General features: G+C 42.0%; 63 protein-coding genes and 2 pseudogenes (1 of these 65 only partly in view). 24 read left to right on the plus strand and 41 right to left on the minus strand.

The annotated features are described in order from the left end of the window. Both ACFQ3W_RS05445 and ACFQ3W_RS05450 read left to right on the plus strand, forming a co-directional pair. Positions 1-372, plus strand: the 3' end of a protein-coding gene (locus ACFQ3W_RS05445) for a carbohydrate ABC transporter permease (protein ID WP_379317439.1). 525 nt of this gene lie to the left of the window's left edge; only the last 372 of its 897 coding nucleotides appear in the window; its start codon lies off the left edge, out of view; it ends in the stop codon at positions 370-372. A gap of 18 nt (positions 373-390) precedes the next feature. Continuing rightward, on the plus strand, positions 391-1203 hold the full coding sequence (locus ACFQ3W_RS05450) for a carbohydrate ABC transporter permease (RefSeq protein ID WP_379317441.1): 813 nt from the start codon (positions 391-393) through the stop codon (positions 1201-1203). A gap of 32 nt (positions 1204-1235) precedes the next feature. On the opposite strand, the gene ACFQ3W_RS05455 is transcribed toward ACFQ3W_RS05450, so the two are convergent. After that, complete coding sequence (locus ACFQ3W_RS05455) at positions 1236-2111, minus strand: lipase family protein (protein ID WP_379317443.1); 876 nt, start codon at positions 2109-2111, stop codon at positions 1236-1238. A 33-nt stretch (positions 2112-2144) separates the two neighbouring features. Further along, on the minus strand, positions 2145-2978 hold the full coding sequence (locus ACFQ3W_RS05460; protein WP_379317445.1) for a lipase family protein: 834 nt from the start codon (positions 2976-2978) through the stop codon (positions 2145-2147). A gap of 180 nt (positions 2979-3158) precedes the next feature. On the opposite strand from ACFQ3W_RS05460, the gene ACFQ3W_RS05465 reads away from it, so the two are divergent. From ACFQ3W_RS05465 to ACFQ3W_RS05485, 5 genes are all read left to right on the plus strand, one after another. Continuing rightward, a complete protein-coding gene (locus ACFQ3W_RS05465; RefSeq protein ID WP_379317447.1) occupies positions 3159-3797 on the plus strand; it encodes an NAD(P)-dependent oxidoreductase in 639 nt (212 codons plus the stop codon). A gap of 83 nt (positions 3798-3880) precedes the next feature. Next, positions 3881-4459, plus strand: coding sequence for a GNAT family N-acetyltransferase (locus tag ACFQ3W_RS05470; RefSeq protein ID WP_379317449.1), 579 nt, complete (start codon positions 3881-3883; stop codon positions 4457-4459). A gap of 227 nt (positions 4460-4686) precedes the next feature. Beyond that, positions 4687-4956 carry an ACT domain-containing protein gene (locus ACFQ3W_RS05475; RefSeq protein WP_379317451.1) on the plus strand — a complete coding sequence of 90 codons (270 nt, stop codon included), beginning with the start codon at positions 4687-4689 and terminating at the stop codon, positions 4954-4956. Between the two features lie 34 nt (positions 4957-4990). After that, the gene (locus ACFQ3W_RS05480; protein WP_379317454.1) at positions 4991-6349 is read left to right on the plus strand and encodes a PFL family protein; all 1359 of its coding nucleotides are present in this window, start codon (positions 4991-4993) and stop codon (positions 6347-6349) included. 112 nt (positions 6350-6461) lie between these two features. Beyond that, positions 6462-8417, plus strand: coding sequence for a GTP-binding protein (locus ACFQ3W_RS05485; protein ID WP_379317456.1), 1956 nt, complete (start codon positions 6462-6464; stop codon positions 8415-8417). A 66-nt stretch (positions 8418-8483) separates the two neighbouring features. On the opposite strand, the gene ACFQ3W_RS05490 is transcribed toward ACFQ3W_RS05485, so the two are convergent. After that, complete coding sequence (locus tag ACFQ3W_RS05490) at positions 8484-8792, minus strand: winged helix-turn-helix transcriptional regulator (RefSeq protein ID WP_379317458.1); 309 nt, start codon at positions 8790-8792, stop codon at positions 8484-8486. A gap of 197 nt (positions 8793-8989) precedes the next feature. Between ACFQ3W_RS05490 and ACFQ3W_RS05495 the strand changes: the two genes are divergently transcribed. The 3 genes from ACFQ3W_RS05495 to ACFQ3W_RS05505 are packed head-to-tail and all read left to right on the plus strand — an operon-like array spanning position 8990 to position 10912. Beyond that, positions 8990-9400: a DoxX family protein gene (locus ACFQ3W_RS05495; protein WP_379317460.1), complete on the plus strand. Its 411-nt coding sequence runs from the start codon at positions 8990-8992 to the stop codon at positions 9398-9400. A gap of 18 nt (positions 9401-9418) precedes the next feature. Next, positions 9419-10288 carry a VOC family protein gene (locus ACFQ3W_RS05500; RefSeq protein ID WP_379317462.1) on the plus strand — a complete coding sequence of 290 codons (870 nt, stop codon included), beginning with the start codon at positions 9419-9421 and terminating at the stop codon, positions 10286-10288. A 27-nt stretch (positions 10289-10315) separates the two neighbouring features. Further along, positions 10316-10912, plus strand: a complete 597-nt coding sequence (locus ACFQ3W_RS05505; protein WP_379317464.1) for an NADPH-dependent FMN reductase — start codon at positions 10316-10318, stop codon at positions 10910-10912. Between the two features lie 134 nt (positions 10913-11046). Here ACFQ3W_RS05505 and ACFQ3W_RS05510 read toward each other — a convergent pair whose 3' ends face one another. Further along, positions 11047-11226, minus strand: a complete 180-nt coding sequence (locus tag ACFQ3W_RS05510; protein ID WP_379317466.1) for a small acid-soluble spore protein H — start codon at positions 11224-11226, stop codon at positions 11047-11049. A 238-nt stretch (positions 11227-11464) separates the two neighbouring features. Here ACFQ3W_RS05510 and xerS point away from each other — a divergent pair, with 238 nt between their 5' ends. Continuing rightward, positions 11465-12535, plus strand: coding sequence for a tyrosine recombinase XerS (xerS, locus tag ACFQ3W_RS05515; RefSeq protein WP_379317468.1), 1071 nt, complete (start codon positions 11465-11467; stop codon positions 12533-12535). 158 nt (positions 12536-12693) lie between these two features. After that, the gene (locus ACFQ3W_RS05520; RefSeq protein WP_379317470.1) at positions 12694-13263 is read left to right on the plus strand and encodes a hypothetical protein; all 570 of its coding nucleotides are present in this window, start codon (positions 12694-12696) and stop codon (positions 13261-13263) included. A 73-nt stretch (positions 13264-13336) separates the two neighbouring features. Here the strand turns inward: ACFQ3W_RS05520 and ACFQ3W_RS05525 are convergent, their stop codons facing one another. The 6 genes from ACFQ3W_RS05525 to ACFQ3W_RS05550 all read right to left on the minus strand — a co-directional run bounded on the left by ACFQ3W_RS05525 (position 13337) and on the right by ACFQ3W_RS05550 (position 19608). Next, on the minus strand, positions 13337-14929 hold the full coding sequence (locus ACFQ3W_RS05525; protein ID WP_379317472.1) for a glycosyltransferase family 2 protein: 1593 nt from the start codon (positions 14927-14929) through the stop codon (positions 13337-13339). Between the two features lie 5 nt (positions 14930-14934). Then, entirely contained in the window at positions 14935-15732 is a 798-nt protein-coding gene (locus ACFQ3W_RS05530; RefSeq protein ID WP_379317474.1) for a glycosyltransferase family 2 protein, read from the minus strand. 13 nt (positions 15733-15745) lie between these two features. Continuing rightward, positions 15746-16786 carry a glycosyltransferase family 2 protein gene (locus ACFQ3W_RS05535; RefSeq protein WP_379317476.1) on the minus strand — a complete coding sequence of 347 codons (1041 nt, stop codon included), beginning with the start codon at positions 16784-16786 and terminating at the stop codon, positions 15746-15748. Between the two features lie 24 nt (positions 16787-16810). After that, the gene (locus ACFQ3W_RS05540; RefSeq protein WP_379317478.1) at positions 16811-17833 is read right to left on the minus strand and encodes a glycosyltransferase family 4 protein; all 1023 of its coding nucleotides are present in this window, start codon (positions 17831-17833) and stop codon (positions 16811-16813) included. 15 nt (positions 17834-17848) lie between these two features. Then, positions 17849-18709, minus strand: a complete 861-nt coding sequence (locus tag ACFQ3W_RS05545) for a glycosyltransferase family 4 protein (protein WP_379317480.1) — start codon at positions 18707-18709, stop codon at positions 17849-17851. A 185-nt stretch (positions 18710-18894) separates the two neighbouring features. Next, positions 18895-19608 carry a glycosyltransferase family 2 protein gene (locus ACFQ3W_RS05550; RefSeq protein WP_379317482.1) on the minus strand — a complete coding sequence of 238 codons (714 nt, stop codon included), beginning with the start codon at positions 19606-19608 and terminating at the stop codon, positions 18895-18897. Between the two features lie 161 nt (positions 19609-19769). On the opposite strand from ACFQ3W_RS05550, the gene ACFQ3W_RS05555 reads away from it, so the two are divergent. Genes ACFQ3W_RS05555 through ACFQ3W_RS05565 form a run of 3 tightly spaced genes read left to right on the plus strand, consistent with a single transcriptional unit; the run spans position 19770 to position 23047 of the window. Further along, the gene (locus ACFQ3W_RS05555; RefSeq protein WP_379317484.1) at positions 19770-21458 is read left to right on the plus strand and encodes a hypothetical protein; all 1689 of its coding nucleotides are present in this window, start codon (positions 19770-19772) and stop codon (positions 21456-21458) included. Between the two features lie 30 nt (positions 21459-21488). Then, positions 21489-22331, plus strand: a complete 843-nt coding sequence (locus ACFQ3W_RS05560; RefSeq protein WP_379317486.1) for an FkbM family methyltransferase — start codon at positions 21489-21491, stop codon at positions 22329-22331. Between the two features lie 26 nt (positions 22332-22357). Continuing rightward, the gene (locus ACFQ3W_RS05565) at positions 22358-23047 is read left to right on the plus strand and encodes a glycosyltransferase family 2 protein (RefSeq protein WP_379317488.1); all 690 of its coding nucleotides are present in this window, start codon (positions 22358-22360) and stop codon (positions 23045-23047) included. Between the two features lie 386 nt (positions 23048-23433). On the opposite strand, the gene ACFQ3W_RS05570 is transcribed toward ACFQ3W_RS05565, so the two are convergent. The 4 genes from ACFQ3W_RS05570 to ACFQ3W_RS05585 are packed head-to-tail and all read right to left on the minus strand — an operon-like array spanning position 23434 to position 27104. Next, the gene (locus ACFQ3W_RS05570; RefSeq protein ID WP_379317490.1) at positions 23434-25461 is read right to left on the minus strand and encodes a hypothetical protein; all 2028 of its coding nucleotides are present in this window, start codon (positions 25459-25461) and stop codon (positions 23434-23436) included. After that, positions 25448-25936, minus strand: coding sequence for a hypothetical protein (locus tag ACFQ3W_RS05575; protein WP_379317492.1), 489 nt, complete (start codon positions 25934-25936; stop codon positions 25448-25450). The genes ACFQ3W_RS05570 and ACFQ3W_RS05575 overlap by 14 nt, the downstream gene beginning before the upstream one ends. Positions 25937-25944: 8 nt before the next feature. Continuing rightward, complete coding sequence (locus ACFQ3W_RS05580; RefSeq protein WP_379317493.1) at positions 25945-26901, minus strand: hypothetical protein; 957 nt, start codon at positions 26899-26901, stop codon at positions 25945-25947. Then, on the minus strand, positions 26898-27104 hold the full coding sequence (locus tag ACFQ3W_RS05585) for a hypothetical protein (protein ID WP_379317495.1): 207 nt from the start codon (positions 27102-27104) through the stop codon (positions 26898-26900). The genes ACFQ3W_RS05580 and ACFQ3W_RS05585 overlap by 4 nt, the downstream gene beginning before the upstream one ends. A 1264-nt stretch (positions 27105-28368) precedes the next feature. Between ACFQ3W_RS05585 and ACFQ3W_RS05590 the strand changes: the two genes are divergently transcribed. The 3 genes from ACFQ3W_RS05590 to ACFQ3W_RS05600 all read left to right on the plus strand — a co-directional run bounded on the left by ACFQ3W_RS05590 (position 28369) and on the right by ACFQ3W_RS05600 (position 31214). After that, complete coding sequence (locus ACFQ3W_RS05590) at positions 28369-29625, plus strand: MFS transporter (protein WP_379317497.1); 1257 nt, start codon at positions 28369-28371, stop codon at positions 29623-29625. 238 nt (positions 29626-29863) lie between these two features. Beyond that, positions 29864-30112: a PIN domain-containing protein gene (locus ACFQ3W_RS05595; protein ID WP_379317499.1), complete on the plus strand. Its 249-nt coding sequence runs from the start codon at positions 29864-29866 to the stop codon at positions 30110-30112. Positions 30113-30434: 322 nt separating this feature from the next. Next, positions 30435-31214 (plus strand): alpha/beta fold hydrolase, encoded by a 780-nt coding sequence (locus ACFQ3W_RS05600; protein ID WP_018759933.1) that lies wholly within the window; start codon positions 30435-30437, stop codon positions 31212-31214. A gap of 123 nt (positions 31215-31337) precedes the next feature. Here the strand turns inward: ACFQ3W_RS05600 and ACFQ3W_RS05605 are convergent, their stop codons facing one another. From ACFQ3W_RS05605 to ACFQ3W_RS05620, 4 genes and pseudogenes are all read right to left on the minus strand, one after another. Beyond that, a complete protein-coding gene (locus tag ACFQ3W_RS05605) occupies positions 31338-32180 on the minus strand; it encodes a tyrosine-type recombinase/integrase (protein WP_379317502.1) in 843 nt (280 codons plus the stop codon). Positions 32181-32278: 98 nt separating this feature from the next. Beyond that, entirely contained in the window at positions 32279-33157 is an 879-nt protein-coding gene (locus ACFQ3W_RS05610; protein ID WP_379317504.1) for a PhzF family phenazine biosynthesis protein, read from the minus strand. A 173-nt stretch (positions 33158-33330) separates the two neighbouring features. Continuing rightward, positions 33331-34788 (minus strand): alpha/beta hydrolase family protein, encoded by a 1458-nt coding sequence (locus ACFQ3W_RS05615; protein ID WP_379317507.1) that lies wholly within the window; start codon positions 34786-34788, stop codon positions 33331-33333. A 526-nt stretch (positions 34789-35314) separates the two neighbouring features. Further along, positions 35315-35665, minus strand: a pseudogene (locus tag ACFQ3W_RS05620) (hypothetical protein). A 390-nt stretch (positions 35666-36055) separates the two neighbouring features. Between ACFQ3W_RS05620 and ACFQ3W_RS05625 the strand changes: the two are divergent. Next, a pseudogene (locus ACFQ3W_RS05625) lies at positions 36056-36199 on the plus strand (IS1380 family transposase); the annotation flags it as partial. Positions 36200-36510: 311 nt separating this feature from the next. Here the strand turns inward: ACFQ3W_RS05625 and ACFQ3W_RS05630 are convergent. From ACFQ3W_RS05630 to ACFQ3W_RS05665, 8 genes are all read right to left on the minus strand, one after another. Next, the gene (locus ACFQ3W_RS05630; protein WP_379317509.1) at positions 36511-37128 is read right to left on the minus strand and encodes a DUF6273 domain-containing protein; all 618 of its coding nucleotides are present in this window, start codon (positions 37126-37128) and stop codon (positions 36511-36513) included. Next, positions 37115-37690, minus strand: coding sequence for an effector binding domain-containing protein (locus tag ACFQ3W_RS05635; protein ID WP_379317511.1), 576 nt, complete (start codon positions 37688-37690; stop codon positions 37115-37117). Before ACFQ3W_RS05635 ends, ACFQ3W_RS05630 begins: the two co-directional genes overlap by 14 nt. A gap of 101 nt (positions 37691-37791) precedes the next feature. After that, positions 37792-38067, minus strand: a complete 276-nt coding sequence (locus ACFQ3W_RS05640; protein WP_379317513.1) for a MerR family DNA-binding transcriptional regulator — start codon at positions 38065-38067, stop codon at positions 37792-37794. A gap of 539 nt (positions 38068-38606) precedes the next feature. Beyond that, complete coding sequence (locus tag ACFQ3W_RS05645) at positions 38607-38747, minus strand: hypothetical protein (protein WP_379317515.1); 141 nt, start codon at positions 38745-38747, stop codon at positions 38607-38609. 120 nt (positions 38748-38867) lie between these two features. Further along, the gene (locus tag ACFQ3W_RS05650; RefSeq protein WP_379317517.1) at positions 38868-39011 is read right to left on the minus strand and encodes a putative quinol monooxygenase; all 144 of its coding nucleotides are present in this window, start codon (positions 39009-39011) and stop codon (positions 38868-38870) included. Between the two features lie 12 nt (positions 39012-39023). Then, the gene (locus tag ACFQ3W_RS05655) at positions 39024-39662 is read right to left on the minus strand and encodes a nitroreductase family protein (protein WP_379317519.1); all 639 of its coding nucleotides are present in this window, start codon (positions 39660-39662) and stop codon (positions 39024-39026) included. Between the two features lie 39 nt (positions 39663-39701). Beyond that, entirely contained in the window at positions 39702-40103 is a 402-nt protein-coding gene (locus ACFQ3W_RS05660; RefSeq protein WP_379317948.1) for a MarR family winged helix-turn-helix transcriptional regulator, read from the minus strand. 475 nt (positions 40104-40578) lie between these two features. Next, positions 40579-41610, minus strand: coding sequence for an RNA polymerase sigma factor (locus ACFQ3W_RS05665; RefSeq protein WP_379317521.1), 1032 nt, complete (start codon positions 41608-41610; stop codon positions 40579-40581). Positions 41611-42095: 485 nt separating this feature from the next. On the opposite strand from ACFQ3W_RS05665, the gene ACFQ3W_RS05670 reads away from it, so the two are divergent. From ACFQ3W_RS05670 to arsB, 4 genes are all read left to right on the plus strand, one after another. Next, positions 42096-43202 carry a glycosyltransferase family 4 protein gene (locus tag ACFQ3W_RS05670; protein ID WP_379317524.1) on the plus strand — a complete coding sequence of 369 codons (1107 nt, stop codon included), beginning with the start codon at positions 42096-42098 and terminating at the stop codon, positions 43200-43202. 323 nt (positions 43203-43525) lie between these two features. After that, complete coding sequence (locus tag ACFQ3W_RS05675; RefSeq protein WP_379317525.1) at positions 43526-43882, plus strand: ArsR/SmtB family transcription factor; 357 nt, start codon at positions 43526-43528, stop codon at positions 43880-43882. A gap of 28 nt (positions 43883-43910) precedes the next feature. Continuing rightward, a complete protein-coding gene (gene arsC / locus ACFQ3W_RS05680; RefSeq protein WP_379317527.1) occupies positions 43911-44336 on the plus strand; it encodes an arsenate reductase (thioredoxin) in 426 nt (141 codons plus the stop codon). A 23-nt stretch (positions 44337-44359) separates the two neighbouring features. Beyond that, positions 44360-45400: an ACR3 family arsenite efflux transporter gene (gene arsB, locus ACFQ3W_RS05685; protein WP_379317530.1), complete on the plus strand. Its 1041-nt coding sequence runs from the start codon at positions 44360-44362 to the stop codon at positions 45398-45400. Positions 45401-45449: 49 nt separating this feature from the next. Here arsB and ACFQ3W_RS05690 read toward each other — a convergent pair whose 3' ends face one another. The 9 genes from ACFQ3W_RS05690 to ACFQ3W_RS05730 all read right to left on the minus strand — a co-directional run bounded on the left by ACFQ3W_RS05690 (position 45450) and on the right by ACFQ3W_RS05730 (position 52540). Further along, a complete protein-coding gene (locus tag ACFQ3W_RS05690) occupies positions 45450-46238 on the minus strand; it encodes an arsenite methyltransferase (RefSeq protein ID WP_379317532.1) in 789 nt (262 codons plus the stop codon). A 13-nt stretch (positions 46239-46251) separates the two neighbouring features. Further along, complete coding sequence (locus ACFQ3W_RS05695) at positions 46252-46575, minus strand: ArsR/SmtB family transcription factor (RefSeq protein WP_379317534.1); 324 nt, start codon at positions 46573-46575, stop codon at positions 46252-46254. Positions 46576-47230: 655 nt separating this feature from the next. Beyond that, on the minus strand, positions 47231-48346 hold the full coding sequence (locus ACFQ3W_RS05700) for a sensor histidine kinase (protein ID WP_379317536.1): 1116 nt from the start codon (positions 48344-48346) through the stop codon (positions 47231-47233). Next, positions 48339-49025 (minus strand): response regulator, encoded by a 687-nt coding sequence (locus tag ACFQ3W_RS05705; RefSeq protein ID WP_379317538.1) that lies wholly within the window; start codon positions 49023-49025, stop codon positions 48339-48341. Before ACFQ3W_RS05705 ends, ACFQ3W_RS05700 begins: the two co-directional genes overlap by 8 nt. Before the next feature lie 129 nt (positions 49026-49154). After that, entirely contained in the window at positions 49155-49823 is a 669-nt protein-coding gene (locus ACFQ3W_RS05710; RefSeq protein ID WP_379317540.1) for a phosphatase PAP2 family protein, read from the minus strand. Between the two features lie 220 nt (positions 49824-50043). Continuing rightward, positions 50044-50793, minus strand: coding sequence for a class I SAM-dependent methyltransferase (locus ACFQ3W_RS05715; protein WP_379317542.1), 750 nt, complete (start codon positions 50791-50793; stop codon positions 50044-50046). Between the two features lie 268 nt (positions 50794-51061). Continuing rightward, complete coding sequence (locus ACFQ3W_RS05720) at positions 51062-51661, minus strand: alpha/beta fold hydrolase (RefSeq protein ID WP_379317544.1); 600 nt, start codon at positions 51659-51661, stop codon at positions 51062-51064. Next, the gene (locus ACFQ3W_RS05725; protein ID WP_379317546.1) at positions 51648-52097 is read right to left on the minus strand and encodes a pyridoxamine 5'-phosphate oxidase family protein; all 450 of its coding nucleotides are present in this window, start codon (positions 52095-52097) and stop codon (positions 51648-51650) included. The genes ACFQ3W_RS05720 and ACFQ3W_RS05725 overlap by 14 nt, the downstream gene beginning before the upstream one ends. Positions 52098-52099: 2 nt before the next feature. Beyond that, positions 52100-52540, minus strand: a complete 441-nt coding sequence (locus ACFQ3W_RS05730) for a MarR family transcriptional regulator (RefSeq protein ID WP_379317548.1) — start codon at positions 52538-52540, stop codon at positions 52100-52102. Between the two features lie 179 nt (positions 52541-52719). Here ACFQ3W_RS05730 and ACFQ3W_RS05735 point away from each other — a divergent pair, with 179 nt between their 5' ends. Further along, on the plus strand, positions 52720-53532 hold the full coding sequence (locus ACFQ3W_RS05735; RefSeq protein ID WP_379317550.1) for a class I SAM-dependent methyltransferase: 813 nt from the start codon (positions 52720-52722) through the stop codon (positions 53530-53532). Between the two features lie 131 nt (positions 53533-53663). Here the strand turns inward: ACFQ3W_RS05735 and ACFQ3W_RS05740 are convergent, their stop codons facing one another. The 6 genes from ACFQ3W_RS05740 to ACFQ3W_RS05765 form a co-directional block, all read right to left on the minus strand. Then, a complete protein-coding gene (locus tag ACFQ3W_RS05740; protein ID WP_379317552.1) occupies positions 53664-54413 on the minus strand; it encodes an ABC transporter permease in 750 nt (249 codons plus the stop codon). Then, positions 54414-55175, minus strand: a complete 762-nt coding sequence (locus ACFQ3W_RS05745; protein WP_379317554.1) for an ABC transporter ATP-binding protein — start codon at positions 55173-55175, stop codon at positions 54414-54416. 135 nt (positions 55176-55310) lie between these two features. After that, entirely contained in the window at positions 55311-55649 is a 339-nt protein-coding gene (locus ACFQ3W_RS05750; RefSeq protein WP_379317556.1) for a DUF1048 domain-containing protein, read from the minus strand. Positions 55650-55716: 67 nt separating this feature from the next. Beyond that, positions 55717-56037, minus strand: a complete 321-nt coding sequence (locus tag ACFQ3W_RS05755) for a PadR family transcriptional regulator (protein WP_379317558.1) — start codon at positions 56035-56037, stop codon at positions 55717-55719. 13 nt (positions 56038-56050) lie between these two features. Beyond that, on the minus strand, positions 56051-56341 hold the full coding sequence (locus ACFQ3W_RS05760; RefSeq protein ID WP_379317560.1) for a DUF1048 domain-containing protein: 291 nt from the start codon (positions 56339-56341) through the stop codon (positions 56051-56053). 9 nt (positions 56342-56350) lie between these two features. Beyond that, complete coding sequence (locus ACFQ3W_RS05765) at positions 56351-56698, minus strand: DUF1048 domain-containing protein (protein WP_379317562.1); 348 nt, start codon at positions 56696-56698, stop codon at positions 56351-56353. Between the last annotated feature and the right edge of the window lie 121 nt (positions 56699-56819).

A 56819-nucleotide genomic window follows, 5' to 3' on the forward strand; every position in this document is an offset into this window, starting at 1 on the left:
TATTTCATGATTTTCTACTTGGCGGGACTGCAAAATATCGCTCCTGAGCTGTACGAATCTGCACAGGTGGATGGGGTGGGACCATGGACTGTGTTCCGAAAAATTACGTTTCCGCTGCTTATGCCGACAACATTATTCGTTATGATTATTGCGCTGACCAATTCGTTTAAGCTGGTGGATCATCTGCTGATCATGACCAAGGGAGGGCCGAATAACGCGAGCAGCCTGCTGCTTTATTATATCTACGAAACGGCCTTTGGCTTCTGGGATCAAGGACTGGCCTCTACGCTGACGGTGATCATGATAGCCGTATTGCTGCTGCTAGCCGCCTTGAACTTTCTGGGCATGGATCGAAAGATTCACTATCGTTAAAGGGGACTAAGAGACCATATGCAAAATAACAAATGGACGTTCACTCGCTGTCTCATGATCTTGCTCGGTATGATATGGCTGATACCACTGCTGTGGATGACCGTGACTGCGTTTCGCCCGAAGCAGGTTGCCCTGCAATCCCTGTTCTCTCCGCATTTCACCCTTGATAACTTCGGCAGGGTGTGGGAGGCGGCACCGTTCGGTCAGTATTTTGTGAATACGTTTCTGATCGCCGTCTGCGTGTATGCCGTTCAAGTGGTTACGGCTACCATGGCCGCTTATGCTTTCGCCCGGGTGGACTTTCGCGGGAAGAATGTCGTCTTTCTATTATTTTTGGCGCAAATTATGGTGCCTGCGGATGTTCTGATCTTTCCAAATTATAACGTACTTCAGGAGCTCGGGCTGCTGGATACCAAGCTTGGCATCATGCTGCCGTATTTAGCTTCGGCGTTCGGGATTTTTCTGCTGCGACAAACATTTATGACAATACCCAAGGAGTTGGACGATGCGGGAGTTATGGACGGCTGCTCAAAATGGCGTCTCCTGTGGCGCGTCTATTTTCCGCTTGCCCGCCCCGCCTATATCGCCTTCGGCCTCGTATCGGTGAGCTACCAGTGGAACAACTTCCTATGGCCGCTCATCATTACGAATTCTGTAGAAAATCGCCCATTGACCGTGGGACTTGCTATCTTCGCCCAATCATTTGAAATCGGGGCTCAGTGGACCGAGGTCAGCGCGGCAACGCTGCTTGTCATCGTTCCTTTAATCATGATTTTCTTGTTGTTTCAGCGCCAGTTTATCAATAGCTTTATCCATTCTGGGATTAAATAAATAACTCTTTCATAGAAGCGCAGGCATCGAAATCACCGTTTCCGATACTTGCGCTTTTTATTGTGGCTTAAGTCAGTTGAGTTTGAACGACATATTCCTATAAACGGAACGCACATTCCCGTATCAGGACAAAATCCTGGGTTTTCACTGCATAACACATTGGTGAAATCAGGATTTTGTTGGCTGAGATATTTGAAATAGCAGACAATTTCATGATTGCGAACAGGTAAACTATTTAGCTGGAAAGAGAGAAGAGCCTTCGTGCTTACATGTCGATAGAATAGTCCTTCCTTTGTAAACGGAGGCGGATATGCTAGGGCCGGCAAAGTCGGAATAATGTCATAGACATTGGAGATACGAAAACTGTTTTCTACCGTTTGGTTGAACCGGGAAGCAAAGACGGGGTCTCCAACACGTGGACTTCCGTAAGTATAAACGAAGGGATTCTTAAACGGGGTATTAACTGCAACATCCAATGCAGCTAACACAGCTAAAGCGCCTCCTAAGCTGTGGCCAGCAATAAATAGTCTTTTTGTTGTAGAAAGCATATTTAGTTGTCTTATCAATTCATTTCTTGCCGATTGATAAATACAGGTAAATCCGCGGTGGGTTTTCCCTGTATTGTTGACATATGGATACGCAACCTGAAATAAGTCTTGGTCCAACTCATTGTCCCTGAATGTTCGGGTTCCTCTAAAAACTACTATGATTTTATCTTGTGATTCAGCAATATAACCAAATACTTCCTCTTCCGGCTCCTCAACACCGGCAAGCACATGGATAGTAAATTGAAGATTAAATCCTATTGGCAGGATCAGCGTGTTCTGTTCAAAAAGTTGATAGGACTGAAAGATCATAGCCGCAAGTAATATCGCATCTTCGCTGCTGTAAGGGCTTGAGATTTTCATAGATGCAGCTCCTCGTCTAAGTAATTCTTGCATTCAAGGCAGACACCCTTGGAAGGGAATGCACATTTCAGTATTGGGGCAAAAACCTGGATTTTCATCGCATAACGCTTTGGCAAAAAGAGGATTCTTTTGGCTGAGGGTTTTAAAATAGCAGGCAATCCCATCATTTCGCGGCGTATTATTCAGTTGAAAAGAGATCTGAATCTTTGAGCTTACATGCTGATAGGTCAGTCTTTTCTTTGTAAACGGAGGCGGATACTTTCGAGCCGGGAAGGTGGGGAAGGAGTCATGAATATTAACAATTCGAAAACTATGGTTAACGTCATGGTTAAATCGGAAAGCAAAGTCTGGGTCTCCAATACGCGGACTGCCGTAAGTATAAACGAAGGGATTCTTAAACTTGGTGTTTACTGCAATATCTAAAGCCGCTAACGTGGCCAAAGCACCGCCGTAGTTGTGCCCGGTAATAAACAGCCTTTTTGATGCAGGCAGCTTGCTTAATTCTCTGATGAATTGGTTTCTTGTTGATCGATAAAGACATGTAAAACCACGCGAGGTTTTCCCCGCATTTCTAACAAAAGGATACCTTACCTGAAATATGTCGTAGGATGCTAAGAGATCTGCAGGATACGAAGCATATCCTCTAAATGCAATAATGATTTTATCTTGTGACTCAGCAATAAAACCGAATACTAATTCTGTAGGATTCTCTACGTTAGCAAATGCACGAATGGTATATCGAAGCTTAAATCCTCTAGGCAAGATAAGCTTTCCTTCTAAGAAAAATGGATAGGTCTGATAACTCATAGCCGCAAGCAATATTGCTGATTTACTACTAAAAATATTCTTTTTGTAAGCATGACCCATATAAGAAATTCCTTTCTTTATGCCCAAGTTTTATGGAGTTCTTGAAGTATAAATATGAAACTCATACGCAATTTGCTCATAAAATTGCAATTGACAAATTTGTCCGTTGTAACTATACTGATTACAGGTTGAAATTGTAACTGATATGATTACAACAAAAAACATTTGGAGGTTAATTAAATGGCTAAAATAGCGATTATCGGTGCAACAGGAAAAGCGGGAAGCCGCATTATGCAAGAGGCGAAGGAACGTGGACATGAGGTGACGGCCATCGTGCGTGATGCCGCGAAGCTGCCAAGCCACGATGTTCCTGTGATGGAGAAGGATATTTTCGCGCTTACCTCGGAAGATCTAAAAGGGTTTGATGTGGTTGTGAATGCCTTTGGCGCGGCACTCGGAAACGAGCATTTGCACGTAGAGGCCGGGAATGTACTTATTGAAGCGATGAAAGGGGCACCGGAAACCAGATTGCTTGTCGTTGGAGGTGCAGGCAGCCTGTATGTCGACGAAGCCAAAACAACACGTGTGGTGGATACTCCGGATTTTCCTGCCCAATTCTTTGCCACGGCATCCAATCAAGCTAAAAATTTGGATATTTTGAAGGAAACCAAGGGCATCAAGTGGACGTTCATTAGCCCTTCCGCCATGTTTGCGCTAGGCAAACGGACCGGCTCCTATCGTACGGGCAAGGATCATCTTTTGGTGAATTCCAAGGGAGAAAGCTATGTCAGCTACGAGGATTTTGCCATCGCCGTTGTCGATGAAATCGAGCAGCCGCAGCACCTGAACGAACGCTTTACGGTCGTTTCAGAGTCCTAACATTTGGAATTAACCCTTTATTTTAGCACGGTCCTTCACCTATAATTAAATTATGCCATTTTGTAGGAAAGGACCGGATTTTCATGAACATGTTCCCTCAATTGGAAACGGAGAGATTTATTTTACGCAAGTTGACTTCCAATGATGCTCCCGATCTGTTTCATTATTTTTCGAATGATGAGGTTACGAAATACTATGATCTGGATAGTTTTGTAGATCTGAAGCAGGCCGAGAAGCTAATCCAAAGCTGGAACAATCGGTATTTGGAAAGAAGAGGCTTCCGGTGGGCGATTACGCCAAAGTCGGAAGACCGTGTACTTGGGACCTGTGGTTTTCATAATTGGTCCAAGGAACACGCCAAAGCCGAGATCGGTTATGAGTTAAATCCGGATTACTGGCGCCAAGGTGTCATGACCGAGGTGATGCAGGAGATTATGCGTTTCGGATTTGAGGATTTAGGGATGAACCGAATTGAAGCTTTCATTGATCCGGACAACGTTCGATCCCGGTACCTGCTGGAGAAGAACGGTTTTCATGAGGAAGGGTACTTGAAGGAATGCTTCTTTGAAAAGAATCAGTTCGTGGATGCCGTCCTGTTTGCGATGTTGAAAAAACAGTATCAAAGCAGGCTAAGCCGTCCAATCAATGTAAAATATACCTAACCCTACGGGGATCAATTCTGAGATTTGTTCCAATTGCCTTTTCCTCCAGGCACGGAACAAATCTCTTTTACTATATAATGAACCCGCAAAAATTCGACCGGCATACATATTTGCTAACCTGCCCAGTTAAATCTTATTGAAGAATTTCTGATCTTTTGCCATAATAAGCGAAACAGATGACTCGTAAAGGACGGGTTTGGCTGTCAGACAAAGGGAGGGGACTTTCGTTGAAAGGAATCATCACGGTACTGGGCAAGGATAAGGTAGGGATTATTGCTAAGGTGTGTACTTATTTGGCGGAAAACAACGTTAACATTTTGGATATTTCGCAGACGATCATTCAAGGTTATTTCAATATGATGATGATCGTTGATATTTCCGAGCCGGAAAAAACGTTCGAACTGCTTGTTGAAGACTTGCACGGGCTTGGTACTTCAATCGGCGTAGATATCAAGCTCCAGCACGAGGATATTTTTAATACGATGCACCGGATCTAATGAACGGAACGAATAAGGGAGGGAACCATCCAACATGATTTCACGCATGGAAGTCCAAGAAACGAACAATATGATCCGGGAAATGAATCTCGATGTACGGACGATTACGATGGGCATCAGCCTTATGGATTGTGCTCATGCGGATATGAAGGTTTTTAATCAGAAAATTTATGATAAAATCACCCGCTCGGCACAAAATCTGGTTAAAACCGGCGAAGATCTGGAGAAGCAGTTTGGTGTTCCGATCGTGAACAAGCGGATTTCGGTAACGCCTATTTCGATTGCGGCCGGCGGCCTGAACACGGACAGCTACGTTCCTGTGGCCGAAACGCTCGATAAAGCTGCTAAAGAAGTAGGTGTCAACTTTATTGGTGGTTTTTCTGCTTTGGTGCAAAAAGGCTTTACGACCGGTGATCGGATTCTGATTGAAAGTATTCCCGAAGCCCTTGCTGTAACAGATCGGGTTTGCTCCTCCGTTAATGTCGGCTCCTCCCGCAGCGGCATCAATATGGATGCGGTGAAGCTGATGGGGGATATCATTTTACGGACCGCCGAACATACCGCAGATCGGGGCTCCATCGGCTGCGCGAAGCTGGTTGTTTTCTGTAATGCCGTAGAGGACAACCCGTTTATGGCGGGCGCCTTCCACGGTGTCGGTGAACGTGAATGTGTTATCAACGTAGGCGTCAGCGGTCCTGGCGTTGTAAAGCGGGCGCTGGAAGAGGTAAAAGGCAAAGACTTCGAGACGCTGTGCGAAACGATTAAACGTACGGCCTTTAAGGTAACTCGCGTTGGACAGCTTGTGGCTCAGGAAGCTTCCAAACGGCTTGGCGTTCCTTTCGGCATTATCGATCTTTCACTGGCACCTACACCGGAAATCGGGGATTCGATCGCCGAAATCTTCCAGGTGATGGGGTTGGAAGAGGCAGGTGCGCCAGGGACGACTGCAGCGCTGGCGATCTTGAACGATAACGTGAAAAAAGGCGGCGTCATGGCCTCCTCCTATGTCGGTGGACTTAGCGGCGCGTTCATTCCGGTCAGTGAGGATCATGGTATGATTGAGGCGGTTCAACGTGGCGCGCTGACGTTGGAGAAGCTGGAAGCGATGACGTGCGTATGCTCCGTAGGTCTTGATATGATTGCCATTCCAGGCAGCACCAGCAAGGAAACGATCTCCGGCATTATCGCGGACGAAGCGGCGATCGGTATGGTGAACAACAAGACGACAGCCGTCCGAATTATCCCGGTTATCGGTAAAGAAGTCGGCGAAATTGTCGAATTCGGCGGGTTGCTCGGGTATGCGCCGATTATGCCGGTCAATTCTTTCAATTGCAGCGCATTTATCGAGCGTGGCGGCCGTATCCCGGCACCGATTCATAGCTTTAAGAACTAGGAATGCAGGACTGCTTGTACCTGCTTACCGCCTGCCAGCAGATTCACAGCCGGTAGGCGGTTTTTCTGGCTTAAGTTTCTTCAAGACTGAGGTGTGCTTAATTTTGCCCATAATGAAAACAATCGGGCTGCTTGCCCACGTGGACGCAGGAAAAACAACTTTTGCAGAGGCGCTTCTGTACCACACCCAAACGATTCGTAGTAGGGGAAGAGTGGATCATCAGGACGCTTTTCTGGACAGCCATGATATAGAAAAAGCTCGTGGAATTACCGTTTTTGCCGACCAAGCTGAAATGACATATGGAGGTACAACCTATTTTTTACTGGATACGCCGGGGCACGTCGATTTTTCTGCGGAGATGGAGCGCTCGCTGCAGGTGCTGGATTATGCCATTGTGATCCTCAGTGCTGTAGAAGGTGTGGAAGGTCATACGGAAACGGTGTGGGAGCTCCTTCGTGAAAGGCAAATACCAACATTTTTCTTCATTAATAAAACAGATCGGACAGGCGCTGATCCGGAACGCGTGATGAATGAAATCCGCCAGCAGCTAACCGGGGACCTTCTTGATCTTTCTGAATTTGCGCCGGGAAATGTAGATGATGCGCTCAAGGCCTGGCTGGCGGAGCGGGATGAATCCCTACTTGAGCCTTATCTGGATGGATGCATGACAGAGGAGCAGTGGCAGGACGCGCTAATTCGTCTTATTCAAACGGCAAACGTATTTCCTTGCGCTCAGGGCTCGGCGCTGCTGGATATCGGAATTGATGCTTTTCTTGCACAGCTGCATGCATTAACCCCAACGGCTTATAAAGAGCAGCTTCCTTTTGCGGGGAGAGTGTATAAAATCCGTTATGATGACCAGGGAACACGGATTACGTTCATCAAGGCGCTTCAGGGGATGCTGAAAGTTAGAGATGAAGTTGCATATGGTTTAGGTGAGGGGCGAAAAACGGAGAAAATTACCGGCATTCGCAAGTATAGCGGGCAAAAATTTGTTCAGACGGACAAGGTGAGCGCCGGTGAACTGTTTGCTGTTACTGGATTGTCAGATGTAGGTGCGGGCGAAGGTTTAGGGGATGAGCAGGATTTAGTGCGAAGCGAGCTTGTGCCTACCCTTAAATCGAAGGTGCTCTTTGAGCCGCCAGTTCACTTAAAAGAGGTACTTCGCGTTTTTGCGCTGTTGAATGCGGAGGACCCGACCCTGGGGACGATCTGGGATGAATCCTTGCAAGAGCTTCATATTCACGTGATGGGAAGAATCCAGCTTGAAATATTGGAGCAAGTGCTTCTTGACCGTTTCCGGCTTCCGATCTCATTTGGTCCACCGGAAATTTTGTATAAAGAGACGATAGCCGCTCCGGTTTACGGATGTGGCCATTTTGAGCCGCTAGGGCATTATGCGGAGGTTCACTTGCATCTGGAGCCGCAGGAGAGAAACAGCGGAGTTTCTTTTGAAAATGCCTGTCATCCCGATGATTTAGCCGTAGGCTATCAAAATCTGATCGGCCAGCATGTGCTGGAACAGGAGCATCACGGTTTGCTAACGGGTTCTCCGTTAACGGACCTGAAGGTTACTTTGCTCACCGGGAGGTCGCATAACAAGCATACAAGCGGCGGTGATTTCCGGGAAGCAACCTACCGCGCACTCCGGCAAGCGCTTGAAAAAGCTGAAAATGTCCTGCTTGAACCGATTTATCACTTTAAGATCAAAGTTGGATTGGAGTATATGGGGAAAGTCATGACGGACATTCAACAGGATTTTGGCCGTTTTGATGCACCGGAAACAATAGGGGACACCGTTCTAATTTGCGGAGAGGTGCCTGTCGCTACATTTGTGGACTACCCAACCGTTCTGGCAGGAATAACACATGGCAAAGGTTTTATTTCTCTGAAATATGGCGGGTATGCTAAGTGCCATAAACCCGAAGAGGTTATTGAACGAAAAAACTATAACAAAGACGCTGATCCCGCTTACACTTCGTCATCGATTTTTTGTGCGAAGGGGCAAGCTTATTCTGTTCCTTGGGACGAAGCGGATAAACATATGCATGCTAAAAAAGGTTGCTAGAGGACGTCCTCAGGCAACCTTTTTTATATTCGTCAATCGACTTCGCTTTGCCTAAATCCATATGAGTCAATTTTTCAGCCAGCTTTGCGACCAGTTCTCGATGTCTTTGATAATAGGCTCGAAGGCCAAGCCTTTTTCTGTTAACGAATACTCAATCCGAACCGGTGTCTCCGGGTAGATATCTCGCTTGACGATCCCTTCGTTCTCGAGTTCCTTTAATCTCTCGGATAGAACCTTTCCGCTTATACCTATAGAAGCCTCAATTTGGCAAAACCGCTGGGGGCCGGATAGTAGTTGAGAGATGATCAAACCGATCCATCTTTGGCTAAATATACTCATGGCTTTTTCGAATCTAGGACAAATGGACTTATCCATAATAGTTCACCCCTCATTCATTTACCATTATAACACATTCATTTAATTACCACATTACATTTTATAAATAGCTTACTTGACAGTATATAATATTACAAATATAATAACTTACATAAAGTAACTTACTAGTAAATCTAACTTGTGTTAGGTTGCCGGTCAGGGACAAAATATCTATGGAAAAGGAGCGTTACGTTTTTATGGCGGTAACAAAGAGTGAACTGGGTACGACTATACTAAGAGTGTTTTTAGGACTAACGTTCTTGGTTCATGGGTTTGTGAAGTTTCAAGGCGGCATTTCGAACACTGTTGGATTCTTTGAAAGTCTGGGTTTACCGGGTTTTGCCGCGTATATCGTAGCGACCATCGAATTAGTCGGTGGGGCAGCGATGCTTTTAGGTATTGGCACAAGAATGGTCGCCATATTGTTCGCGTTAATCTTGGCAGTTGCCACAATTAAGGTAAAACTTTCGGCAGGTTTTCTTGGCAACGGTCAAATGGCCGGCTATGAGCTAGACCTGGCGTTAATAACCATTTCCATCTACCTTGCTTTAAAAGGTAAGTCCTTCTTAGCACTGGACAATGCAATTTTTCGTTCAAAGAAAGATTAACAGGAAGAAGGCATTATCATGAATTTTCACCGTGGGTCCAACCCATATGTCGGGCAAGTAAGCCTAAAGGTTCAACAGCTTGAGCGTTCCTTAACCTTTTATAAGGAAGCCATCGGGTTTTCGGTATTGAAACAAACGGAAACGACTGCTGACCTGACCGCGGATGGGAAAACGGTCCTGCTATCGCTTGAACAGCCGGACAACGTGATACCGACGCCAAGAAAAACTACGGGATTGTATCATTTTGCGTTACTTCTGCCTACACGTTCTGATCTGGCGAATTACGTACGTCATTTTGCCGAATTGGGGCTGCGGATTGGCTCATCCGATCATCTTGTCAGCGAAGCCCTGTACTTATCAGATCCCGACGGTAATGGCATTGAGATCTACAGAGATCGGAATCCTTCGGAATGGACATGGCGAAACGGTCAAGTCGAGATGGCGGTGGATCCACTGGACTTTAGAGACCTTCTTTCACATGAGGAAGAAAAGCCTTGGACGGGGCTTCCCGCAGATACCGTCATGGGGCATATCCATCTACATGTATCCGAGTTGCAAACTACTGAGAAGTTTTATTCGAAAGGCCTCGGATTTGAGGTGGTGAACCGTTTCGGAGCGCAGGCGCTTTTTATCTCTTCTGGAAAGTACCATCACCACATAGGATTAAATACATGGAACGGTGTAGGAGCGCCTAAACCACCAGAAAACAGTGCTGGACTGAAATCATTTACTCTAATTTATCCTGATGAAGCAGCCCGAAATCGCGTTGTAGCCAATTTGGGGCAAATGAACTTCAACGTCCATCAAGAAGGAAGCGGAAGCATAGCAACAACCGATCCGTCTGGGAATCGCATTTTGTTATTGGTTCGTGAAGAAATAAGCATATAATAAAAACGTGACAGGTGGTAGAACAACATGGGTTTTCTTAACAAATTATTAGGTAATAAAACAACCGAGGAGGCAAAAACAATGGAAAAATTAAACATCGGTATCATTTTAGGAAGTACGCGTCAAGGACGCTTGAGTCCGCAAGTAGGGGAGTGGATCAAGGGGATCGCCGAGCAACGTGGGGACGCCAATTATGAAATTGTCGATATTGCAGATTACAATCTGCCGTTCTTAGGCACAACTGATGGTTCTGAGCCGGGAATTGCAGCCTGGAATCAAAAGCTCGACAGCTTGGACGGATTTGTATTTATCGTTCAAGAATACAACCACAGCATCACAGGCGCGTTGAAGAATGCTCTGGACTTTGCAAGGGAAGCATGGAATAACAAGGCCGCTGGGATCGTAAGCTATGGTTCGACTGGTGGAGCCCGCGCTGCTGAACATCTCCGGGGAATTATGGGCGAGCTGATGATTGCAGACGTTCGTGTACATCCGACATTGTCTTTGTTTACGGATTTTGAGAACGGGCAAGTATTCAAGCCGCAAGATTTGCACCTTAATAACGTAAATGCAATGCTTGATCAAGTCGTAGCTTGGAGCGGAGCACTGAAAACGTTAAGATAATCTAATAAAATAGCAGCTCTAATCGGGTCCTTGTCAATTTAGTGTTGGCAGGGACTTTTGATTTATGGTTTATAGTTAACATAACAAAAGTTATGTAAATAAAAAGGAGGTGCATTTTGCACCACCCTTATCGACTATATTTCGTTAAGTTCTGATAAAGCGACCTCTTGTTCCTTTTCCGGTTGACCGAGCGGATAGATTCTGGCGGTTTCACTTTTCTCATCCACATGTTGAATATAGATGGGTACTCCATCACAAGTAACATTTACCATGGTAGGGGAAGAGACGATTTCTTTAGCACGCTGACTATTCAATGATCCAACCTCCTGAAATTCATGAAATGGTTTGGGTAAGCCTGTGTTTCTAGACAATTATTCATAAGTTACCCACCTGATTGGAGGTTTATGCAGTTTTAACTACAAAATCGAAGAGCATTAGAAGCGCAGGTAGGGGCTTTTACGGCGAACAAAGAAATAATTAATTACGTAAAATATGAATTTGACGAATAAATAGGTTTGAATTAAGCTGTGTTTAGGGAGGGTAGGACCGGATATGGATAAAAGCATGAAAAATCACTACATGCAGCGAATCAACGAGAAGCTATCGGAACTTCCTTGGTATGTAGGTGAATACGTTGATAGCCGTAAGCGGAAGCTCTCACCTACAACGCTGCTAAATTACTGTCATGACTACATCATTTTTTTCGACTGGCTCGTTTTGGGGAATAGTACGGGAGATAGCCGACGTGAAATCGATTTGATGGCACTGGAAATGTTGACTGTTCGGGAAGTAGAAAGTTTTCTAACGTATTTAGAATATGAGCTTGGCAATTCGCGGTATACGATCAATCGAAAATTATCTTCATTAAAGTCTCTGTTTGATTATTTGCAAAATAAAGCGGAGACTAAAGAGCTGAAGCCGTATATTCAACGAAATGTCATGGCCAAAATAGAACTTAATGCCATTAAAGAAAGCCAGGAAACGATCGCGCACCGAATTGAGAACAAAATTTTGCGTAAAAACGATTTTGAGCAGTTCCGGCAGTTTGTTGCTCAAGACTTTGGTGCGTTTAATAAAGAAAATAAGCGGCTATATCATTATCATCAATTGAACTGTGAGAGAGATACGGCCATAGTTTCGTTAATTCTTGGGTCCGGACTTAGATTGTCCGAAGTCGCCGGCATCAATCTCGATGATCTAGACATTGAAAGAGCGTTAGTTCGCGTCATGAGGAAAGGCAGCAAAGAGCAATATGTGTATTTTAGCAAGCAGGCACGAATGGATTTGGCAAATTACCTTGATGTTAGAGAAACGAAATATTCACCTGCGAAATCGGAAAACTACCTATTTATTGCAGCTCGTGTAGGACGTAAGGGAACAGACCGTAGATTAACGCAAAGAGCGATCGAAAAACTCATTAAAAAGTATGCGGCCGCCTACGGGAAACCGACACTTACAGTACATACCTTGAGACACTCATTTGCAACACGTTACCATTTGGAGAATAATGATGTACCTAAGCTGAAAAATCAGCTCGGGCATTCGTCGATCCAGACGACGATGATCTATACGCATTTAACGGATGAAGAGATGAGAAAAGCCGTTAATAATATGGATAAGTAATAGTTTCGAATCATTACAATAACTTTTTCAGGGCTTCCTTGCAGCAACTAACCGTTTCTGCAAGGTTTTTTTGATTATGTAGTGTTATACTGCCCTTGAGGTGAAAAATGTGGAATGGTTAGACAAAATGAATCACTATTAATGGAGGGAATTTTAATATGAGAAAAAAACCATTGGTGTGCATTGAAGAGCATAGCAAAGGTCGAGTAGTATCTTTTTTTGTTAACTGCCGTGGGCCTGAGCGCGCGGCTTGGGATTTACTTCGTGAATGGGCTGTAACTAATTTAAGCGATCATACAGCACGGAGATATATTGGTTGTGCACCTAAAGGACATCACCCCAAAGGTGAAGGACATCAGTCAAATGAAGATATTGGATCTCACGAGTATTTGGCACAAATGTTCCTATTTGACGATGAGGGAAAGAACGATACATTTTTGGGGGCCGATGTATGTGATGCACCTAAAGGATTGTTTCTTGTTGGTGATGTTGTGATGAATGAATTTAACGATGATGGTTCTATTGATATTGGTGCATCCATGCAAAGGTCTTATGGAGTAATGTCTGAATGCTTAAAAGATATGGACGGCTACGAATTTGAGCTAAAGGAAAGGCCATACTTCGAGGAACATATTTTTACAAATGAATGGTTCAGCGGTACGGATGAGTTGGCTGGATTCAAGCTCTGGCTGCCAATAAAAAAAGTATCTAACTATCACGTTAGTTAAAAAGGGGATACGAGCGTGAAGTAGTTGTTCTTGATTTCATCTGGAATTTCTTCACGCTCATCACTATGATTTCTTAACCGCCCTTTGGCTTCAGTCCCTTCAAAAGGATACGTCCTGTAGATGCAGTCTCCCAAACAGGTTCATAGCGGTCTCCCCAATGCTTCAGCATTTCTTCATAAAATGATTTTCGAAGATGATTATAATAGAACATCTTTTGTTGTGATTTAGCCCGGTCAATAGTAACGTTATGGAGCAATTCGGGAACATGGACCCATTCATACCTTGCAGCTAATCGTATAACCATGCGCGCATCTTCGAAATATCTTCCTTCCCACTTATCGTTTGTTAGCCAGCCTTGGACATTGCGCACGCAATCCGTCCGGTAACACCTCGGGTTTAACATGTACCCCAGCTTTAGCAAAAAATCATATTTATTTTCAAAAAGCGGCTGCAGCACATGGTCCGTGCACTTTAACTTACCTTTAGCGTCAGCTTCCCACAAACGGTGATTAGCATAAGAAAAGGCCGCCTTCGGCCGCTTATCAAGGGATTTTACCAAGCGTTCGGCGGCCTGGGGTTCAAGCCAATCATCCCCGTCAAGCTGAATGAAATAGGGAGTGGTAATATATTTTAGAGCCTCATTAAGTGCCTTGGAAATGCCAACATTTGTTTTCATATGAACAAGCCGGATACGCGGGTCATTTGAGAAAGATTTCAACTCGGTCAAGGAACGGTCAGTAGAGGCGTCATCTATAATCAGGATCAACTCCGGGCTTAAGGATTGTTGGGCAGCACTCTTTACGGCGCGGTATAAAGTTTTTTCTTTGTTGTAATTGGGAATAACGATTGTATAATTGGGTATTCGTTCCTTCATGGCCTGCGAATTGGGGGTAAGCTCTTGCAAATAGTACGAATCATCTAAAATAACCCATTTCGGGAAATACTCATTGCCCCATTCACGCAAAATCTGGTTGTACAGATCATAACGGAATTTCCTGCGAACAGACCGGGTTTGTTCAAACCGTTTCCAGTTTTCTTGATCCCTTCTTCGATGGTACAATACCTTATTAACCCATATCCACTGATACTTTCCGGCTAATCTCAGCACAATTTGAACGTCCTCTGCCAGCATATCACCGTTAGTTTGCGCCATCCAACCCCCGACCTCTCGGACAGCATCGGTTCGATAAAAACGAGGGACAAGTGCATAATTCATTTTTAGCAACAAATCGTACTTATCCTTATATTGTTCAAGAACTATCTGTTCTGTATTTTGTACACGATAATTTTCATCCAGCCAGTAAGTTGTATGATTTCCATATATGAGGGCCGCTTGTGGATTGGATTTCGCAGCCCTGATGAGAACAGCCAGAGCTCTAGCATCAAGCCAATCATCCGCATCCAATTGTATAAAGTAAGGTGTTGTAATGAGAGTGAGAGAGTAGTTAAGAGCATTGGTTTGCCCCATATTTTTTTTAAGTGTGATGCAACGGATCCGCCGATCCGCCAAAAAACGTTGTAAACGCTGAAGTGAACGATCCGTAGAGGCATCATTAATGATTAACAGTTCCCATTCCTGGTACATCTGATCAAGAACGCTTTGAATCGTTTGTTCAATGTACCGTTCTTTATTATATAAAGTAACGACAACGGTAACTTGGGCCATGAACATTACTCCCTCCGTTGGCTTATGGGGACAAGACGTATAGATTGCCAAAGATCGGACGGACCTACAGCACATGCTTGGTAGTGGTTTCCCCAACGCTTAAGCGCTTTTTGCGTGTACAGTAGCCGCAATTTATTGTACACGGCAGCGTTACGGTCATGACTTAAGTTATGCTGGTGATAACGGAAGTGATAGAGATTGCGGTCCACATAAGTAAACGTATGATCGTCCAGCAATCGCAACAGCATGCGGCGATCCTCCATCATTCTTCCTTTTGTTAAATTATCGATTTCCCATCCTCCAACACGTTTTACGGATTTTGTTCTATAAAATCTTGGCTGGACCATAGGGTCATAGACAGCAAAGTCGTAGCGGTCTTGAAACGGACGGTGCTTAACCAGTTTGTGAACATAGAAATGTCCGTCTTTCTCATGCCAATGACATGTGTTAGCATAGGCTAATGCTGTGGTGGCAGGTTGAAGTTCCATAGTTTTGAAAAGTACCTGCACGGTGTCCGGCTCTATCCAATCATCCCCGTCCAACTGGATAAAATACTTGGTTTGTATACGCTCCAGCGCATCGTTGAGCACATGGCAAATGCCGGTATTATTTTTACGCGTAATAACTTGAGTACGGTTCGGATCGATGCACCGTCTGACAATAGATACCGTTTCATCCGTTGATCCGTCATCAATAACGAGTAATTGCCAATCTTTAAAGGTTTGAGCATAAACTGAGGCAAGGGTATGCTTAATAAAGGCTGCTTTATTAAAAGTTGGGACGACGACAGTAACTTTTGTCATTTGTCACGTCCTTTTAGGTTCCAGGGCCAGTTCCTGGTCCCGTTCCCGGTCCTGTGTTTGGACCCGTCCCTGGACCGGCGCCGGGTCTAGTGCCTAATCCTGCATTTGATCTCGGATAGTATGAATATGAGGTAGGGGTAGGGGGATTTTGGTAGGGTGCAGGGGCTTTTCTTTGTGCTTTTGGTTTCACAGGTCGTTTAGGTTCTTTAGGCTGTGCCGGTTGTTCTGGATTTGTTAGAGATCGATACTCTTTGGGGGTATCTACAAGATTTTTTGGCACTAAGTTTACAACTTTTTTCCATCCTACTCCATATGTGATTATGACAGGCTCATACTCATCGCCCCACCGTTTTAATGCATCTCGAATGGTCCATTCCGCCATTTCCGCATAAACACCAATATTATTCGTTTGATTGCCGGAGTGCCGGCGATGGTTATATAACATTTGATCCACCCAGTGAAAACGGTAGTGTTCGATCAGACGCAGCAGAATACGTTTATCTTCTAAAAATCGGCCTTCATATGGGTCATCTGTAGGCCAACCGCCGATCTGCTTTAAAGCAGACGTACGATAAAAACGCGGCCATACCGATGTGTTTGCAAGCAGGAAGTCATATCTATCAATGAAATTGCGGCCTTTATACACCTCGGTTTGGATACGATTTCCTTGCGGATCCTCGTGTATAATATGAATATTTCCGGAGACGACCGCCACATCTTTCGGTTGTTTTTCCGCCGCCTGGATTAATACTTCAAGCGTGTGCGGATAAAACCAGTCATCACTGTCCAGTTGTACGACGAATGGGGTACTTACAAGCTCAAGTCCTGCATTCATACTTTTGGATTGGCCTATATTCAATGGATTGCGAATAAGCGTTACACGAGGGTCTTGCAAATACAATGCGATATCGGACAAATATTCTTCGGTTGAACTATCATCGATCAGAATCAGCTTCCAATTCTCATAGATTTGGTTAAATACACTCTCTATAGCTTCAATGAGGTACGAGCCGGGATTGTAGAAAGGAATTAATACCGTTATCCTTGCTTTCATAGATTCTAATTCCTCCTTGTAATTTTATTTATTGTATTGGTCTCGACATCTGTACATAAACTGAAACCATTTCTCTGAAATACGGTCTGAGGCAGCCGACTGGCTTTCTTTTACCGCGGCTTTAGCTAACCTCCGATGCTTATCGTGATCGGTCAAGAGGCCTTCTAATGCTTGAGCAAACTGATTCAATGATCCTTCTGTCCACTCATAAGGATGTTTAGTAGCAGGAGGATGCCCCCATTTCATGTTAGGCAGCAGAAGTTGGCTTCGAGCCACTTCAGGCAATGTACCGACAGCAGCCGCAATGACTGGAACTCCACAAGCCATGGCTTCCTTAACGTGCGTTGCTCCCGTTTCCCATTTACTGCCGCATACTAAGACATGCCATCTGCGAACCAGTTCCGGCATTTGATGATGCGGAATCATCGAAATGATTTTGATATTCGGCAATTTTTGCTGCAACCATTCCTTCTGAAATTGCGGTGCCCTTCCATGAACCATTTCAAACTGTACATGCGGAAATTTTTTTGCCAAAAATGGAATCACTTCGACTCCCTTGGTGTATTTATTGGGGGCGTCATTACCAATCCAGCCTACAATAGGTTCTTTAGCACGTTTTCCCGGCGAGAATAAGGTTAGATCAACCATACTGGGGATAACGGTAATTTTGCTCGGATCATAATCCTTCCATTGCTTCAATACGAGCTGCTTTTGGTAAATCGAGTTCACAACTAACGGAACTTGTACTTTTAACGGTTTCGATAAATCGATATTCGGTCCGACGCTCCATCCGGTTGCCTTTGTTTCCTGTCCGGTTTGCCATGAGTTAAAAAAGTAATGATTCCACCATCCGGGTTCTTTTTTATCAATGATTCGTACATGCTCTGCGGCATACATAGGAATTTGGCCTTTATAGGGGGCAAACGCAATTTTCAAATCATCAGGACAAAGAAGAGATAGCCACTTTGCCCTTGTATTGGCCGCTAATATCGGACCTTTGGCCTCAGAGATTTGAAAATAGTCCAGCACAAACTTAAATCGGAACAAGGATTGCGCCCCCTTTCATCTGGAATGATTTCTACACATGTACATGAACTCAAACCATTTAGTTGAAATAATGGTTGGATCCGAGTTTTTACTTTCAATGATTGCCGATTTGGAGAGTGATTCATGCAATTTATGGCTGCTCAATACGGTATCAAGAGCAGAAGCATATCGTTCCAACGATTCTTGACTCCAATTGGATGGATACTTGCTGCCTAAACTATTATTCAATGTCATTTCCGGCAGCAGCATCTGACTAATAGCAATTTCCGGAATAGCTCCAACGGCTGATGCTATAACCGGAACCCCGCAAGCCATGGCTTCTTTGATATGTGTACCACCGGTTTCCGATTTGCTGCCGCTGATCAAGACATACCATTTACGAATGATTTCCGGCATCTTGTAATGGGGGACTTCGTAGTACATCTTTAAATTTGGCAACTCTTTCGGAAGCCATTCTTTTAAATATCGGGGCTTTACTGCATGAACCATTTCGAATTGAACGTCAGGGAATTTTCGGGCCAAATAAGGAATGACTTCAACTCCTTTAATTCTTCGACGATCGACGTCATAGCCAATCCAGCCAATGGTAATCGGTTTTTTTCGTTTTTTCGGGAAAAACAATTCGGGATCGACCATATTCGGAATGACATGGATTTTATCGGTCGGATAATTCCACGCTTCCAATATTTTGTTTTTGTGATAAACAGAATTAGCAACCAAAGGAATGGTCTTATGAATCGGATGCTTTAAATCGATATTAGGACCCCAGCTGAACCCGATTTTATTGTTCTCCAGCTTATTACGGATAAGAAAATAATGGTTCCACCATCCGGGTTCATCTTTGCTTACTAACTTAACCTGGTCAGGATCATACATAGGAACCTCACCAGCATTAGGCGCGAATGCAATTTTTAAATCCGAAGGGCATAACCTCGAAAGCCATTTTGCTCTTACATTTGGGGTGAGTGTAGGTCCTCTGGCATCAGCCTTTTGAAACCTATCGAGTACAAAGCGAAAAGGAAACAGAGGAGGTCCTCCTTTCTGCTTAAAAAGATGATGAGTCACTTGGTATTGGACATTTGCCCAGCATGCTTACGATAGTAATAATGAACCTCCGGAATATTTTCGATGCGAACTCCTTGTTTCAAGCATTTGAATATAAACAAGAAATCGTGCCCGGTAATGGAACGTTTGCCCGGCAATTTCCGGACCAGTCCGCCAACTTGATCGAAAATTTCGCTTCTGAACAGGAGGGAGCCGTAAGAAGCACCGGATTTGTTCTGCACCAAATACTTATTGGCGATGTTTGCATGTCCGTCTACAATAAACCCGGCTTTCAGATATACATCGGGCTCACTGTCTCTGAACTTAGCAATGTAAGTGCCTACCATCCCAACGTCGGGATGCTTCTTGAGAAAGCTAACCTGTTTCTCGATTCTCGTAGGAGAAGAAAAATCGTCCGCATCTTGAATGGCGATATACTCACCTCGGGCTAAAAATAATCCAGTTGTGTTCGCTCCTGCGTATCCTATATTGTAAGGTAATGTCAACGATACGAATTGACCGTCTGCTGCAAACCTCCGGGCTAACTCTCTTTGGCGCCATCTCTGTACAATCTGATCGACATCATCCGTTGAACCATCATTGATCAGAATAATTTCAATATGCTTATAAGTTTGCGCTGCAATACTATCCAGGCATTGTTCGATATAAGGCGCTGAATTATAGCAGGGTATCACTACGCTAACTCTTTCCTTCACCCTTGTGAACGTCAATGGGTACACCTCCTCCAATGGAATATGATATGATTAACCCGTTTTCTTGGATTGTACATTCGCGGATTAATAGAATGAATGGCATCAAACTAGGGCAATTGGAGACAACCTGCGTATACTATCAATACAGCGCAATTGATCAAGAGAGAAGGGATGAGAGGATGCCTACCCGCCGATACGTAAAAGCAAAATTGAGTATTGATCAACTCTTTCAGCGCATGAACGAAGACAATATTCGTTATGTTATATTACGGTGGTTCGAACAGCTGCCGGATATTCAAAATGGGGAAGATATCGATTTATTAGTCCATGATGAAGATATCAACAAACTTCACTATTTCACTAAAGAGAAGGTAGGTGACGCTGTTCCGTGTGATGTTTATAGCGCATCTGGCCTGGAAGGGAGCGATTATGCAAAGCTTCCCTACTATCCTGTTCGAATTGCCGAAACGATACTGCAAAACCGGGTTTTGTGGAAGGGAAAATACTACGTGCCATGCCAGATGGATCTCTTTCTCAGTATGGCTTATCATGTGGTCTATCATAAAGGAGAAAGATCAGGCATCCCTGTAATAGGAAATAACAAGCTGCCGACCAAACCGTTAGAACACAACTATCATCAAGTTTTAAAAGATTTGGCTCATATAAACGACGTTCAGGTCGAGATCAGTTTATCCAGCTTGCACCGCTATCTTGTAGATAGACAATGGAGTCCGGGCATTGATACGATTCGAAAGCTAGGTTTGCGAAATAAATGGCTGAAAGCATTATATCCGCCCAAGACTATTGACCAAATACGAGACGGAGAATTAATCGTATATTTTGTCAGAGAGTGGGCATACAGCAGAGGCTTAACCGATCTAATAGTCAATACCTTAGAAAAGATGGGGCTGAATATTCTTCTAACTCACCGATTGAATGAGACAGCAAGGTACAGGGCATCAAAAAAAATAAGAGGGGGAAACTGGGGGAAAGGGCCATGGAAGGTCTGCGGTGGCGGCCCTGAAGTGCTGATCGCAGCGTATGATCTGGAGCCTATAGCTGTTCCGGAAAGTAAAAGAAACGAATATCCTTTTGTAGCCAATGGACATTTTTTTCTCAAAGAAAAAATACGTAAGGAATTAATGCGTGATATTCCCCGCGAGAGCAAAACAAATCCGCTTCATTCCAGTGACGACGAGCAGGAGGCATGGGAATATATTAAAATAGCTTGTCCTGAAATGGTTTCACATGTGAAGAAACGGATTCAAACGCACATGAACAGCTATTTAACTAGAGAACCCGTATTGCAAAAGCTAACTGGGAACAATACTAGAGGAAAAGTGGAGGTTATTGAATTTAATGGTAAGAAGGTCGTTAAAAAAACATTTAAGCCGGGGAGACAACGATTTTTAGAAAGAGAAAAGTATGCTTTTGAGGTGCTAAGTAAGAAGACATCTCTAATTCCCACGTTGTTAGATCAAGGCGAAAATTACATCATTATCCCTTATTACGATAAGCTCATTGAGGACCAGGCGAGCAGGGTTAGCTTGTTGAAGAATCATTTGGGTGAACTGGGCCGATTTTTGAAACTATTATATGATGAAGGTTTGGCTCATATGGATTTTCACCCCGGAAATATTCTATTTACAGCAAACAAGGGGATTAAAATTATTGATTTTGAATTCTTATACAAATATAAGAAGAAGCCTGGTACATTCAGGGAATCTTATGATATTGCCGGCATTCCACCGGATTTTGATGGTGATTTACCCATCGGGATTAGACCCGATGAGAAAAAACTTCATGACATATGGATGCAAACTTCAGGGTACGGATTGGAAGATTTGGCTTTATCCATTGAAAAGTAAGACAGAGAACTAAGTGAAGGAGGGGATAGCTTGAGTTCAATTCAAAAGATTATATTATTAGAGTCAAATACCATTCTTTATGTAGATGAACATGATAATAGAGGAAAATGGTTAATCAAGCAGAATGGAATTACACAGCCTCATGTTACCGGTATATGGAGAAAAATAGTTAATAAGTGGCAGCCGACGATCGCAATAGATGTTGGAGTGAATTATGGGGAAATTATGTTTTCAACAGCTTACGATCACAATATACAAATAGTAGGTATAGAAGCTAATAAATTGCTCGACAGCTGCATTAGTAAGTCCATAGCCGAACACCCGAATGCAAGTCAAATAAAAATGATCTATGCGCTTGCTTCAGATAAAGATACGGATGAGAATACTTTTTTTGTTGATAAAGAATGGTCTGGAACTTCAGCAGTTGTCCCAAATAACGAACATAAATTTAGAACTCTGAAAGTGAATAGTACGAGAATTGACTCGCTATTTGCAGATCAATCTTTGGTTAAAGAACGATTGCTTTTTAAAATAGACGTGGAGGGTTATGAACAATTTGTCTTACATGGAATGAACAGACTTATAAAAGAATGCAGCAACTGTATTGGGATCATTGAATTTAATAGCGAATTTTTAGAGAGAGCCGGAACGGATGTTGACGATTTTTTACGGTTTCTAAATGAAAATTTCAAAGTATATTTGCTTTACTCCAGTTTTAAAGTATACCATTTTGAACGGATGAATTTAGAGAGCTTAAAAAAACATTATAGAAATGAACACTTTCAAAAAGATTTATTATTGTTATCAGACAATGAAACTATTCAGCAACTGGACCTGAAAGTAAAAGAAATTGGTCAATCCCTAAAGGAGTAAATAAGGACAGGAGCTGATAAAATAAAATGGTGTCGATTATTACATGCACGATGAGACCGCATGCCATAAAGAATGTGTTTAGTAATTACGAGAACCAGGTGTATCAGGATAAGGAATTAATTATTGTTTTAAATAATGATGAAATGAACCTGGAAGAATGGAAAAAAAAGGCAAATAAATATAAGAACGTTAGTGTTTATCAACTTCCCAGTACCGTAACACAAGGGGAATGCTTGAATTTCGCTGTGAAAAAATCAAATTATCCTTATTTTGCAAAATTTGATGATGATGATTTTTATGCTCCATATTATTTATCGGGCTCCATGCGAGCTTTTCAGTTATCCGGTGCTGATATTGTAGGTAAAAGATCAATCTTTTGCTATCTGGAAGCAAGTAGAGTATTGGCGATACGAACACCTCAGTATGAACATACTTTCACAAATACAGTAAGTGGTGCCACGTTGATTATAAAGAAAGCAGTATGGAATAAGATCAACTTTGAACCTCTGAATTATAAATCCGATACAACCTTTACCGCGCAAGCAACCGCACAAGGCTACAAAATTTATTCCACCGACAAATATAACTTTAGCTGTATTAGAAATGCAGATCCTGAGGCCCATACATGGAAATTAACAGACAAGGATTTTTTGAAAAAATGTGAAATTGTTGCACAAACAAAAAATTTCAAACCGCTAGTAATAAAGCAGCCTTAATAAAGAAGTAACAGAACGTTCGATAATGAAGCAGACTTTTTCATGAGGTCGCCTCGTTTTAGGTGAGTTTGTAGGAGTACAAACACATTAACGAATGTGCGGCCTTTTGACATTTTCACAAAACCCGTATTTTGTACATATGTCTATAAAACGAAAAAGCCTCTTGTACTACTTAGTAATCTGTTTATTCTTGGTGGTCTGCAGCTCTCCCTTGGATTTATTACAGTTCAGTTTCCACAATAACTTTGAAACTTGTTTCAGTGTAACAAAAACAAACACACTCCTTTCAGCATTCATCTGAAAAAAGTGTGTTGAATCAACTTTAAACAAATAGAGTATTACACCTGAACCCTTAATGAAAATTTTTCTATAGAACATATTCCTTCTCACTCAATTGCAGTAGAGAATTTCTTAAAAGCTTTATATGGCACCTTAATTAAATTAAAACTGTCTGAAGGCAGCTTATTGATAGTCTGCCGTGTATCACTATCCCTTATCGTCATTCCAATAATAACCTGACAATTCTTAAGCTTAATGATGTGATTAAAAAACTTATCTACATCACTACTAACAATACTATGTTGTGCAGGTTCATCAAAGATAAGAGTTCCTGGATGATTTCCTGATTTTTCATTAGATGTTTCTAATAATGATAACACAAATGACCATATCGCTCTTATATTATCACTTGCTGAGGAATCAAATTTCATATCAAACCCCTCGATAACGGGAAGATATGAATCCATTGATATGTCAATTTGATTTAAATTCGGTATACTTTTATATCCAAATTGTGTGAGATTTTTGATGAAATGATTTCTTAGAATCTTAATTTTTTCTTCGTCTAAATCAGAAAATTTCTTCTTTGGAAGATCGGCTTTATCCTTTAAATACTCTTTCCAATCATTAGATAGCTCTCGAAGTTTTTGCTTCTTTGTATTAAAATACTCGATTAATTGATACAGACTATTCATTTCAGCATCTAGCTGTAACTTCTTACGAATAATGGATTCCGATATGTTTTCATTAATTGAATATAAATCATTCCGCAAAGATTTAGCCACACTACGAAGTGTTAGTAAGCTATTCTCAAGTTGTACGATTCTCTCCCGTATCTTATCCTTATTTCTTCGATGACCCTCTTGAGCAAATTCAAGCATATCTTTCTGAGCATTCAAGTGTCTTATATTTTCATCAATACTCATGACTTGCATATGACTAGAGTGGGGTATTAACGTATCATGGATGGGTTGACTACATACAGGGCATGTATCCTTTGATGTCGCTAAATCCAATTCCGAACCAAGGGTTCGCAATCTAGCTGCGTCTTTATTATTTCTAATATCGGTCTCGATAATTTCAAGATTGTTGGAGAGTTTATCAATGCTACTGCTTTCAGAATGAAGTAATCCTCTATTTCTATAAATCTCTCGCTCAAACTCCTCAATTGAGTTTTCGGTAGCATTAAGTTCTTCTTGAATATGATCAAAATTATCTACAACTTTAGGATTTAAAAGTGACAGCTTATTATACTGTTCTTGAAGCTCTTCAATATATTCATCTATCTCTGCATCTTGTTTTTTAATAATGAGGTTTGATAAATCTTCTTCTGACAGTATCTGAGGAGACAACGGCAGTCCATGGGGAACACAACCTTCTCTATACACAAAAGTATTTAACTCTTTTATTAAAAAGTCCCATTGAAACTTTATACTGCTGTCTCTTGTTCTCAAAGAGTCCTTCTTCTTTTCATTTTCCAAAGTATCCAGGCGCAATAAAAACTCTAACACACGTTTTTTTGACTCTCGGATGCCCAAAAACGGCATCCCTGACATAATATTCGACCAACCATTTTTCTGCTCAATAAACATTGCAGAAAATACTAATTGTAAATATAGTTTTCTTGTTCCATCATCAGCAGCAGGCACTAGAGGAAGCTCAATATGTAAAAAGCGTTCTAAAAAAGTGTGAAACCCCTTCACATACACAGCTGAATTAGGCATATGAACGTACATGTCTTCGATTAATACATCTGTATTTTTGATGTTATTCATTCTACTGTGGAATACGGTAATGAGCCTATTATCTCTACCTTCCATCGTAGCAGAACGGTAAATTGTAACTGTTTCTTTTCCATTATAAATTTCAAGATAAGCTCCTGACTCTAGGACTGGCCAAACATCTTCTCCCTCCTCAATGGCTGTCTTATAAACTGCTGTAAGAACTTTTTCACCTTTCCCACCAATGATTTCTTCAAAACCCAGACAATAATAAATAGCAGCAATAACAGAGCTTTTGCCACTCGTGTTATCTTCGCTTGCTATTATATTTAATCCATTCGTAAATGTACCATCGTATCCGTATGTACCATTACTTGTTTTGATTTGAATTTTCAACCGATTAATTCTCAGCACTGGAATACCTCCACAAAGATGTAAGAGCTTTAATTTTATCTTCTGTAAGCATCGTCGATAATGAGGATAAATAACGTTTTTCATCCTTCATTAGCTGCGTGTCTTTAATGATTTTTTTCACATAGCTCTTTCCTAGCTTGGATAGCTTATACAAGCCATTTTGCTGTTGAAAGATTATGCCATCTCCAACCGCAAATCGGATAGCATGGTTAACTGCTGGGTCAAAACGAACTACCGTATAGCTAGCAATTCGGTCATATACTAAATCCTTCAAATCTTCCATATCTTGTTTTGTGCTAAGTCCGACAGAAATCATATGTAGCTTTAGTAATGAACAGCCACCACGACTACACATCTCCATAATTAGGCATAGTTGAGCTATCTTGTAGCTTATCCTATAGTTATAAGGAACCGCATCCGGTTTAGCTTCAAATACGATTTCGTCTGCTAAAATGTAGTTTTTGCCATTCATCATTTACTCACTCACCTACTTCTGAATTGCATGGAACAATCAGCAAGCCAGCCACTAATAAGGTCAAGCTTTAATTCCATAATCGATGCCATATTCAGATATTTAAACTGTTCCAACTTCTTTTGGAAATCATCCAAAATGTCATTAAATAGTTGAGAATTGATAGAACTATTAGTGTTCATCCTAGTTTTGAACGCTACTTCCTTTTTGTATGATTGCTCTAACATAAATATATCTTCATAAACTTCGGAATAGGAAACCCGAAGTACCTTCATTATTTCAATCCCACTGATGTATGAATTGATGTACATATTAACTAGTTCATTATAATCCTCATCCGATTCATCAACTTCACCCATAACAGCCTTAACTTTTCTCTTGATGTTATTAACCTTCTCTGAATCACATTGTGACCAATCAGGTGCAACAGTTGTATGGTGAATTGCGATATTAAGTTGCATGTCGGTCAAAGTTGTTCTTATGATTCTGGATATTTCAACTTTAAAATCTTCTGCCTGTTTAATCACAATAATAAAATCGTCATCTATGTAATCATAATTGTCTGGCTCTGCGTTTTTTAAGGCTATTACCTCTTTACGCTTGGTTTCCGCATGTGAAATTATTCTTGAATCTTTATACTCAGGAATAACAAAATGCCATTCTTTAATTACTGGCACACCTAAACCTTTCAATCTATCTGCATATTTAAGCGATGTTAGCTTACCTATGTCAGTGGTCATTTTATCTCTAAGATGACCATATAACTCATCATCTGTGTAATCACGTTCGGGACAGTAACATTGATAAACCCTTCCTTTACGTGTAAAACCTTCAATACCAGCATCACCACCATAAACCGCTGGTATTTCAGTAAAGTGTTCATCTTGAAACTTCATTCTATAACATGAGTTCATTAATTTTTCCCAAGACTTCCCGTCTAAAGGAGTGTCTATAAACTTCAAAATCATAAGACCCCACCTAATAATGATATAGATAATGAACTTCTTACATCAGCATATGGCAGTAATGCATGGAAATCCACCATGAACGTATCCATAGCACCAAGATAATGAACTTTTGCCAATTGAAAAGTTGGATACACCTTAACAATAATCACCTCTTTATCGATAAAGAAAAGTTGGTCATTTTCACGAGGCTCTGTAGCAGTCATTGTCTCAGCTCCCCACTCAAAACATTCCCTATAAATCCTCATATTACCATCGACAGTTCAATAGAACAATCAGTTAATATTAAAAAGTTAGTAAATAACAAAAAGCCAAAGTGTGATACTTGAGCCCTTTATGATTTGAGTCAAAGCAATTTCCATATCGGTGATTTCTTGTATGACCTCTGCTTGTTCTTTTATGTCACTACTTTCTTTTAGTTGCTTTGCATACTCATTTAATAAGGTTTCATTTACTTCCTGATCCCCCTTTTATCCAATTGCTCTTGGAAAAAGGACTGCCCCAAACCTCGACTTTCTCTTTGGAGGAGGATAGAGCAAGTTGTACCAGATGGTCATTCTGGGGTTGTACGTTCGCCTTTTTTGTCTTATGGCTCGTTTGTTTCATGCTGGAGCCGATCATCTTGACTATAAATTGGTTCGCGTTCAAGGCACCGAAAGTGGATATATTTTTTATTGTATCATCATTATGTAGGTATATATGTGTCAATTTTCCAGAATGTAGGCACATTTGTGCACTTTTTGAATGACAAAAAAGTACCGACATAAAAATAAAAAAACCCATGTATTGGGTTTTTGGGATTATATAGATGTAGGCACTTTTATGTCAACGGACATGTCTGTTGTCGGATGACAAGAACTTAGTCCCTTGTAGGACAAGAACTTGGTCCCTTATCCGATTTTGGTTAAATAAGCAGGCTAAAGAAATCTAGTGATCATCAGTCATGTTTACTAATGTAATCAACCACATCATTTATTAATTTTTTGTTAGATGCATCAATAAGCAATCTTAATGGTGTAAATGAATCCATTTTGGAAAAACTTCTTCTTTTTCTCACACTATTGTTTGGACATTTATATTCTGTGAATTCTATTTTTTTATTCTCAATAAACATTTCTATTTTCAACAAGTTTTTTATAGGATTTTTTTGTTCTTCAGTGAATTTAAATAATACTTTAAATCCCTCTTTGGTTATTGTTAGTACTTTATTCCAATCCCAGTTTTGGCATCTTCTTAAAAATGAAGATGAAGAATTCCCAGAAATTTGCCCAGTTGCTTATGTAACCGTTTTCTCAAAAATAACAGGATTTTCAGATAAACGAACCTTTTTCCCACCCATATTATACCTCATATTAACATAATTAGGCTTGTACACCATTATATAATAACTTAAATTTGTATTAAAAGGAATAAATATGGTTTTGCTTATAGCAAAATAGCAAAGCTCTGAACCTGATCGTGGAGGAAACTATGAAGATCAAGTCAAACTATACTAAACTCTTTGGTGCATTCTCTCTTACTTTTTTGGGCGATGGGCTTACGCTGGCCGCAGTCCCTTGGTTAATCTCCACACTTACCAGCGATACCCTGTATGCCTCCGTCACCATGACGGCGCTTCGTTTACCCTGGCTTCTATTCAGCCTGCCTGTGGGTGTGCTTATTGATCGCTACTCACGTAAACATATGCTGATCGGGGCGGGATTTACTCGGATGATTCTTCTTCTTGGCCTGACGTTATGTATATGGGGCGGATGGATCAGCATTCCGATGCTCGCTCTGTTCATGTTCGGGATTGGTCTTAGCCGCGTTGTGTTTGACAGCACGGTCCAGACAATTATTCCTCAACTTGTAGACGAGAGCAAATTGGAAAAAGCCAACGGGCAGTTTACAGCGGGACAGCTGATTACGAGTGATATTCTGGGTGTTGCCCTCGGGGGATTCATCATCACCCTGCATATTGTTTTTCCTTTTGCCATTGATACCGTTACAGCTGTCATTGCTCTTCTCCTCTTGATCGCTCTAAAAGGGAGCTTTTATCCGGGGAATCGGGAAGCAGCCGAGAAGGGCAATCAGCCCATGAAGGATTGGAAACGGGAGATGTGGTCCGGGATTCAATATGTCTATCAAGACCGTTTTCTCCATGGATTGTCGATTCTGTCCGTCACGATTACGTTGATGTATTCAATTATTTTGGCAACTCAAATCTTCTTTGTACGAGATGCTCTTCACCTGGATGCTTTTGCATTCGGCATATTAATCTCCATTGCAACGATCGGCAGCATTGTGGGAAGCCAGGCAGTTGCTTATATGCGCAACAAGTGGACCACGAAACAATTAATTATCTCATCCATTTTGTGTATGGGCATCATTTACGGTGTGGTAGGTCTGACTACGAATGCGTATGTTGTAGGCGCCCTGTATTTCTGTGCTGCATTTTTCATTATCGTCTACAATGTCACACGTTCATCAATCCTGCAACGTTCCGTGCCTAATGAGCTGCTCGGCAGGGTAGGCAGCGTGTTTCGCTTTTTGTCTTTCGGGATTAGTGCCGTGGGTACCCTTCTCGGCGGATTATTGGTCCGAATCAGCGAAACCACATTCGATCGCGTGTTTTCATTACAACTTCCTTACCTTTTGTTAAGCTTGGTCTATATCCTGGCCGGCCTGTTATTTACCTTTAAAATGCAAAATCATTCAGAGAATCAGCGTAACACCCATCATGTGTAGGAATTTAAGGCAATAACCCGGTAGCCCTTTACAGGTTCTTCATGGTTATTTTCCGATAGGCTGGTATAAATGCATCAGGTGTCGCACATTCGGAGCTTGACTGTTACGTAAGGTCATCCTTCATAATGAACTCCAGTTCGCCTGAAATAACTTTAACGGATCGGTTTTTTTTCAAGGACTCTCCCCTGCACGATCTGGAATTTGAACGAATCAAGGATTTCGCCCCCGAGGTCGAACTATGAAGTATCTCCTCGATACGAATGTGATTTCCGAGCTGGTGAAAAAGAAACCCAATCTAGGTGTGCTACATTGGATTAATGAGCGAGACGAGTCCAAGTCCATGCTATTCCTAAGCGTCATCACGTTTGGAGAGTTGCAAAAAGGAATCCGCAAATTAAGTGACAAAAGCCGCGCAGAGCGATTGCAAGCCTGGATCTACCAGGAGTTGAGTAGCCGGTTCGAGGAGCGTATTCTTCCCTTGACCTAGATACCCTTTTAACATGGGGGAGCATCCAAGGACAATCCGAAAAGAATGGTCACCGTTGCCTGTCATGAGCAGCCTGATTGCAGCTACGGCCATTACGAAAAATTTAATCGTTGTAACCCGCAATGTTTCTGATCTTGAGCGTTGCCAGGCTACTGTTTTTAACCCTTGGAAGACCGAATGACCATAAAGCGCCACGAATCCGTTTCGGATTGTGACGCTACGTACTATCTAAACCCAATTTGACGCCGAAATTAGGCATTCACCTTGCCTAGGGCGAATATCTTAATGGGGAAGTACATTTTAAAAAAATGAGGCGATACACTTGGGATACTTCGTTACTGTGGAACCGGGCGTAAAAGTATTTATAGAGGACATCAATCCGAAGGGAAATAAAACGATACTTTTTATTCATGGATGGCCGCTAAACCATAACCAGTTCGAATATCAGTTCAATTTCCTTCCTAAGCTCGGATATCGTTGTATCGGAATGGACTGGAGAGGATACGGCAATTCGGATAAACCATTCGACGGGTACAATTTCGATAGATTAGCGGATGATGTCCGCATGGTCATCGAGGCGTTACAGTTAAGAAACATAACACTGGCAGGACACTCTACCGGAGGCGCGATATCGATTCGTTATATGGCTCGTTACAAAGGGTATGGGGTATCTAAACTCGTCCTGATCGACGCTGCCTCTCCATCTAGCGTTCCAAAAGAATTTACAAATAAAATCATCGAAGATACAAATCATGACCGACCGCAAATGCTGCAAGACCAAACGGGAATTTTTTTCTTTCAGTATATTTCCGAACCGAAATCCGATTGGTTCGTTTTAATGGGACTACAAGCGGCGAATTGGGCGACTTCCGCCATTATGGTCACGCTTAGAGATGAAAATGTTTACAACGATCTCGGTCAGATCGATGTACCCACATTAATTATTCACGGAATTCATGATAAAGTCGTTCCGTTTACCCAAGCTGAGGAAACAAATAAGCTGATCAAAAATTCGAAGCTAGTTCCGTTCCAATACAGCGGTCATTGCGCTTTTTTAGAGGAGCGCGATAGATTCAACCAATTATTATCTTCTTTTGCATAACGACTCGGATTAGCCGCACCATCACTCCCCATAAATATAGTCCGATAATGCCCGATGATTGAGCAAATCTGCCCAATAGTTGAATAGCGACGGATCTCTATAGGAGAACCCACAGCTAATCAGTTAAAAAAATCGGCGATAAAGTTTTCTCCGTCGTTCCCCGCGTAGTTGAGCATAGATTTGTGTGGTTGATGCTTTTTCATGCCCTAGCATGCCTTGGATAAAATCTAAAGGAGCTCCATTATCAAGCAACTGGCATGCATAGGTATGACGAAAACGATGAGGATACACATTTGCCTCTACCGCTCCGCGAGATGCTAATCGCTTCAAAGCCCATCTGAGCGTTGGAATGGCCATTCGCTTCACTGGATTGGTATCTGTTACAAATAAGACTTTACACGAGTCTTCGCGGCTGTCTAAATACTTTTTCAACCATACTTTGCACTCCGTGGTGAAATAAACTTCTCTCTGCTTTGCCCCCTTACCGTTAACAATGGCAGAGCAGTTTTCCCAGTTCAAGTCCTCAATGTTTAACTTCTCTACCTCACCAATACGACACCCTGTACAATATAGAAACTCAAGTAGTCCTCTTTCCCTTAGGGTTTGACATGAGATCTTCAGATGAATCACATCTTCTTCCATCAAAAACTTAGGTACTCGTTTCTCCATTTTTGGCTCACGCAGTTTAAGTGAAGGATTGTTAGGAAAATAGGTTTCTTCATATGCAAATCGAAATAAGGATCGAACAAAACGGATACCGTGCCCTAAACTGCTTGGCTTCAAACGATCAGATTGTTTAGCTAAGTATTCTTTCAAGAGATTCAGAGTTACCCCTGAGATATCTACATCCCCGAGGTCATTAACCAGCATCTTCAGTTGTAGAGCATAAGCTCGCAATGTATTCAGGCTAAATCCTTGGATTCGTTTGTCTGCCTCATAATGATTCCAAAGTTCACTTAAAATCATAGTAAAACCTCCTATTAGAGCAATTAATTCTAGTTTGCTACTAATTAAGAGGTTTTAGACTGGGTCTATTCAACTAACGTGTCCCGTTAGTGCAACGGTTATATTGAAACATCAAATTCTCCAACATAAACAGCATTACCCGTAACTTCTATGACTTCACCGTTTGTTACTTTTACTCTGATTCTCCCATCTCTTTCGATTTCCTGACCTTGCTGAATTAAAAGATTAAATGATGATTGGGCCCCCTTATTTAAATATCTTGCATAATAGGCTCCCATTACTCCAGAGGCAGTGCCAGTAACTGGGTCCTCAATTGTACCAGAAAAGGGCGATGAAAAATGCCGAGCGTGCATATGTGCCTTTATATCATATGTTTCTAAACAAAAAGGATGGATTGATGCTCGTGGCATTTCCTTTAAAATGTTTGGAAAAAGACTGTTATTGGGTTTCATTCGTTTGAAAGCAGCAAGACTTTTTATTGGAATCAACAATGTCCATGTACCTGTGCTACCGTATATTGTTGGTAATTCTGTTTCAATATCGCTTTCTTCAATTCCCATTGAAACAGCCAACTCTTGAAGTGAGCCTTTAAATTCTTGAAATTGGGGAGTTGCTTGCTGCATTGTTGTGTAAGGCCCACCGTTTGAATTAAGTTTAATCGGTAAAACCCCTGCTTTAGTTTCAATTGTAAAATTAGTTTTATCATCCAACAATCCTTTCGTTTTCAACGCATAAATAGTTGCCATAGTTGCGTGACCACAAATGTTTATTTCATGTCCTGGAGTAAAAAAACGAATTCTTAAATCCGCTTTATCAGATTTAAGTGGGAAAGCCGTTTCGTTAAACCCTACTTTTTCTGCCACTTCTCTCATTTGTTCTTCATTCAAATTTTCACCATCTAATACTACCCCCGCTGGGTTTCCCATATTGGGAATATTACTAAATGCGTCAAAATGATAAACCTTTATTGTTTTCATAAAGCACCCCCAACGTAATTCCCCTCATCATACCAAATTTTGGGCTTTATTCGTGAAAAATTCGTAAGATTGTTTAAGAATACTGCCCGTTAGCTCAATGATGTTTCAGTCGTTCCGCTGACGGAGCTAGTTGTACATGATAGCATATCAAAATCGGGAGCCTGTTCCGTAATTTATAGCGAGGTTACGAACTTTACCTCCGGAAAGCGGCTATCCGGTCCTTTCATTAAGATACCGCCCTGATTTTTCAAATACATATCGAAGAAATCCAGCATATAGGCATTGATAACGGAGTTCGCTCTTTCGGGCGCAATCTTTCCTGTAATGCCCAGCATGTTGAAAACCGGAGAAATGAACTGTACGTCGGCAAAATTCAAATGCTCCGTATTTTCGATATAGAGGACTTCTCCCCCTTCATCGACCGTTTCGCGCATCCGTTCAAGCTCCAACTTTTTATCTTCCGTTACTTGATCCTCCCACTCTCTTGTTGAGCCCATACGGTTAAGCTCTGCATCCGTGTATACCCGGTGATCCATCACCATTTTTAATTTTTCGAAATAGCTTGCCGAGTTGATGAACAAAAAAGGCTTTCGCAGACCCTCTCTGTCACGCAGCCGATAAAGCCCTCCATCAAGGTCTATTCCAACCGCGATTCGCGGATCGTAAGAAGCGTCATAGGCCGTCGCTCCGCCGATGGAATGGCCGAACACCCCGACATGATGAAGATCAATCCTCCCATTTAGATGACTTGGAATCTGCCCCGATTGGATGAGCTCGAATTGGTCCAGCGCAAACGCCACATCGCCGGTTAGAACTTCTCCCAACTTGTCGCGATTTTCTCTACTCGTCCGATAATCTTGGCCCGGCGAGAATAAGTCGTTGGTTGTGCTGGTCGTGATTCGCCCGTCCGGAAACTCAGTTGCAAATGTATTGTAGGTGTGGTCGATCACGGCCACGATATATCCGTGACTCGCGAGATTTTCGGCTTGCGACGTGTGGAGGAACCTGGAAGAGCCGTTGCCGGGATTCGCAAGGATCAGCGGGTATGAAGTCTGCGCCGAAGAGACTTCGGCCCCCGAATAAGCATGACTGGATACGTACTTCAGGTGTTGCAAAGTAAACACGGGAAGGCCATAGTCCGCGGCCATATAACGTAAAATCTGGGGATCGGGAACAAAGGGAGCGTACTTGTCGGTGCCGGCTTGAGCCGGATACCATACCTGAACCATCAATTCTCTCTTGCCATCTCGGGCTTCATCGAAAATCTCTTCCCTATTCGTATCCACGAAATGAAAAGTTTGCGTTCCTACCTTTAATTCGCCAGTCGGTTCAGGTAGTTTAAATACAGGAAAAGCATACATGAGACCCGCTGTTACGACCAGCATTATTGCTATAGCGGTATAAGCTGAACCCAATATGAATCGTGGGATTTTTTGGGGACCGTTTTTTTTAAAATAGCTATAACCTGAAATGGCTAAAAATATGATCGTGATGCAATATGGGAAAAATAGCTGAACTCTGTATCCTTCCACCGTCCAATGAATGACCAGTAAAAGTGTGGCGAACCCGCTTGCAACGGATACTGGAATTCTACGACGTCCTTTTTTTAATAGAACTGTTAATGTAAACAAGCCGCTACTTTAGTACAAAAACGGTTTCCGAATCCAAAAAGTTTTAATTAACGTCAAAGTAATCTGCTCGTTAGCTTAACGCCGCCGCGCCAGTCTAGAACTTATCTTCATAAGACACGTATGGCGTACTAAATGTTATATTGGTGCTTTTCAAATTGTTCTTTCAACTAGAGCTTATTATTCTGCGCGATGTATTGCTCTGATTGGATTAACAACTCCACAAGCTCTGATACCTAGTGATTTGATGATGATAATATTCGGTGAGAGGTATAAATGGTTTTTTCTCATCATCAAATACGATGAGTCTGTACTTACTAACTGTCCCCTCTGGACAGTATTGATGAAAATAGCTCCCCCCTTAACTAGCCGTTCAAAACAAAAAAAGGCCACTCCCGATTACAAAAACGGGAGACGCCAATATCATGTGACACATTATTTAATTGTACGTTTCTGTATTAACGGGCGTATGTGTTATTTGAAGAATTATAACTTCATTGAGTCATTTTACAAATACTAATCAACCCAATTACCACTCTCTCCATTCTTCTGTAATATCTTGATCTTCCTCAATCTCTAATCCAGCTAGCCTAGCTGCCTTGTCAATAAAATCAGCCAATTCTTCACGTTCCATCGTCTCAATAAAATAGCCATTTTCCTCATTCATTTCATTAAACGTAATCACAACTTCTTCTACAGCCTTCATAATACTCTCAGGATGTTTAGTTTCTTGTAATAATACTAATTGGTTTTAAAATTTATCCAGGACTTTATCAGACATTAGTAATCTCTCTTCTGTAAAAAGCTCATCTCCATATTCTGTTATTCTTTCATTCCATAATTTAGTTGGTTTTTCATTAAATAAGTTTTGTAACCTCATTGGGGGATATCCCTCATTTCCTTGTTTTTAAAGGTATTTCAAATAACGTTTCTGTATTCATGACACTCTGGGTCAGTTTTTACTTGAAAAACATCCGAGTCATCACATTTATTTCCATCGTCTCCCCTTTTGAAGGAAAATCATACCTCTTCAGATTCAATTATATCTATATTTTACCTGTTATTCAATTTTTGCGTACAAGCGTTCTCGCTTTTTTTCCTTTAATCTACTTGGTGCCTGTCATTTCTATCTTATGTCACTTTATTATCACCATACTAGTTAATTTTTCTAATTCTAGATCTTTAAATTGTAGCTTATAGATGTCCGTTTCATTGGTGTGATTAAAAGTCCAGTGTCAAAGCGAGGAATTGGCTTTTTCCGGTTCATCGTATTCTGCTCTATTTAATAGTTGGCTGGATGCTCGGCTGTGAGCGGATTTTCCACTTTCGCAAGCTTCAACACGATCCTCTCATTCGCCGTTTTCTCGGTGGCCGTAGTCCACATCATACTCTGCTCTACAAAGAGTTGGTGCGATTTGTCGGCTTCATACCGCCATTCACCCTTATGTGTTCCTTCCTTTATGAACTCTGAAATAACATAGTTATCATCCTTATACTTGAATAATTTTCATTGTAAAGTAGAGGTAAGTTTTCTTTACATCAATCAGATGTTGTTGCATCTCTTCTATTCCTAGGGGAATGACCTTTTCTCCCATTCTTAAATTGCAGTTTTGTCATGGTGTTTTGTCCAATTTTACAAAAAATAAGGCAAAGCCTAAAAATCGGCCTTGCCTGTGCGCGAAGTATCAAATTTACTGTTCAATTGCTTATTAGACATGATTCAAATTACAGCTTCAGCCACAAAGCGGGACGAACGCCGCCTTTACATTCGCCATCGCTGATGTTGCCTTTCAATATATTGTTGCCTTGGATACCTATATTACCGTCACCGTGGATGTATACGGCTTTTACATTAACGCGACCGGGCGACCGAAGCCACCACCAAGTCCCCCAATTTTTACCTTCAAGTCTTGCTATTCGCTTACTGTTGTTTTCATCTTTTCTTTCAAACCAATATCTTTGATTTTTTCCTCGGTTTTGTAGTTTTGAACTGCTATCACCAAAATATTTGCACACTACTTCCTCAATGCTTAATAAAAATACGCTGTCTTGCGTATCTTCTCCGCCTTTTGAACCATACCACTGATTGTCAAAATTATTATTTATTACCGGAATTATTCTTGATTTATCAGTTGCGTTGAATTTGTTATAAAATTCACCATTAAGGTATTTTCTTAACGCGCATTCAGCCCATGTTATATCTTTATAAGCATCATGGTAAGCACGTTGTTCTATAATATCTTCGGTAATAATCAAAGCCGCATTGTTTTTTATGTCAAGAATGCGCCAGGTATAACCGCCGAATGGCATTGTTGAGCCGATATTAAACTCATTCATTCTCATGCTCCTTCTCCTTAATCGGAAACAATAAATCAAGCTGTAAATCTTCCATTTTACCGCCTTTATGTATAAAATTATAAAAATTCAATGTTTCTTCAAATCCTTGCCCCGCAACCGTTTCCGGCGATGTCCAACGTGGGGAATCCCAGTCATTATCATATTTATCGCTTGCGTTAACCCATTCTTTTAATAAACGCCAATCCTCGAAATCCCATGCCCTCAACACATGTGCTGCATATAGCCCGCCGTCAAATGTTCGTTTTACTAAAGGCGCGGGGATCTCTATGTCGTCGGGAATGGATACCCACACCTCATACACATGCGAAGGTTCTCCGATTACTGCTGTCCCCTTAGAGCAATCAAAACCAAAACTCCGGGCGTCGGGTTTGATTTTTAGCAATCCGCTTTCTTTTACAAATTGCGTTATCTTGTCAACCGCTTTACCTTCGCAGCCTTCTCCTGATGCGTAAGCGGCAGCCACGGTCATGGGCGGAAGGTAAACAATCCGTACATCTTTGTCCTCAAGTTTACTAAGTTTCTCGCTTGCGTGGTTAAGTTGTTCCATTGACTTTTCCTCCTTGAAATTAATCTTAGAGGCAGTCAATGAATCTACAATTTCTAGTAAGCCTTCATCATCCGGTAATACGAATATCGCGGTTCCAAGATTTAGATGTTCGATAAAGGCTTTAATAACGCTACGGATAGTGGAGAGCGAGGTAATTTCGTCCTCAATTTCGATAAGGTTGCTCTCAAAGGCTTCGATTGCAACACGCGCAGAATAATAATCTGACGCAGACGTGTGATGGCTTCGATATCATATACGCGATAAGCGAAATCTTCTTTTTTCAAAGGTGTTATCAACCCAATTTGTTCGTAATATCTAAGTGTCCGGGTTGAAATTGAAAAATGTTTAGATACTTGACTAATGGTTTGCAGTTCCATGACTAACCCTCCTTTTAAGTATAAGTATACAGGTTGACGCGACGTCAAAGTCAAAAGAGAAACTATAAAAAATTCGTTTTAAAGAACACAAGGAAAACCAAGATTTATTTCCGAATCTCTGCATATCTTGGGCTTAGCCCCTGCTTGTTTGCTGGAAGTATGTATAATCAACTTCAACGACTGCCACTAACTGGGCTGACATCTCCTTGACCGAATAGGTATGCAACGGAGGAAGCGAGATGAACATTCTTCCTTTGCATACTAGATAAGGATCTTCGGAGCCTTGCACCCATACTTCTGTCGGGACCGGCTCAATCAGAAGGACTTTATTTTTTCCAGGGAGCGTTGCGCTAGTATATAATGTCGGCACATTTTTGCATTTATTTAACCCAGCTAATTCTTCTGCACAAAAAACCGTCAATCATTTTCAGATCGCCGGTTTCAAAAATTTACATATGTCTCAACTGCTTTTTGAAAATTGTCAAAGCCCATTCGCTTGTATAATGGTAAGAGCTATTTTTGCAGCTTGTTCAATCCCTTTAAAAGAATGGTTGTTTTTTGAATATCTCCGCCATGATCAATATACGCAGGTCGATTGCCTGAATGATTTGCTCATAATTATAATCCTCGGCTTTTACTTCAAATATGACCCTACCTTCATGTGCAAACTCACGAAACATGGTTTCCTCCTAATCCCTCTAATCTTACTATACTTTCATAAAAACAAAAAAGTCGCAGTTAAGCGGCTTTTTTTGTTGAGTAACTAATCTTCTCATCTTAGGTAAACATCTAGATTATTATTATTTACTGATGGGTTGACCTACAAAAGCTTCAACTTGTAGCGGAGCTGTCAAGTATTGGGGAGCTTTAGCTACGAATGACTGAAAATGGCTGCTTGCATTATGAGCCGCTACTGCTTCTTGGTCTTTCCACTGTTCAATCATGAGATACGAATCTCACTTCCACTCCGCAACGCGGTTGATAGGAAGACGACTTGTTCTGCGCGGCTCTTTAGCCGCCTTACCAACAGAAATGAGCATAACCGGTACATAACGTTCCTTCTCCATACCAAATGCTTCCGCAATGCGGGATTTGTCATATCCGCCAATCGGGTTTGTATCATATCCGTGGGCACGAGCTGACAGCATGAGCTGCATGGATACCAGACCGCCGTCAATAAGAATCATTTCACGAAAAGCTTGTGCTGGGATACGTCCAAAAAGATTCGTATAGTTAGCCATGACTTGATCTTTAACCTCTTGTGGCATATATCCTCTTTCTACATCAGTACTCATGATTTCGTCAGCATTGTCAAATGCGTTCATATCTCCGAAAACGGCAATGATTGCAGAGGAAGTTGAAACTTGGCTTTTATTACCTGGTGCAAGCTCTTCAAGAGTAGATTTTCCTTCTGGGCTATCAATGACGAGAAATCTCCAAGGCTGAAGATTAACAGATGACGGGGCCAAAGTTGCTTCTTCCAAAATTTCAGTCATTTCCTCACGGCTGATCTTGACCGTCGGGTCGTACACACGCACAGAGTGCCGAGAACTAATAATTTCTTTAAAAACATTGCTTAGGGTAGTTGCAGTCATGTTATTCTCTCCTAATCTCAATAGTTAAATTGGTTAATTTTAATTGGTCTTACTTGTTTCTTTCATTTGTTGAATCTGGCTGTTCAGCTTCTGTAGAGCTTGAATAAGCCCAAGGCGTTCTGATTCCGTGAGGTCGGCCTGAAGTTCCTCCAGAAACCGGTCCTTCTCGGCTTTAAACTTCGCGACTTTACTTTTGCCTTCTTCGGTTAGCTCAACTAATGCAATCCGGTTGTCGTTCTCACACCTTGTTCGCAGAAGAATGCCTTCCGCTTCCAACTGCTGAACATGACGAGTCACCGCAGCTGGATCAATAGACACGGCCTTCTGTAAATCCGATTGGCTAATTTGGCCACCCGTCAGTTTGCAAAGTAGCTCGAGCCTATTGGGACTAACTCCAGCACACCGTTCAAACCGTGTCGCGATATGCTTGTTTAAATGCATTAGCAAGTACAGCAGGTCATCTGTATGACAAACAGAGATGATAAAGACCTCCTTAAATTTATTGACTGGTCAAAGATTGATGGGTCAATCGTAAAACTTTTTTTATGAATAATCAAGTCCTTTTGCAAAAAAAGACCGCCATTGAGTTTACAATTATCGAACTATTCATTCTCCTTGTCATTTGGTTGTCCCCCGACAATATTCATCACCAGTCCCTGTTCATATCTAAATCCCCTTCTTTTAGATCATTGAACCCACTTAACTGTAACTGCTCATATTGTGGGAACTTTGTGTCATCGTACATTCCACATACAGAAAATAGCCCGGTTTATTACCGGGCTTAAATGACTAAAAGTATTAATTCTTTATATACTCAACCATTTTCTTATGCAGTTCCAGCTCAGAACATTGAAAGATACCATTAAAATCGTGAGGATTGCGGATCACTTTGTTTAATGCATCAATTCCGTATTGCTTAACAACAAATTCCACGAACATGTAGGAGAACTGGAATCCTTTCATCGTTTCGAAATCCCAGGGTATCGTTATTTAATTCATCAAATGATGGGATCGCCAGATTGCGGATGGCCTCTTCCGTCGAGTCTCTAATAAAGTCCTGAGTCATCTGTTTGATTTCGTATCCACCTATCCCCTGCCCTATCCATTTTGGAGCCGCTGGATTAATTTCATTGATTAACCACATGGTGAACAAATGGACCGTGCTTTTCAGGATGGATTCGTACGTATGTTCAGGTCCTGGATTCAACGGAGAAACGATTTTAAGAATGTGTCCTTCATATGTGCCCATAAACCAATTAGGTGCATCTGCTTCTCCTACAGCTTGATGAAACGATGGCAGATCAGGGTAAATTTCAATAACTACTTTTCGTGATGGATGGTGATTGTATTTTGTCGAGATACGTTCTACATTATTGCTGAGTTCAACGAACAAGTCATGTTGTACTTTCTGCAGACGTTTGTTCGTGCCCTTGCTGCCACCCTTATCTACAATTGAAATCAATTCTTGAATCGACATGATGGTAATTTCCCCCCATTCTTTCAGTTCTTTCTTTAGTCTTTCCAGAGATCTGTACAATCTGTTCTTTACAGCACTCTCACGCATTCCAACGATCTTGGATATTTCAGACAACGTGCAGTCGACAAAAAAACGTAATGCAATAATTTCCTGGTCCAACTCATCTAATTCTTTTAGCGCAGCTCTGATATCAATTCGAAAATCAACATATTTCGTAAATTCTAGGGAGATCGACTGCGATTCATAATCTGTAAAATCAAAAGGAGATTCTTTTTTTCGCGATAACCTCCGATATTCGTTTTTCACCGTATTTTGAGCGATCTTAAATATCCACGTGAATAAATTAGAGCTGCCTTTAAATCTGTGAAAATTTTCGACAGCCTTCAAAAGAACCTGTTGAGTCAAGTCATCCGCAATTATAAAACCCTTTAACGGGAACAGTTGAACTGTTTTGGAGCTTTTGCTCGTCAAATACGCGCCTTCATGTCCGACTCTACCGCGAATCTTACAGTGAGGCAGAAGAATGTGTTGTGACGATTACTTGCCAATTCCCTGTGTCAGGCAAGGCATATAGCTCTGGCTTTATCTTCCCACTAATTCCACCTCCACTTTCTTTCGGGAGCGTCAGCGCTACTTTTCCCATCACGCTATTTTTTTTAATTAATACAATTTTTTAGTCTCAGGAACGTTGCATGCGTGCAAGTTTTCGGTTATTTACAAGCGATCTACTCTCCTCATTTATCATAATTTGGGCCGCTTAGGATTGGACTTATATCCGTTTCTTTCTCATAAGTCCAATCATACTTTAGAATATCCGGTAGGTGGTTGTGGCGATTTATAAATGATCGTCCATCTCTATCCGGTATCCGAGCATGAACATTCCTGCAGCAGAATCATACGTGCTGACAAGTCTGTTGTAGATAACGGCTATTACCAACCTAAAAGGGTGCGATTCTATGGCAAATGTACAGGTTGTTTGGAGAGGTCCCGTAAATCTTGCCTCAGGTCTCGGGATCGCAAGCAGGGAATATGTGTCTGCTTTAAAGAGACAGGGCGTAAACGTCAAGGTAGGCGGCAGCCTCGGGAGCCGAAAAAACAGCGGCTTGAATAAACGAAAGGTGTTAATTTATCATCAATTGCCTCGAAAATTGAATTTTGCGCAGGAGCGTAAACGGTTTGACCGCATTATTTTAAATACGGTTTGGGAAACAACCCGCATTCCTCAGAGCTGGCTTTCGAAAATCAACAAATTTGATGCGGTATGCGTGCCGACCATACACAATAAAATCGCCCTGCGACAAAGCGGCATCAAGGTACCTATTTTTATTGTCCCCCATGGAGTCAACACCGAAAAATTTAAACCCGCGAATAAAAAATACCCTTTGCCAAGTGCCAAGGGTCGCTTCGTATTCGTTTCCGTATTTGGTTTCCAACATCGAAAAAATCCCGAAGCCTTGTTGAGGGCTTACTGGGAACAGTTCTCGGCAACGGATAAAGTGCTGCTCGTTATCAAAACGAATGGGTATGCGCGACACGAGACCGGACAATGGATTCGAAGGCAAATCGAGGGCTATAAGAAAAAGCTCGGTATCCATAAAAAAACTGCCCCGGTTGTCGTCATGACTGAACGTATGAGTCCCAGTCAGTTAAAAGGCATCTATACGCTCGGCAACGTTTTCGTTCTCCCTACAAGAGGCGAAGGAGTGGGTCTACCGTTTTTGGAGTCGCTGTCTAGTGGCGTTCCCGTCATAACTACGGGCTGGGGAGGACATATGGATTTCTTAAATCATAGGAACTCCTTTTTTATCAAATATAAGCTGCAAAGCCCGCAGATCAGTATGGACAGCAAACACGCGATTTCGCGAAGATTCCGTTCTTTATTTTCAGGAAAGGGGCAAAGGTGGGCAGAGCCGGATTTATCCAGCTTAAAAAGCCAGATGAGATTGGCATACTACCATCCTGAACTATGTAAAAGAAAAGGCCGGCAAGGCCGCCAGGACACAAAAAAACTTTCTTGGAACCGCGCCGGAGCCATTTTGAAAAAAGTTATAGAGATGAAATAGGCTATTCTTGGAATATATCACATGGCCAAGGCTCATGATCGACGAAAAAGTAGAATGTGGATGAAAAGCCAAGTTAAATATGGAGCGTCGGTTTTTCACCAAAAAATTAATAGACTTTTTAGGGTACCCATTTAACATATTGGCAATTGGTGAATCGGCATTTAATGTGCCGGTTTTATTTTTTTGTTAACGTAATCTGCCCCTTAGCTTAACGCTCACCAGCTTATGCCCTTTATTCAAGCATAGTTGTTTCGGCGTGAAGATCTTTAAACATTCCAATTTTGATTTAGGCTTGTAATATATATAAGTGGATGATAATATAAGTGGGAGATAATATAAGCGGTGGTGAATATATGTCCAACGATATTCTTTCTCTTTCATCCAAATTAAAAATCATTGCAGACCCTACCCGTCTGACCATAGTCGCTTACTTAAACGATCAAGAGTTGTGTGTATGCGATTTGGTTGCCCTGCTGGGATTATCACAGCCTGCCATCAGCCAGCACTTAAAGAAGCTTAAACAGGCTGATATTATCACAGAGCGTAAAGTTGGTACTTGGGTTCATGTACGTCTTAAAAATGACTTAGAGCCCTATCTTAAAGAGATTATCCAATCTCTCCCCTCTCAAAAAGATCTCGTAGCAGCATATCAAAGATCCAAATGCACGACGTGTTCTTAAAATTTTATAACAAAGGTGGTCATAAAATATGAATTCAAACAAAAAGATCATTTACTTCCTCTGCACAGGAAATTCTTGCCGCAGCCAAATGGCAGATGGTTTCGCCAAGCAATACTTGAGCCAGGAATGGGATGTATACTCCGCTGGTATCGAGGCTCACGGAGTGAATCCAAAGGCGATTGAAGCTATGAATGAGATCGGCATCGATATTTCGAGTCATACTTCCGATGTAATTGATCCTCAGTTGCTTGAACGAGCTGACCTGGTTGTAACACTCTGCGGTCATGCAAATGATGTTTGTCCAGTGACACCGCCTGATAAAGCACGTGTTCATTGGGGGTTTGACGATCCTGCGAAGGCTGAAGGAACAGATGAAGAAAAATGGGCGTTCTTCCAACGCGTTCGTGATGAAATTGGAGCAAGAATTCAGCTGTTTGCCGATACGGGCAAATAAGCCACGAAGGAGATGTGTAACGGATGTCTCATGTTACAAAGCGTCTATCCTTCCTCGACCGATATTTGACCATATGGATTTTTGCGGCTATGCTGCTTGGCATTGGCATCGGTTATGTCTCGCCACAATTCGTGGAAGGACTAAACAAATTTCAAATTGGAACGACATCCATACCTATTGCAGCTGGACTTATCATTATGATGTATCCTCCACTTGCTAAGGTGAGGTACGAAGAGATGTGGCGAGTATTTAAAGATTGGAAAGTGCTACTGCTCTCCTTGGTGCAAAATTGGGTAATCGGTCCTGTACTGATGTTTATTCTCGCCATTGTATTTTTAAGCGGTTATCCCGACTACATGGTTGGGCTTATCATGATTGGGCTTGCACGATGTATCGCCATGGTCATCGTATGGAACGATCTAGCAAAGGGTGATCGAGAGTATACAGCAGGACTTGTCGCCTTCAACTCCATTTTTCAAATCCTGTTCTACTCGGTATTCACTTATGTGTTTGTTACGGTTCTTCCGAAATGGTTTGGTTTAGAAGGCATGGTCGTCGATATTTCTATGGGGCAAATTGCGGAGAGCGTTTTGATCTATCTAGGCATACCGTTCCTTGCTGGCTTCCTGACACGATATGTCTTGGTGAAACATAAAGGTCGTGAATGGTATGAGAAGGCGTTTATTCCTAAGATCAGTCCTCTGACGTTGATCGCTTTATTGTTTACCATCGTGATCATGTTCTCGATTAAAGGCGATAAGATCCTGGAACTGCCGATGGATGTTGTCCGTATCGCAATCCCATTGTTGATTTACTTTGTCGTTATGTTCTTTGCATCATTCTTCTTATCGAAACGCGCGGGTGCGAGCTATGAAGTCAGTACATCACTGGCATTCACCGCAGGAAGCAACAACTTCGAATTGGCTATTGCCGTCTCCGTAGGAGTCTTCGGAATTCACTCAGGAGCCGCGTTTGCGGCCGTCATCGGTCCGCTTGTGGAAGTTCCTGTGATGATCGGATTGGTCAATGTATCGTTGTGGTTCAAGCGCAAATACTTCACTTAAGCTAAATAACAAAGGAGCCCTAACAGGCTCCTTTGTGTTATGTTCAAACTTATTTTATCGCTTGAATGATGGCAGAAACAATATATTGATCAATGTCGGCTCCAGGCAGCCATTCATTAATATAAAGCTTGGATTCATCCTTGGCTGTAATACTGATATTCGCAAATCCAGCTTGCTGAAGGTACCTTTCAAGCTCCTCGATCGAAGATGCTCCAGAGATGCATCCGGAGTACGTTGCATCGATGTCTGCACGAATTTCAGGGGGCATTTCTGCTGTCATGACCACATCTGAAATCGCTAGTCTTCCGCCAGACTTTAAGACACGGAAAGCTTCATGAAACACTTGCTGCTTATCTGGAGATAAGTTAATCACACAGTTCGACATGATTGCATCAACCGTATCGTTCGCTACAGGCAAATGCTCGATTTCACCAAGACGAAATTCGGTATTAGTAAATTGTCCTTTGGAAGCGTTCTGACGGGCTTTTGTGACCATTTCGGTGGTCATATCCACTCCGATGACAAGACCTTCTGATCCGACTTGTCGTGACGCTAGGAAGCAGTCAAAACCGGCACCGCTGCCCAAGTCGAGTACGACCTCACCTGGCTTAAGTGCCGCAATAGCCTGCGGATTACCGCATCCTAGCCCCAAGTTCGCTCCTTGCGGTACAGAAGCTAATTCCTCAGCTGAATAACCCATTTTAGCCGATACTTCATCAAAACTTGCCGAATCACTCGATCCGCAGCAGCTTGACTTAATGCTAATTTCTTTGATGGCAACTTGCTTGTATCTTCCTCGAACGTTATTGCGAATCGTATCTTTTTGAACATTGTCCATACTCACACGCTCCTTATTTTTGTCTATCGGTCACATTACAACATGCTGTTTCTTGCTTCAAAGACGGGAGATGCTCCAATACACCCTGCAAATAAGGTTTGTCTTCCAAGGTAAGGGTGTAATAAATCCACTGACCTTTTCTTTTTTCACTAACTAAACCGGCTGATTTTAACTTTCTCAGATGCTGGCTTACATTCGGCTGCGTCGTTTGCAGATAATCTACGATCTCACAAACGCATAATTCGGACTGTCCTTTCAATAAGGAGATGATGGTTAATCTCGTCTTATCCCCGAGTAGTTTAAAAACATCAGACATTTCATCTACTGGTGTAGACATTGTTCATTCATCCTCTCCGTTCTTACATATATATAAGTATATAATTATTGAATTATATATTCAAGCGGAAAATACCCTTTTGGGGATTACAATAATTTCTCCATAGACCATCACGTCGGTAGGATTTCCATCTAATATGCCCTGTTTTTCAAAAATACCGACTTCGCGATAACCTTCCTTTCGGTACTATCCGATTTTATAAAACTCATAGTGATGAGTTACCTCCGAGCAAATAAATCGAAGGTTCCACAATACCTTTGTAAGCACAGCGATGGGATAACAATTTAAGGAAGCCTAGCAACAGACCACACCATCTATTTCAGCCGCTAACACAGAAAATCGCTATCTAATCGGTAATCGGAACATCTTCTTGTCCTTTTCGGCAATCGGTACAAGTTCTTGTCCCTCGACAACATTATATATGTGTATTTCAGAAATCAAAATTATAAGTTCGCTCTCCTTCCCCCCGTTAGCGGTTGGAAACAGCTGCTGCTTTGGTAAACTGCTCTGGATGATCCTCAACTTGAGATGTCGCCAAGTCGGTTTTGCTGAAACCTGCTCGTTAACTTAACGATGGCAGCCGATCGTTTTGTCCGGCTGCCGTCGTTATCATTGAGCTATCGTTTCCCGTTCGTTGAATGGACAAGCTGGTTCTCTATTCATATCTATTTATCGGGAGTTCCAATCGGAAATGGTATTTTCCTTGAACGTGGCTTAACGTAAGATCGCCTCCATGTAACCTGGCGATGCTCTCCGCTATAGCAAGGCCAAGTCCGAAGCCTGAGCCCAATCCACCATTGTTTGATGCTCTTGAAGCATCAACTCGATAAAACCGATCAAAAAGGTGTTCTTCCTGTTCCCTGGTCAATGGCTCTCCTTCATTCTCAATGCCAATCGCTAACCTTACATTTGAGAATGAGCATTGAACGCGAATCTCACCCGGATAATGAGAGTACTTAATTGCATTCATCAAAAGATTTTCAAGAGCGCGGACAATCTTATCCGGGTCAACCCAAATCAAAACATCTTCATTGGGGAACTCACTTACAAGTGTCAGATTATACTCTTCCGCGATTGGCTGATATTCGGACAAAAGTTGCTGAATCAGTTCTCTAAAATTAATATGTTTCAGGTTTACCTCTGCTTCCGGGGAAGTAAGGCGGGTATATTCAAATAATGCATCAATACGTTTCTGAAGTTGAATAGCTTGGCTGTATGTGTGCGCGACATATCTGGCATATTCTTCATCGCTCCGGTAACCCTTATCTTTGAGCAAATGGAGGTAAGCTATCAGGCTTGTTAAAGGAGTTCGGAGATCATGGGAAATGCCGGTAATAAGTTCCATTCGACTCCGTTCATCCTGCTGCTCCCTTTCTCTTTGCCTCTGTAGCTTTTCGGCCATCGCGTTAATGTGAACTGCTACTTGTCCAAGCTCATCCTTCCGATAAATAGGGGCCCGCTTTTCAAAATCTCCCGCCGCCATGGTTGAAATACTCGAGACCGTTTCTTGGAGAAAACGAATAATAGGGCGGGTCAAAAGTGAAAAGATAAAGAAAAAACAAAGCAAAAAGATAGTAACTGGCACGATAGCTGCGAAAGTTATTATGGCTGGTATGGTTCTACTCTTCTCATCCCAAGTAGACATCCAATTAAAGATTAAACCGGTTGTAAAGAAAGTAATTACTAACCCTAGCAACGAACTTAACAGCATAATCCAGAATAGTCTGAGACGTAAGTTATTTGAGCCAAAGAATTTACGGAACTTAGGCATTTATTTTGTACCCCACTCCCCAAACGGTCTTAATATACTTCGGTTCTCGTGGATTTTGTTCGATTTTCTCACGTAAGTTTCTGATATGAACCATGACGTTATTATCCGAGTTTCCTGCTTTTTCCTTCCAGACTGCTTCATAGATATGATTTGCACTGAATACCTGGCCTCGGTGCCTACATAGCAACTCTAAAATCCCAAATTCTATTGGCGTCAATTGAATCTGTTTTTCCCCTACAGTGACCAAATGATGAGGTATATTAATGACAAGATCTCCAATTTGAATATAACGTTCATCCTGTTGAGTCACTTGCAGCCGTCGACGAAGCCGGGCTTTGACCCGTGCCACCAGCTCAAGCGGATTGAACGGCTTTCCTAAATAATCATCTGCTCCCATCGATAGACCAGTAATTTTATCAATGTCTTCTTGTTTTGCTGATAGCATAAGAACCTGAACGTCAGAACTTTCTCGAATTCTCATACAAGCCGTAATACCATCCATACGGGGCATCATGACATCTAGGAGTACTAAATCAACCGACTCCTGATTAAGGACTTCCAATGCCTCAACACCGTCTGATGCTTCTAAAGTCCGAATATTTTCATTGTTTAAGTACACCTTAATAACGTCACGGATATCTTTTTCATCGTCGACTACAAGTACTACTGGATGATTCAAAATTTCAGCTCCTTAACTCGTTCTTCTGGTTCCATTTTGATCTAAGTTCGTTTACGGCAGCAGTAAACAAAGGCAGGCGGAACATTGAAAGGCACCAAACGAATATATCCTAATTTAAAGCGCTCTTCCTTATTTAGCAGAAACATAGGACTCGCCTCCTTTCAGAGTCAAACGCTTCTCCCCCCTTATATACTGAAGAGATTTACCTGCTACTCGAAATAACAACTCTCCAACTAGAATGCCACCTGCGACATCCATTAATACGTGTTGCTTGATCAGCAGAGTGGAACAGATAATCGATATGGACATTACAGTGGTGGCCAATCGAATGGTTCGACCAAACCCTGATGCTCCCCGGAGCATCAGGTAGCTGGTTAGCACATGTATGCTAGGAAAACAATTAAACGGTTGATCATGCCGATATACAAGCCAGATTAACTGGTTAAGGACACCCTGTTCTGATAAATGCTCTGGACGAGGGACAGTCGTTTGAAACAAGGCATAAACAACATAGGAAACAATCAAGCCGCTGCATAATGCAAGCAGCGTTCGATAATATAATGTTCTGTTTTTAAACACTAGTCCAATCAATACAGCTGCAATAAAGGGATACCAAAGTACATAGGGAATAATAAAAGCCGGTACGAATGGCGTTAGGCGATCTAGGTCCGTTACGAGGCTATATACGTGCTCCGAGGGATGGTTCAATACCTTATAAAAAATATTCAATATTGGAATCATTAAAAGCCATAGAAGAGAAAGCCATGTTGAGGTTTGGTTCTTTTTCAAGGTGGTCACATTATCATCTCCAGAAATAATTTAATTACATAGAGCATAATAACGTTAACCTTTTTGGATTTTAGAAAGGTTTTTCTGAAGAATTTCTGAAGATTCATATTTCCAAATATATTTAATAAAAGGAGCAGCTGCCGCAGCAAACTGCTCCCTGGATCGCCGAACTAACGCTACCGTTAGCTCAATGCTTTGACTAGCTCTCATCGCAAAATTTGCATGAGAGCTACTTGGCTGCGACTATCATAAATCTTTTTGAATTTGTGCGAATTCCCTTTGGAGTCCAGTTATTTTCAATGAACTCATGGAGAATATCGAAGTCTTGATTATTCTGACCAAAGTAAGGGATAGTTGGTGTATGATTTAGTAAGAACAGCAAGTCTTCGGGTCTTTCATAGTATTCGATGGCATCATAATCGAACGACTCGACTTTACTAAATCCTGCCTCTTTTAATTCACCCACATATCTATCTTTTAATGTTCCATCTACTTCCCCAAATGCCTGTCCTCGACGAAAAGCACGTTTTAAGTTCAGTTTATCGGCTTCACTAACTTGCTGCGTAAAAAAATGCCCCCTCTTTTTTAACACTCTTACAGCTTCGCTTGCGAAAAATGGCGCGTGACAGCACGAAATTATATCAAAGAATTCAGAAGGGAACTGCAACTGATCAGAGGACATTTGAAAAAATCGAACGTTGGAGAGTTTTGATTTATTAAGGTTTGAGTGTGCAGTTTCCATCATTCCACCCGATATATCGATCCCGATGCCAAAGAAAAATGAGGAAGCAATGTTAAGTAGATTTTCGCCTCCTCCTGTCCCAATGTCTAAAAGAACCTCAGAACCGTTGCAACTCTTTGTTACCTCCTCATAAAAGCCCCATATTGCCCCTTCTGATTTTACTCGTAAATGACTAAAATCCCATCCGTTAGTTTTTCCAACTTTATCATAAAAATCTTTGTATTCTTTTTCATTCATTTCTGAAACCACCTTTTCAAATGATAAAAAAGCCAAAGCACTCTCTAAACAGTGCTTTGGCTTCACCTTTGGCATGAATCCACACTGGTCAAAGAATTAGTTTTCGAAAAAGGGCATACTTCTCCCTTGATAGCTGGTACGCGTTATTATCCAGCCCGAGAACTAATTACTTCGAACGATGCGGAGAAACAATTCCATTCACCTCATTTGAAAGAATATAACAATAATATATTACAATATAGTACTACTTAATCGTGGAATATCACACTTACAAGCTGGGCTCTTTGTATTGTTCCAGAAACTGAAGTATCGTATCGTTTACTTCAATAGGATATTCCCTAACCATATGCGGTCGATGGCTTCCGTTTTGAACAATATGGTACCTTGATTGCTTAACAAGTGATGCCAGTCGTTTGATTTTTTCCTTACCGACAAATGGATCATGCTCCCCTGTTATAAATAACGCAGGACATTGAATACTTCTAAGTTGTTCGAGCGTAAGCTGCGGGTACAAACGCCAATCTTGTGCTGATTGTCTCATGAACTCTTCCCAATTTCCTTGATGTGCTTCCAAATGTCTCTCCATCATTTGATTGATGATATCCTGCAATCCTTGTTCAATTAGCCATTCCGGCTCAAATTCCTCGGCTCCCCTCGGGTCGCAAAATCCACTTGTACCTATTGCAGTTAACGTCTCAACTCTCTCAGGATTATTAATGGCCATGTAAAGTCCAATATTTGCGCCTAAGCTATAGCCAATTAAATGTGCCGAAGCAATATTCAATTGATCCATAAAGTCAATGATATTGTCTCGATTGCCCAATCGCTCATAATACATTTCCAAATCCTTGAAATTAGCATATGGCATTCGACTTACCCTCATCATTCAACTCATCAATGGTAAATATGTGTTTCCTTCCATTGGAGTAATAATCGCCGCTTTGGGCAGAAAATTCGAAAACACAATAGTCAGAATCGTCAACTCCAAGTGGGTAGTATTGTTCGTCACCTTCTTCCCATAGCAGTTTTTTGCTTTCAGTATCATGGCAAACCTTCATTTCCCCGATCAGCATAAGTCCATTACTTTCACCAACAAAATAGAGACACGCTCTTTGATTCACCAAAAAATGTTTGGTTCGCATCGATGACGTATTCGTAGAGAACCAAAACTTTTTCAATCCGTCGTGTACCTTTTTAAACATTTGCTTTGAGTTTGGAAAGCCATTTTCATCCACTGAGCTGACGATAATTGTCTGAACATCTTGTACTAATGAAATGATTTGCTTCAATGTAGCTTGGTCCAAAATTACTCCTCATTTCGTTTTAGATTTTGAAGAACTTTTGCAAGCATGTGATCGAACTGATCAATTTCCTCGTCTGAAAACCCTTTGTAAAATAGCTCATTCATCTGTGTTGAGACGTTATCGTAGGTTTTATTTAGTGCTTTAGCCTCAGGTGTTAGCGTAATTAGTGTTTGCCTTCTGTCTTTTGGATCTGGATTACGTACGATGTGGCCTTGCTCAGCCATTCGATCAAGCATACTAGTAAGCGTCGTCTTAGCAAGCGATGTCTTCTCACCAATCTCTGTTATGGTTAAATTATCCTTCTGCCACAGCACGTATAAGATGCGCCCCTGGGCCCCATTGAAGTCCTCAATCGAATTTTCTCTCAAGAGTTTTTCAAAAATTCGATCACTTAGCTGTTTAATTTGGGAGATATAAAACCCACCACGTGTTTCTCTACTCATAAGCACCATCCTTAATGTACTATATAGAATAATACTATATAGAACTAATATCAAGCCGTTAAAATATCTGAGAAAGAAAATTTTATATTGACGCTAGATGGATGATATTAAGCGGATATTTTCATAGAAAAATGGTACGTTATTGGGGGATCAATAACATATTTGGGGAGGCCGTCGGTATGAACAAGAATTCTGTTTATCGAACAAACGTTATAGGCGCTGGGGAGGTTGGTAGAGCCATCACAGTCGACATGGATAAGAATTCTATTCATAAAACAAACAGCATATTTTGGGACACAAAAGGAAATGACATCTTAGGAGCAACCTCGCTTCCTTTCTATGGAGCATTTGTCTCAGAAGAAAAATGCCAACTTTTTGGTGATGTCTCCGGAAAAAAGATGCTGGAGATCGGCTGTGGAACCGGTCATTCCTTGCAATATCAGGGGGAACGCAAAGCATCTGAACTATGGGCTGTGGATATATCGGAAAAACAAATCGAAAAGGCAAAACAGCATTTGACGGCATGCGGCCTTACAGCAAGATTTATTTGCTCTCCCATGGAAGAGGAATGTGGCATACCACTGGATTATTTTGACTTTGTTTATTCGATTTATGCCATAGGCTGGACCACCGATCTTGAGGGGACTTTTTGCCGAATCGCTTCTTACCTGAAAAAAGACGGTGTATTTATTTTCAGTTGGTCTCACCCTATACACAAATGTGTTGTTGCAGAAAATAATATGCTTGCTTTCAAAAAATGTTATTTCGATGAATCTTGGTATTCGGTATCTCTTGATGAAGGTACGCTAACCTTATCCGACCGTAAACTATCAACCTATGTGAATGCGCTCTCCAAAGCGGGATTTGTCATTGAGCAAATGGTTGAGCAATCTGATGATGAAATGATGCAAGCGCGGGACGATACCAGCGATTTTGCAAAAAAAGCGAAGATGCTTCCTGTAACTTTTGTAATCAAAGCGAGAAAACTATAGTATCCAGCTGTTTGGTGTCGCTGCACAACAAGGCTGCCGATTGATTGTTGCTTACGGCAGCCTTGTAAAGCTTATGCGTTCGTTCATGTCAGCGGATGACTATAGATATGGATAATCCCAAAGTGTTGGACTTAACCTAACGTGCGTTTAAATGCTTTACTAGCGAAGAAGTAAGCGATGATCATAATGCCGACGCACCAGACAAGTGCAATCCATATATCATTGCCCACAGCCCCTTCATACAAGAGGGCACGAATCGCATTTACGATGGATGTCACGGGCTGATTCTCAGCGAACGCACGGACGATTTTGGGCATGGTTTCCGTGGGAACAAAGGCTGAACTGATAAACGGCAGGAAAATCAGCGGGTACGAGTAAGCCGTCGCCCCCTCCATTGACTTCGCTGTCAATCCGGGGATAACCGCCAGCCATGTCAGCGCCAGTGTAAACAGCCCGAGGATCCCAGCTACTGCGAGCCAATCCATGATAGGTGCACTGGAGCGGAAGCCCATTAAGAGCGCGACGAGGAAAACCACCACGAGAGTAAGCGCATTGGAAACGAGCGAGGTCAGCACATGAGCCCACAAAACCGACGAGCGCTTGATCGGCATAGTAATGAAACGCGACATCAGACCGCTTTTTACATCCGTAAATAGCCGCACCGAAGTGTAAGCGACGCCGGATGCGATAGCCATCAGCAAGATTCCCGGCAATAAATAATTGACATAGTTGTCCGTACCTGATTGTATGGCGCCGCCAAATACGTAGACAAACAGCAGCATCATCATAATCGGCGTAATTGCCACCGTAATAATCGTATCCGGGCTGCGCATGATGTTGCGCATTAAACGTCCTAGTAATACCCCTGTTTTGCTTTTCATTTACATCTCCTCCTTTTTGCCAATGATCGCAAGGAAAATTTCTTCCAATGTCGGCTGCTTAGGGGTGTACTCCACTTTCGCCGGCGGGAACATCGCTTTGAGTTCGGTAAGGGTACCGGTCGTGATGATTTTTCCGCCATGCAGGATGGCGATGCGGTCCGCCAGTTGTTCGGCTTCCTCCAGGTACTGGGTCGTCAGCAAGATGGTCGTACCGCTTCCGGCAAGCTCCTTGACGGCATCCCAAACTTCGATTCGCGCTTCGGGGTCAAGCCCTGTGGTCGGTTCGTCGAGAAAAATGACTGCAGGTTTCCCGATTAGGCTCATGGCGATGTCAAGCCGGCGCTTCATCCCGCCGGAATACTTATCCGCCCGGCGGCCCGCCGCATCAGTCAGGCTGAATCTGGCAAGCAGATTGTCGGCGACCTGAGCGGGCTGGGGAACGCCTCGAAGCTTGGCGATCATAATCAGGTTTTCACGCCCCGTGAGCATGCCGTCCAAAGCGGAGAACTGCCCCGTTAGGCTGATGCTCTGGCGAACATGATCCGGTTGACGGTTGACATCAAAGCCGCAAATACCCGCTTCACCGCCATCGGACTTCATCAGCGTCGAAAGGATATTGACCGTCGTCGTCTTGCCCGCTCCATTTGAGCCCAGCAGTGCGAAAATTTCGCCGCGCCGCACCTCAAAATCCACCCCCTTTAAGACTTCCTTGTCTTTAAAGGATTTTGTTAGCCCTTTTACAGAAATCGTTGCATTACTCATACCTTCTCCTCCTATAATTTGCTATTTAGTATGACTGATATTCAGTATCACTTATTACCTGGCGAAAATTAGACTGAATAGCAAGGTGGCAACCCATTTTGTAACTAGCCATTCAGTCGGAATGATCTATTCAATTTACTTTTTCAACCGCTCCATGATACTCTTATTCAACTCTTCACGATACTTGGCAGTATAGGTTTTAGCGTTAGTCACTAGTTCGTCGGCAAAGGACGCCACATCGTCTCCAGTGATATCCAGCACTTTCCGGCCATCCGCCGTACCGGCTTCAAACAAATCGATTAATTCATACTGCATGTGCAGCATATCCATCCCGTTGCCTGCTGAGAAGTTCCACATGTAGTTTTGGATTTTCTTAAATACAAACTGGTAGTCTTCTGGCAGGGCATGAACCCGTGCCATCATCATCTTGTATTCTTTTTTATCACCAATCATTTTTTTGAATATTTCCATCATGGTTTTTTCCTCCTTATATTTAAAGCTTAACAAGACACTCCAGAAAAATTGATTAGAATATCTTATGCTAAATTGACTTCAAGGCGTTGATTTTGGATGATACAAAATCCCATTTTTCCCAAAACAGTTCAAGTTCTTGGCGGCCAGCCTCGTTCAGTGAGTAAAATTTGCGGGGCGGGCCCATATCCGACGCTTTCTTTTGTAAATTCACCAGGTTTTTCTTTTCCAAACGAACGAGGATGGTGTAGACCGTCCCTTCCACGACTTCGGTAAACCCAAGTTCGTTCAGGCGGCGGGTAATTTCGTAGCCATAGGTTTCATGGCGACTGATGATTTCCAGCACGCAGCCTTCAAGCGAACCCTTCAGCATTTCAGTTAAATTTTCCATGTTTTGCACCCTTTTACTTGGTTTTATGATCTGTAACTGAATCTTTGATTAGATCGTCGCAGAAAGCCGCTACATTACTTCCCGTCACTTCGAGCACGCCTTTCCCCAAGGTCGCGCCTTCTTCAAAAAGGTCGACAATCCCCGAGAGCAAAGCCGTTCCTTCGGTTAGCTGGGCAGGGCCGACCTTGAAGAGATATTTTTGAATCTCTTTATAAACAATCTGATAATCTTGCGGGAGCGCTTTGACACGTGCCACGTGCGCTCGCCACTCTTTTTTGCCTTCGATGATATCTTGTATTGTCATTTTATCCCCCTATTTACCTAATTTTTTAGCGATTTGATTGTTGAGTTGCTCGCGCCATTTGTCGCGATAAGATTTAGCCCCTTCTTCGCCGGCTAGCGCCGAACAGAAGCCTTTGATATCGTCACCCAATACCTCTTGAACACTCTGACCGTCCGCTGCAGTTTCTTCGAGCAGGCCAAGCACACCGTCAAGAATTGGCATGAGGTTGCGACCGGTAAAATCTGTGTGCGGCCAAAGATTGGCTTTAATCTTTTCCCATGCTGCTTGATAATCAGCCGGTAGCTTTTGGGCTCGCGATTCAAACTTTTTCAATTCTTTAGTCATATCATTGCCGGTAATTTTATCCCAAAAATTCATTGCTTCATCTCCTTTAACTTTGTTAATTTTAGATGTTACGAATTCCTTTTTTGCAAGAACCCCTACTTGGTCTGACTTATATTCAGTATAACTTAGTACCGAGGGAAAAATTTACTGAATA

Origin of the sequence: Paenibacillus puldeungensis, assembly GCF_042678945.1 — a bacterium.
GTDB classification, from domain to species: Bacteria; Bacillota; Bacilli; order Paenibacillales; family Paenibacillaceae; genus Fontibacillus; species Fontibacillus puldeungensis.

Bases quoted from the DNA above. Each gene is read 5' to 3' on its own strand.
- ACFQ3W_RS05535 (WP_379317476.1), bottom strand. From the start codon at position 16,786: ATGAAAGCAAGGATAACGGTATTAATTCCTTTCTACAATCCCGGCTCG.
- ACFQ3W_RS05555 (WP_379317484.1), top strand. From the start codon at position 19,770: ATGCCTACCCGCCGATACGTAAAAGCAAAATTGAGTATTGATCAACTC.
- arsC (WP_379317527.1), top strand. From the start codon at position 43,911: ATGAATTCAAACAAAAAGATCATTTACTTCCTCTGCACAGGAAATTCT.
- ACFQ3W_RS05700 (WP_379317536.1), bottom strand. From the start codon at position 48,346: ATGCCTAAGTTCCGTAAATTCTTTGGCTCAAATAACTTACGTCTCAGA.
- ACFQ3W_RS05485 (WP_379317456.1), top strand. From the start codon at position 6,462: ATGAAAACAATCGGGCTGCTTGCCCACGTGGACGCAGGAAAAACAACT.
- ACFQ3W_RS05585 (WP_379317495.1), bottom strand. From the start codon at position 27,104: ATGACTGCTACAGAGCCTCGTGAAAATGACCAACTTTTCTTTATCGAT.
- ACFQ3W_RS05575 (WP_379317492.1), bottom strand. From the start codon at position 25,936: ATGATGAATGGCAAAAACTACATTTTAGCAGACGAAATCGTATTTGAA.
- ACFQ3W_RS05645 (WP_379317515.1), bottom strand. From the start codon at position 38,747: ATGTTTCGTGAGTTTGCACATGAAGGTAGGGTCATATTTGAAGTAAAA.
- ACFQ3W_RS05505 (WP_379317464.1), top strand. From the start codon at position 10,316: ATGGGTTTTCTTAACAAATTATTAGGTAATAAAACAACCGAGGAGGCA.
- ACFQ3W_RS05470 (WP_379317449.1), top strand. From the start codon at position 3,881: ATGAACATGTTCCCTCAATTGGAAACGGAGAGATTTATTTTACGCAAG.
- ACFQ3W_RS05690 (WP_379317532.1), bottom strand. From the start codon at position 46,238: ATGGACAATGTTCAAAAAGATACGATTCGCAATAACGTTCGAGGAAGA.
- ACFQ3W_RS05450 (WP_379317441.1), top strand. From the start codon at position 391: ATGCAAAATAACAAATGGACGTTCACTCGCTGTCTCATGATCTTGCTC.
- ACFQ3W_RS05655 (WP_379317519.1), bottom strand. From the start codon at position 39,662: ATGACTGCAACTACCCTAAGCAATGTTTTTAAAGAAATTATTAGTTCT.
- arsB (WP_379317530.1), top strand. From the start codon at position 44,360: ATGTCTCATGTTACAAAGCGTCTATCCTTCCTCGACCGATATTTGACC.
- ACFQ3W_RS05525 (WP_379317472.1), bottom strand. From the start codon at position 14,929: ATGGCCCAAGTTACCGTTGTCGTTACTTTATATAATAAAGAACGGTAC.
- ACFQ3W_RS05750 (WP_379317556.1), bottom strand. From the start codon at position 55,649: ATGATGGAAATATTCAAAAAAATGATTGGTGATAAAAAAGAATACAAG.
- ACFQ3W_RS05480 (WP_379317454.1), top strand. From the start codon at position 4,991: ATGATTTCACGCATGGAAGTCCAAGAAACGAACAATATGATCCGGGAA.
- ACFQ3W_RS05635 (WP_379317511.1), bottom strand. From the start codon at position 37,690: ATGGAACAACTTAACCACGCAAGCGAGAAACTTAGTAAACTTGAGGAC.
- xerS (WP_379317468.1), top strand. From the start codon at position 11,465: ATGGATAAAAGCATGAAAAATCACTACATGCAGCGAATCAACGAGAAG.
- ACFQ3W_RS05595 (WP_379317499.1), top strand. From the start codon at position 29,864: ATGAAGTATCTCCTCGATACGAATGTGATTTCCGAGCTGGTGAAAAAG.
- ACFQ3W_RS05590 (WP_379317497.1), top strand. From the start codon at position 28,369: ATGAAGATCAAGTCAAACTATACTAAACTCTTTGGTGCATTCTCTCTT.
- ACFQ3W_RS05650 (WP_379317517.1), bottom strand. From the start codon at position 39,011: ATGATTGAACAGTGGAAAGACCAAGAAGCAGTAGCGGCTCATAATGCA.
- ACFQ3W_RS05740 (WP_379317552.1), bottom strand. From the start codon at position 54,413: ATGAAAAGCAAAACAGGGGTATTACTAGGACGTTTAATGCGCAACATC.
- ACFQ3W_RS05520 (WP_379317470.1), top strand. From the start codon at position 12,694: ATGAGAAAAAAACCATTGGTGTGCATTGAAGAGCATAGCAAAGGTCGA.
- ACFQ3W_RS05695 (WP_379317534.1), bottom strand. From the start codon at position 46,575: ATGTCTACACCAGTAGATGAAATGTCTGATGTTTTTAAACTACTCGGG.
- ACFQ3W_RS05765 (WP_379317562.1), bottom strand. From the start codon at position 56,698: ATGAATTTTTGGGATAAAATTACCGGCAATGATATGACTAAAGAATTG.
- ACFQ3W_RS05630 (WP_379317509.1), bottom strand. From the start codon at position 37,128: ATGAGAATGAATGAGTTTAATATCGGCTCAACAATGCCATTCGGCGGT.
- ACFQ3W_RS05735 (WP_379317550.1), top strand. From the start codon at position 52,720: ATGAACAAGAATTCTGTTTATCGAACAAACGTTATAGGCGCTGGGGAG.
- ACFQ3W_RS05605 (WP_379317502.1), bottom strand. From the start codon at position 32,180: ATGATTTTAAGTGAACTTTGGAATCATTATGAGGCAGACAAACGAATC.
- ACFQ3W_RS05670 (WP_379317524.1), top strand. From the start codon at position 42,096: ATGGCAAATGTACAGGTTGTTTGGAGAGGTCCCGTAAATCTTGCCTCA.
- ACFQ3W_RS05730 (WP_379317548.1), bottom strand. From the start codon at position 52,540: ATGAGTAGAGAAACACGTGGTGGGTTTTATATCTCCCAAATTAAACAG.
- ACFQ3W_RS05455 (WP_379317443.1), bottom strand. From the start codon at position 2,111: ATGAAAATCTCAAGCCCTTACAGCAGCGAAGATGCGATATTACTTGCG.
- ACFQ3W_RS05755 (WP_379317558.1), bottom strand. From the start codon at position 56,037: ATGGAAAATTTAACTGAAATGCTGAAGGGTTCGCTTGAAGGCTGCGTG.
- ACFQ3W_RS05500 (WP_379317462.1), top strand. From the start codon at position 9,419: ATGAATTTTCACCGTGGGTCCAACCCATATGTCGGGCAAGTAAGCCTA.
- ACFQ3W_RS05565 (WP_379317488.1), top strand. From the start codon at position 22,358: ATGGTGTCGATTATTACATGCACGATGAGACCGCATGCCATAAAGAAT.
- ACFQ3W_RS05490 (WP_379317458.1), bottom strand. From the start codon at position 8,792: ATGGATAAGTCCATTTGTCCTAGATTCGAAAAAGCCATGAGTATATTT.
- ACFQ3W_RS05715 (WP_379317542.1), bottom strand. From the start codon at position 50,793: ATGAATGAAAAAGAATACAAAGATTTTTATGATAAAGTTGGAAAAACT.
- ACFQ3W_RS05610 (WP_379317504.1), bottom strand. From the start codon at position 33,157: ATGAAAACAATAAAGGTTTATCATTTTGACGCATTTAGTAATATTCCC.
- ACFQ3W_RS05660 (WP_379317948.1), bottom strand. From the start codon at position 40,103: ATGCATTTAAACAAGCATATCGCGACACGGTTTGAACGGTGTGCTGGA.
- ACFQ3W_RS05530 (WP_379317474.1), bottom strand. From the start codon at position 15,732: ATGACAAAAGTTACTGTCGTCGTCCCAACTTTTAATAAAGCAGCCTTT.
- ACFQ3W_RS05545 (WP_379317480.1), bottom strand. From the start codon at position 18,709: ATGTATGATCCTGACCAGGTTAAGTTAGTAAGCAAAGATGAACCCGGA.
- ACFQ3W_RS05465 (WP_379317447.1), top strand. From the start codon at position 3,159: ATGGCTAAAATAGCGATTATCGGTGCAACAGGAAAAGCGGGAAGCCGC.
- ACFQ3W_RS05720 (WP_379317544.1), bottom strand. From the start codon at position 51,661: ATGCCATATGCTAATTTCAAGGATTTGGAAATGTATTATGAGCGATTG.
- ACFQ3W_RS05745 (WP_379317554.1), bottom strand. From the start codon at position 55,175: ATGAGTAATGCAACGATTTCTGTAAAAGGGCTAACAAAATCCTTTAAA.
- ACFQ3W_RS05580 (WP_379317493.1), bottom strand. From the start codon at position 26,901: ATGATTTTGAAGTTTATAGACACTCCTTTAGACGGGAAGTCTTGGGAA.
- ACFQ3W_RS05640 (WP_379317513.1), bottom strand. From the start codon at position 38,067: ATGGAACTGCAAACCATTAGTCAAGTATCTAAACATTTTTCAATTTCA.
- ACFQ3W_RS05760 (WP_379317560.1), bottom strand. From the start codon at position 56,341: ATGACAATACAAGATATCATCGAAGGCAAAAAAGAGTGGCGAGCGCAC.
- ACFQ3W_RS05460 (WP_379317445.1), bottom strand. From the start codon at position 2,978: ATGGGTCATGCTTACAAAAAGAATATTTTTAGTAGTAAATCAGCAATA.
- ACFQ3W_RS05495 (WP_379317460.1), top strand. From the start codon at position 8,990: ATGGCGGTAACAAAGAGTGAACTGGGTACGACTATACTAAGAGTGTTT.